The organism is Streptomyces sp. H39-C1 (genome assembly GCF_027158125.1).
Classification (GTDB): domain Bacteria; phylum Actinomycetota; class Actinomycetes; order Streptomycetales; family Streptomycetaceae; genus Actinacidiphila; species Actinacidiphila fildesensis.
This window is the reverse complement of the sequence record NZ_JAPVLS010000017.1, coordinates 7733-63791: the sequence shown is the minus strand read 5'-3', so window position 1 is coordinate 63791 and position 56059 is coordinate 7733. Positions and strand designations below refer to the sequence as shown.

Genomic DNA, 56059 nt, shown 5'->3' with positions numbered 1-56059 from the left:
GTGGGGGGGGCCCGACCGGCATTTCGGCATGCATCGTTGGAAAGAAGGTCCACGCAGTCCACGCAGTCCACGCAGGACATCAACGATGGGTGCCGGATGGCGAGTTCCAGGCCGGACACATTTTGGAAATGCGGGAACCGAACGCTTGTCGGCGCCGCGCAGCGCGTATATAACGTTGTAAAGCCGAGTGGCGGGAGAGCCTCCTCAGCCGCCGGATCACCGGTATCGGCGCACGTCACCTCGCTGCCCGGGCACCGCGCTCCCCTCGCGCGGCGGTCCGCCGGCGTGCGCGCCCCGCAGAACTCCAGGACCGGACCACGTACTGCTCGGCGGCATCGCCGTCGTACCCAAGGAGTGTCGTGAGCATGACCACCCAGAGATCCCGCACCCTCGCCGCCGCCTGTGTACTCGTCGTGATGGCCGGGCTGGCGACCGCCGGCTGCTCGAAGCAGGAGACGACCGACAAGGCCACCGGCGACACCGGCGCGGAAGCGCAGACCGTCGCGCCCACCACCGGTGCCGCGGGCACGGGCTGCACGCTGCAGAGCTACGGCGCCACCAAGCTGGACCTCAAGAACGCGGTGGTCGGCTTCTCCCAGTCCGAGAAGGAGGCCAACCCCTTCCGGATCGCGGAGACCCAGTCGATCAAGGAGGAGGCCACCAAGCTCGGTGTGAAGAAGCTGCTCACCACCAACGCCCAGTCCCAGCTGCCCAAGCAGATCAGCGACATCCAGGACATGCTCTCCCAGGGAGCGCAGCTGCTCATCGTCGCGCCGCTCAACTCCGACGGGCTGGAGCCGGCGCTGCAGGCCGCCGCGGCCAAGCACGTCCCGGTCATCACCATCGACCGCAAGCTCAACGCCACCGCCTGCAAGGACTATGTGGCCTTTCTCGGCTCCAACTTCGTCGAGCAGGGCAAGCGCGCGGCCGACGCGATGATCAAGGCGACCGGCGGCAAGGGCAAGGTGGCGATCCTGCTCGGGGCGTCGGGCAACAACGTCACCACCGACCGCACCAAGGGCTTCGTGGACCAGCTCAAGGCCCAGGCGCCCGGACTGGAGATCGTCGCCCAGCAGACCGGCGAGTTCGCCCGTGACAAGGGCCAGCAGGTCATGGAGCAGCTCATCCAGTCCAAGCCGGACATCACCGCCGTCTACGCCGAGAACGACGAGATGGGCCTCGGCGCGGTCACCGCGCTCAAGGGCGCGAACAAGAAGCCGGGCAAGGACATCAAGATCGTGTCGGTCGACGGCACCCGCAACGCCGTCCAGGCGCTGGTCAACGGCGAGTACAACGCCGTCATCGAGTCCAACCCGCGCTTCGGGCCGCTGGCGTTCGCCACCGCCCAGAAGTTCTTCGGCGGCGAGGGCATCCCGGAGAACGTGATCATCTCCGACCGGGCGTACGACGACAGCAACGCCAAGGCGTCGCTGGGCGGGGCGTACTGACCCGGGCCCACAGCCCCGAGCCCGAGGCCGCAGGCCGCGCGACGGGCCGCCCCCGCACCGGCGCGGGCGGTCCGGACCCCCACCAGCTCTCCCCCGGAAGGCCACGACCATGGCACCATCCGAAGCCGTCGAGGCGGCGTCCGTGCCGGCCGGCACCGCGGAACCACCCGGCGCACCGGCCGTGTTGGAGGCCGTCCGCGTCAGCAAACGCTTCCCCGGCGTGGTGGCGCTCGACGAGGTGTCCTTCGCCCTGCGGGCCGGTGAGATCCACGCACTGGTCGGGGAGAACGGCGCCGGCAAGTCGACGCTGATCAAGCTGCTCACCGGCGTCCACCGCCCGGACGGCGGGGAGCTGCGGCTCGGCGACGCCCCGGTCTCGTTCCACCGCCCCTACGAGGCGCAGCAGGCGGGGATCTCGACCATCTACCAGGAGGTCAACCTCGTCCCCCTGATGAGCGTGGCCCGCAACATCTTCCTCGGCCGTGAGCCCAAGAACCGGTTCGGTCTGATCGACTTCCCCCGGATGCACCGCGAGGCCGCCGAGCTGCTGACCGGCTTCGGGGTCAGGGCCGATCCGCGCCGGCCGCTGCACACGCTCGGCGTCGGCACCCAGCAGATGGTGGCCCTGGCGCGGGCGGTGTCCGTGCGGGCCCGGGTGGTCGTGATGGACGAGCCCACGTCCTCGCTCGAACCCCGCGAGGTCGAGACGCTCTTCCGGGTGATCGGCGAGCTGCACGGCCGCGGCATCGCGATCGTCTACGTCAGCCACCGGCTGGACGAGCTGTACCGGATCTGCGACCGCGTCACGGTCCTGCGGGACGGCCGGCATGTGCACACCGGCGAGCTGCGCGAGCTCGACCGGATGCGGCTGGTGTCGATGATGCTCGGCCGCGAGATCGCGGAGGTCCGCCGGCACGGCACCACCGGTTTCGGCGACGGGCACCAGGCCGAACGTCGGCCCGTACTCACCGCGACCGGGCTGACCAGCGGGCAGGTACTGCGTGACGTCGGCCTGGAACTGCATCCGGGCGAAGTGCTCGGGCTGGGCGGGCTGCTGGGCTCCGGTCGCAGCGAGACCGCCAAGGCCGTGGCCGGGGCGCTGGCGCTGGACGGCGGCGAGATCAGCGTCGGCGGCCGCCCCCTGCGCCGGCTCACCCCCGCCGCGGCGATCAGGGCCGGGATCAGCCTGCTGCCCGAGGACCGCAAGGCCGAGGGCATCGTCCCCGGTCTGTCGGTCCGGGAGAACATCGTGCTCGCCGCGCTGCCCCGGCTCTCGCGCGCCGGGATCGTCTCGCGCGGGCGGCAGGACCGCATCGTCGACGTGTTCATGAAGCGGCTGCGGATCAAGGCGTCCAGCCCGGAGCAGAAGGTCGGCGAACTGTCCGGCGGCAACCAGCAGAAGGTGCTGCTGGCCCGCTGGCTCTGCCTGGAGCCCAAGGTCCTGCTGCTCGACGAGCCCACCCGCGGCATCGACGTGGGCGCCAAGGCCGAGGTGCAGGCGCTGATCGACGACCTCGCGCAGGAGGGTCTGGCGGTGCTGCTGATCTCCTCCGACATCGAGGAGCTCATCGAGGGCTCCGACCGCATCCTCGTCCTGCGCGGCGGCGCGGTGGCGGGCGAACTGACCGGCGACCGGGTCGAGGAGAGCGAACTCCTCGCCGTCCTGGCCGACGAGACAGCTGATGAGACAGCTGATGCGACAGTCGGTGCGACGAAGGGATCCGCGGCCCCCGAAGAACCCGCTGCCCCCAAGGAGGACCGGCGATGACCGATGTCCCCATCACCCTCTCCGCCCGCGGCCTCGACAGGTCCCGGGTCACCGGACTGCTCCAGCGGTACGGCGTCTACGGCGCCGTCGCCGCGCTCCTGGTCTTCAACGCGGTCTTCACCGACCACTTCCTGACCGTCGGCAATCTGCGCACCCAGCTCGTCCAGGTCTCCCCCATCGTCATCGTCGCGCTCGGCATGGCGCTGGTCATCGGCACCGAGGGCGTCGATCTGTCGGTCGGGTCCACGATGGCGCTCGCCAGCGCGCTGCTGCCGCTCTACCTCGGCTACGGCCTGGCCCCGGCGCTGCTGCTCGCGCTGTTCGCCGGGGTCGTGGTCGGCCTGGTGAACGGCTCGCTGGTCGCCCTCGTGGGACTGCAGCCCATCGTCGCCACCCTCGCGCTGTTCGTCGGCGGCCGCGGTCTGGCGCTGGTCATCGCGGACGGACAGCTCAAACAGATTCAGAACCGCGACCTGTTGGGCCTGGGCACCGACAGCCTGCTGGGCATCCCGCTGGTCGTCCTGATCGCCGGAGTGCTCGCGATCGTCATCGCGTTCCTCGTCCAGCGCACCACCTTCGGGCGGCAGCTGGTCGCGGTCGGCGGCAACCGGGCCGCCGCCGCGCTGGCCGGTCTGCCCGTCAAGCGCGTGCTGATCGGCGTGTACGTGGTGTGCGGTGTCCTGGCGGCGCTGGCCGGTGTCCTCGCCACCGCGCGGCTGACCGCCAGCGATCCCTCCGCGCTCGGCAATCTGATGGAGCTGTCCGCCATCACCGCCGTGGTCGTCGGCGGCACCCCGCTGACCGGTGGCTCGGTACGGGTCCTGGGCACGGTGACGGGCGCCCTGCTGATGCAGCTGCTGCACGCCACCCTGGTCACCCACAACCTGCACGACTCCACCGCCCAGATGGCCCAGGCGGCCATCATCCTCGTCGCCGTCTATGTCGCCCGGGAGCGTCGATCCCGATGAAATCCCTCGTCAAAGCCACCTCCGCACCCACCGTCCCCCGACAGGCGGCCCCGGCGTACGCCGCCCGCCCCACCGGCCGGCGGCGCGCGGCCGAACTGCTGCAGCGCCAGGGCGTCCTCGTGGTCCTGCTGCTGGTGGTTCTCGTCTCCTCGTTCGTCTTCCCGTCCTTCGCGAGCCTGGACAACGCGCGCGGCGTGACGGTCCAGGCGTCCTTCCTGTCGATCGTCGCCCTCGGGATGACGCTGGTGATCATCACCGGCGGGATCGACCTGTCCGTCGGTTCCGTCTTCGCGCTCGGCGGCGTGCTCGCGGCCTGGGCCTCGCAGTGGGGCGTGCTGCCCGCGCTCCTGGTGCCGCTCGCCGTCTGCGGGGCGATCGGGGCGGTGAACGGCCTGCTCGTCGCGCGGGCCGGCATGGCGCCGTTCATCGTGACGCTGGCTTCGCTGCTCGGCGCCCGTGGACTGCTGCTCGCCCTCACCCACGAAGGCGCCACCACCTATCTCGTGCCGCGCGGCTCGGCCTTCGCCGAACTGGGCGGCGGCAGCCTCGGGGGCTTCGGGTACCCGGTGTTCATCGCGCTGGCGCTGTTCGCGGGCGGCGGTCTGGTGCTGCAACGCACCTCGTTCGGCCAGACCCTGTTCGCGGTCGGCGGCAGCAGCGACGCCGCCACCTTGATGGGTCTGCCGGTGGCCAGGACGAAGGTCCTGGTCTACGTGCTGAGCGGGCTGCTGGCCGGGCTCGCCGGCGCGCTCAACGCCGCCCGGCTCTCCTCGGGCGTCACCATCATCGGGGTAGGGATGGAACTCGACGCCATCGCCGCCGTGGTGATCGGCGGCACGCTGCTGGTCGGCGGCGCGGGGTCGGTCTCCGGCACGCTGTGGGGTGTCCTGCTGCTGGCGGTGATCCAGAATCTGATCAACCAGATCGGCTCGCTGAACTCCTCCTACCAGTCGGTCGTCAGCGGCGGCTTCCTGATCCTCGTGGTGGTCGCCCAGCGCTATCTGTCCACGGCCCGCCGCAGTACCTGAACCCGCCCGGCTCCGCCGCCGGTCGTGGACCGGGCGGAGCCGGACGCAGCACACTGGGGCCGGAAACCGCCGGGTCTCAACAGCCGGGCCCCAACAGCCCGGATCTCGACAGCTCGGCCGAAGGAAGGACATTCGTGGGCGCCAGCCTCAAGGACGTCGCGCAGCTGGCGGGCGTTTCCATCAAGACCGTCTCGAACGTGGTCAACAACTATCCGCACGTCACTCCCGGAATGCGCGCGAAGGTGCAACGGGCCATCGACGAGCTCGGCTACCGCCCCAACCTGACCGCCCGGCATCTGCGCAAGGGCCGCACCGGAATCATCGCGCTCGCCGTCCCCGAACTGGGCAACCCGTACTTCGCGGAACTCGCGGGCGCCGTCGTCGACGCCGCCGCCCGGCACGACTACACCGTCCTGCTCGACCACACGGCGGGCGAACGGCAGAAGGAGATCCTGGTCTCCCAGGGCTTCCGCGCCCATGTCATCGACGGCCTCATCCTCAGCCCCATCGAGCTGGAGGCCGCCGACCTGCTGGGCCGGACCGATGACGCCCCGCTGGTGCTGCTCGGTGAGCGCGAGTACGACGCGCCCTACGACCAGATCGCCATCGACAACGTCTCCGCCGCGCGCACCGCCGTACGCCATCTCACCGGGCTCGGGCACCGCCGGATCGCGTTCCTCGGCGCCCGCAGGGAGAGCGCCAGGCAACCCGCCCATCTGCGGCTGCGCGGCTGGCGGGAGGAGCTGACCGCCGCCGGACTGCCCTGCGACGACTCGCTGGTGGCCGCCACCGACGGCTACGGCCGGGTCGACGGCGCCGCCGCCATGAACGCCCTGCTGGACCGCGGGGAGCGGCCCGACGCCGTCTTCGCGTACAACGACCTGATCGCGATCGGCGCGATGCGCGCGCTGACCGACCGCGGGCTGCGGGTACCGGACGATGTCGCCGTGGTCGGCTTCGACGACATCGAGGAGGGGCGGTTCTCGACCATCGCCCTCACCACGGTCTCCCCCGACAAGCAGGCCATCGCCCGGCTCGCGGTCGAGCGGGTGGTGGCCCGGCTCGCGGGCGCCCCCCACCTGGTGCCGGAGCGGATCCAGCCCGGCTACACGCTGGTGGCCAGGGAGTCCACCGCCCGCCGGCCGGGCTGATCCGGGCCGCCCTCCATGGGCACCGACCGCCGCGTATCCGTCCAGCACCGCACCCTTCCCGAGGACTCACCATGCCCCGACCCGCAGCGCACCGTGAACCGTTCGGCGTCACCCCGGACGGCCGGGCCGTGGACCGCTGGACGCTGCGGTCGGCGACCGGAGTCACCGCCGAGGTCCTCACCTACGGGGGCATCCTGCACGCCCTCACGGTCCCGGACCGCGCGGGCCACAGCTGTTCCGTCGTCCTGGCGCTGCCGGACCTGGAGAGCTACGCCGCACCGAACCCGTATGTCGGAGCCCTGGTCGGGCGCTACGCCAACCGCATCGCGGGCGGCCGGTTCACCCTCGACGGGCAGGAACACCACATACCGGCCAACGACCACGGGCACGCCCTGCACGGCGGCCCCGAGGGTTTCAACAGCCGGGTGTGGCAGGCGGAACCGGTCGGCGACGGCGCCGACGTACGGCTGACGCTGCGCAGCCCCGACGGCGACATGGGATTCCCCGGTGAGCTGACGGTGACGGCGACGTACGCGCTCGACGACCGGGGCACGCTCTCCGTCACCTTCGAAGCCGTCACCGACCGGCCGACGGTCATCAACCTCACCCACCACGCCTACTTCAACCTGGCGGGAACGGGAGCGGGGGTGGGGGCAGGGGCTGGGTCGGGGCCGGGCGCTGTGCTGGACCACTGGCTGAGCGTCGGCGCGGACAGCTATCTCCCGGTGTCGGCGGACGCGATCCCGCTCGGCCCGGCCCGGGAAGTGGCCGGCACGCCCTTCGACTTCACCGCACCTCGGCGGCTGGGCGACGGCCTGGCGACGGACCATCCGCAGCTGAAGGACGCCAACGGATACGACCATTGCTGGGTCCTGCGCCCGCCGGAGGGTCCTGACGGTCTGCGGGCCGCCGCCCTGCTGCGCGATCCCGCGTCCGGCCGGGAACTCCAGGTCTGGACGACCGAGCCCGGCCTCCAGGTCTATACGTCCAACCACCTCGACGGCTCGCTCACCGACGCCGAAGGCAACCGCCATGAGCGGCACGGAGCCGTCTGCCTGGAGACCCAGCACTTCCCCGACTCACCGAACCGGCCTTCCTACCCCACGACCGTGCTGCGTCCCGGCTCCGCTTTCCGCAGCCGCACCGAATTCCGCTTCCCCCACCTGCTCTGAGCGTGCGTCGGTGGTCCCGTGGGGCGGCGGTGTGCCGCCCCACGGAAGCCGGTCAGGAGCGCTGAACCGGTCAGGACGCGGTACAGGTCAGCGTGGGCGACGTGTTGGTGCCGCTCCAGGTGCCCTGGATTCCGAAGGAGGTCGACGCGCCGGGAGCGATCACGCCGTTGTACGCGAGGTTCGCGGCACTCACCCCCGTACCGGACTGCTGGACGGCCGCGTTCCAGAAGCTGGACACGTGCTGCCCGTCGGGCCAGGTCCAGTTGACCGTCCAGGACCTACTCGGCGCTGTCCCCGAATTGGTGACGGTGACGGTGGCGTTGAAGCCCGGGGTCCACTGGCTGTCGACATGCCAGCCCGCCACGCACCCGGACCCCCCGCCACCTCCGCCGGAGGCCGTGGTGGCGGTGACGGCACCGGACGCGGGCGAGGCGTTCCCGGCCGCGTCATGGGCCTTGACGGTGTAGACGTACGCGGTCGACGGGGTCAGACCCGTGTCGGTGTAGGTGGTCCCGGTACTGCTGCCGGCCAGCGCGCCGCCACGGTAGACGTCGTAGCCGGTGACGCCCACGTTGTCGGTGGCCGCGCCCCAGGAGAGGGAAGCGGTGCTGCTGGTGGTTCCGGTGACCGCGACGTTCGCGGGAGCACTCGGCGGCTGGGTGTCGCCGCCTCCGCCGCCGGAGCCGAAGGAGGGCGCCTTGATGCTGCTCAGATAGGCGTCCTTGGCGGTGTTGACGCTGGTCCAGTCGTCGTTGAGGATCCCGCCGGTGTCACCGGAGTTGGGGTTCCAGGACCAGAACGTCCACTGGAAGGCGTCGCCCCCGTACTGGGCCGTGGGCCGCAGATACTGCACCAGCGTCCTGAGCCAGGTCTGGTCCACGGAGGACTGCAGGGTGGTGCCGAACTCCCCCAGCCAGACCGGGGCGGTGTTCTGCTGGAAGAGATAGCCCCAGTTCTTGTTCCAGATGCCCGCCATGTTGTTGGGGAAGGTGGGGTCGCTGAACCAGGTCTGGGCGAAGACGCTGGTCGCGTAGTCGTGCGCGGAGTACACGAGCCGGTTGGCGACGTTCAGCCGGACCGGGTTCTGGCCGGCGCCCTGCAGGTTGCCGCCCCACCAGTACGAGTCGCCGTTGTAGGTCTGGATGCCCTCGACGAAGACGAGGAGGGACGGGTTGGCCGCGAGCACCGCGTTCCCGCCGCGCTCGGCCGCCAGCCGCCAGTCGACGGAGGTGTCGCCGCAGCCCCAACAGGCCGGATCGTGCGGTTCGTTGTGCAGATCGATGCCTATGACGGCGGGGTTGCCCCGGTAGCGGGTCGCGAGGGCGGTGAGGTCGCCGATCCAGGTCGACTCGGGGACCGCGCCGGTGTACCAGAGCGCCGACTGGGCGCTGGAGTCGGGACGGTGCCGGTCCAGGATGACCTTGAGGCCGATCGTCCCGGCATAGTTGACGATCTTGTCCATCACCTGGAGCGACGTCAGACCCGGGAGATCCGCGTTCATGCCGCCGGAGGTGTTGATGCCGTTCGGGACGGTGCCTTTGAAGATGTCGTCGCTGTACGGCAGCCGGATCGTGTTGTAGCCCAGCGACTTCATCTGGTCGATCATGCTCTTGTAGTCGCGCGACCAGAGGCCGTGCGGCACGTAGTTGGCGGTCTCGAACCCGAACCAGTTCACTCCGGCGATCCGGACCGGCTGGTTGGCCGCGTCCAGGATCTGCCGTCCGCTGGTGTGCCAGTAGCCCGCTCCGACGGCGGCTGCGGGTGCGGCTGAGGGTGCGGCGGGCTCGGTACGGGTGGGTAAGGCGGTGTCGGCGGCCTGCGCGCCCTGGGTTCCGGCGAGCGGGATGAGCAGCGCGGCCATGACCGCGACGGCGGTGCCGGCCGTGCGCAGTCGGCGCAAGAGATGGAACACGTCCCTGGTCCTCTCTGACGATTCAGCTCTTCTGACAGTTCAGCTCTGACGGTTTCAGCTCGGGATGGTGCGGCCCTGGTGGTGCGGCTCTGATCATTCACGTGTGGGAGCGCTTCCACTTATCTCGGAACTTCACCTCCGCAATCCGCGTCAAGGGACTGGTCAGGAGAAGGGATCTGCGGCACGATTCCTTCAGTTTTCATAGCAACGAACGACCACAGTGGCCCCGCGCCATAGAAGCGACGCCTGCAGACGGCGTCAAGATGCCGAACAGCGTTCATTTCTTGAACGAACATTCCTGATGCGAATCGAAGAGAAGTGGGCACGATGAACCGAAAAAATGTGGGAGCGCTCCCATATATCCGTCGTTGGACCACGTTCCTCACCGCCACGGCGGCCGCCATAGCGACCGCGCTCTGTGTCCTGTCCACTCCGGCCTCAGGCGCCACCACCACGACCGCCGACCACTCGGTCCCGGCCGCCACCCGCTTCTACACCGACCTCGACAGCAAGGCGGCGCACCAGGCGGTGGCCGACCTCAGGGCGCACGACTACGCCGGCGCCCTGTCCATGGCGAAGCTGGCCTCCTGGCCGGTCGCGCAGTGGTTCAACGGCACGAGCACGCCCCAACAGACGACCGCCGACATGGCGAAGCTGCAGGCCAAGGCCGCGTTGCAGGGCCAGGTGCCGGTGGCGGTGGCCTACAACGTGCCGGGCCGCGACTGCTCGCAGTACTCGGCGGGCGGCGCGTCGAACTCCACCGAGTACGCCGCGTGGATCGACGCTCTCGCCCGCGGCATCGGCAGCCACCGCACCGTCGTCATCCTGGAACCGGACGGTCTGGCACTGAGCCCGGCTTATTGCGGCGGCACCGCCGCCCAGCAGACGGACCGCATCGCCGAGATCCGTGCCGCCGTCCAACGACTGGAGCGGCAGTCCGGCGCGGTCGTCTATCTCGACGCCGGGCACAGCGCCTGGCAGAACGTGGGGGTGATGGCCGGATTGCTGGTCGAAGGCGGTATCGCCCAGGCACAGGGCTTCTTCCTGAACGTCTCCAACTACCAGACCGACGCGGACCTGATCCGTTACGGCACCCAGGTCGCGCAGTGCACCTGGTACCTGCGCAACGTTCCCGGTGCGACGGGCGGCGACTGCGCGAACCAGTACTGGCCGGCCGCCGACGCGGACGCCTGGTACGCGAGCCATGTGCCCGCCGCGGCCGTGCTCCCGCACTTCGTGATCGACAGCAGCCGCAACGGCCAGGGCCCGTGGACCCCGACCGCCGACTACAGCGACCCGCAGACCTGGTGCAACCCTCCAGGACGCGGACTGGGCACCCGTCCGACCAGCAACACCGGCGTCCCGCTGCTCGACGCGTTCCTGTGGATCAAGGTCCCCGGGGAGTCCGACGGCAGTTGCACCCGCGGCACTTCGGGAACCACCGATCCGGAGTACGGCATCACCGACCCGGCCGCCGGCGTCTGGTGGGCGGACCAGGCCCACGGTCTGGCGGAACGGGCTCGTCCAGCCCTGACCTGGAACCTGGGTCGGCCGTAAACCGGTACGCGGTGCGGCACACCTGACCGGACCGCACCGCGTGCCTCCAGGCCCCCCCGGCGTTCTCAACGCATCTCCCCGCACCCGGCCACCACCAACGCCACCCCGTCCGACCGGACCCTCGCGGTTCCGGTCGGACGGGGTGGCGTTGCGCTTTACATCGTTAAATGACAACGACGGACCATCCCGCCCCTGTACCGACGGTAAAACTCCAGGCCGCGCCGGTGCCGCACCCTTGCCGGGTCCCCCACAACCCCCGTACCGCAGTGGCTGATTGCTGCCGGAGGTCTGGACAGTGACTTGGCGGCGTGCTGTCATTCCGCTGGACATGGCATTTCCAACGTTAGAAGAACTGCTTCCAACACCCCCTGCCACAGAAGGACTTGCACGGCACCGACGGACCCAGCACGGCCCACCCCCACGAAGGAGCCGCTCTGATGAAACGCCCACCCGGCACCGGGAACCCGCCCTGGCGGCGCCGGCTCGTCTCCGCGTTCGCGGTCCTGGCGCTCGCCACCGGCGCGCTGGCCGCGCTCGGTCCGGCGCCGGCCAGTGCCGCCACCTGGTCGCCGAAGCCCTCCCCCATGACCACCCCCTGGACGAACCAGGTTTCGGTCGACAACCCGCTGCCCGAGTACCCCCGCCCCCAGCTCACCCGGCCCGACTGGGCCAATCTCAACGGCATCTGGGATTTCGCCGTCACCGGCCGTGACGCCGGCCAGCCCGCAGTGTTCGGCGAGCAGATCCGCGTCCCGTTCGTCGCCGAGTCCGCACTTTCGGGCATCCAGCGCAAGATCACCCAGAACGACAAGCTCTGGTACAAGCGCACGTTCACCGTCCCCTCCACCTGGAACGGCCGCCGCGTACAGCTCAACTTCGGCGCCTCCGACTGGCAGACGACGGTGTGGGTCAACGGCCGTCAGGCCGGGGCGGTGCACAAGGGCGGCTACGACGCCTTCAGCTACGACATCACCTCGCTGCTGACCGGCGGTTCCAACACCGTCGTGGTCTCCGTCTACGACCCGACCCAGACTGGCGGCCAGGCCGTCGGCAAACAGCGGATCAACGATGTCGCCCCGCACCCGGGCGGCGGGATCTTCTACACCGCGGCCTCCGGAATCTGGCAGACCGTCTGGCTGGAGCCCGTCGCCGCCGCGCACATCACCCGCGTGGACATGACTCCGAACCTGGCGAACAACACGCTGCGCGTCACCGTCAGAGGCGACGGCATCAGCGGCCAGAGTGCCAGGGTCACCGTCTCCGCCGCGGGCGGCACGGTCGGCACCGCGACCGGACCCGTCGGCACCGAGTTCTCCGTCGCCGTTCCCAACGCGCATCGGTGGAGCCCGGACGACCCGTTCCTGTACGACGTGCGCGCCGATCTCACCAGCGGCGGCGCGACCGTCGACTCGGTCGGCAGTTACACCGGGATGCGCTCGATCGCGCTCGCCAAGGTCGACAACATCATGCGGCCCGTCCTGAACGGGAAGTTCGTCTTCCAGAGCGGCACCCTCGACCAGGGTTTCTGGCCCGACGGCATCTACACCGCGCCGACCGACGCCGCGCTCAGGTCCGATCTGCAGGCGCACAAGGACCTGGGCTTCAACATGGTCCGCAAGCACATCAAGGTCGAACCGCAGCGCTGGTTCTACTGGGCCGACCGGCTCGGCCTGCTGGTGTGGCAGGACATGCCCGCCATGGACACCGGCAAGTCACCGGACAGCGCGGCGCGTGCCCAGTGGGAGACCGAGTTCCACGCCGTCATCGACCAGCACCGCAGCTCCCCCGCGCTGATCCAGTGGGTGGACCAGAACGAGGGCTGGGGCCAGTACGACCAGGCCCGTATCGCCAATGACGTCAAGGCCTACGACCCGTCCCGCCTCGTCGACAACATGAGCGGCGTCAACTGCTGCGGCTCCGTCGACGGCGGCAACGGGGACGTCGTCGACAACCACAACTACGTCGGGCCGGGCAACACCGCTCCCAGCCCCACCCGTGCCGCCGTGCTGGGTGAGTACGGCGGGCTCGGCTTCAAGGTGGCGGGCCATGAGTGGTATCCGGGTGGCGGTTTCAGCTACGAGGACCAGCCGACCCTGACGGCCCTCAACGACCGGTTCGCCGGGCTGCTGGACGCCATCCGCCTCAACCAGCTGCCCGCCGGCCTCTCCGCGTCGGTCTACACCGAGATCACCGATGTCGAGAACGAGGTCAACGGCCTGCTCACCTACGACCGCCAGGTGATGAAGGTCGACGCGGCCCGGGTGAAGGCCGCCAACCAGGCACTGATCAGCGCCTCCCTAAACCCGCCGCCACCGGTCGTCCTCCCCGTCGGCCAGTACAAGTCCCTGCGGGTCACCACACCGGGCTTCACCAACCGGTATCTGCGGCACACCAACGCACTGGCCTACACCGAGGTCGTCGACGGCAACAGCAGCGCGGTGCTGAAGAGCGACGCGACGTGGAAGATCGTCACCGGCCTCGCCAACAGCGCCTGCTACTCCTTCGAATCCCACAACTTCCCCGGCGAGTTCCTCCGCCACCAGAACTTCCGGGTCCGGCGGGATCCCGACGACGGATCGGCGCTCTTCAAGGCCGACGCCACCTTCTGCGCCGTCCAGGGCAACGGCGGCGTCCGGTTCTCGGCCGCCAACTACCCGGGGAGCTATATCCGGCACATCAACGCCGAGGTCTGGCTGGCCACTCCGGGCGGCGGTCACACCTGGGACAACCCGGCCACCTTCACCGAGGACACCACCTGGGCCGTCGACCCGCCCTGGGCGCCGTGAGCTGACCACGACGCCGAACCACGGGACGCCCTGACCGGCGGCTGGAAGGGGTTCGCCTCCCTTCTCACCCCTCCAGCCGCCACCCGGCGCCCCGCGTGTGACCCACCGCACACGGAAATCCGGGCGGCCCGGGGATTGCACGGACCGCCGCCGCCCTCTCCACCGGCACAGGGACAAAGGCACAACACACGGAAGGCGGTCCCATGCCGGTCCAGAGGACACCCGGAGCCCGCACACCGCGGACGGCCGGAACAGCGACACCGCAGGAGACGGCCGGGGGGACGTCGTCTCCCCGGCCCTACCCTCCCGTTCCGGGAGTGCGCCATCACCACGTCACGGTCGACGGCGTCCGGTTGCACTACGCCGAGGCCGGCGACCCGGGCGCACCTCCGGTGCTGCTCGTCCATGGCTTCCCCCAGCACTGGTACACCTGGCGGCACCTCCTGCCGGGACTGGCCGGCGAGTACCGGCTGATCTGCCTGGACATGCCCGGCTTCGGCTGGTCGCAGGCGTCATCCGGCGGCTACGGCACGGACCGGCGGGCGGCGGACCTCGTCGCGGTGCTGGACGCGCTCGGGCTGGAGCGGGTGCGGCTGCTCGCCCATGACTGGGGCGCCTGGGCGGGGTTCCTCGCGTGCGCCCGGTCTCCCGAACGCTTCAGCCACTTCCTGGCGCTGAACATGGTCCACCCCTGGCCGACCCGCCGGAACACCCTCCGGCACGCCTGGCGCTTCTGGTACACCGTGCTGCTGGAGTGGCCACCGCTCGGCCGTCAGGTCCTGCGGCGCTGGCCCGCCTTCACCCGCTACTTGTTGCGGCGCGGGGTGGCCGACCGCGCGGCCTGGCGCGCGGGCGAGATCGAGGAGTTCGCCACCGCGGCCCGGCAACCGCACAGCGCGCGAGCCGGTGAGGGGATCCACCGCGCGTTCGTGGCGCACGACATCGCGGCCCTGCGCCGCAAGGAGTTCCATTCCCTGCGGCTGACGGTCCCGACCGTGATCCTGGCGGGAGAGCGCGACGTGGTCATCCCGCCGGGGCTGCTGGCGGGCGGTGAGCTCTTCGCCGACGCACTGGCCGTCGAGGTGCTCCCGGGGTGCGGGCACTGCCCGCAGCACGAGCGGCCCGAGCTGGTCGTGGCGGCGGCCAGGCGTTTGTTCGCGAGCTGAGTTGATGCGACGCTCTCCCGCAGACCGTGCGAAGGGGAGCCGATCCGATGGGCGATGCCCGATGAGCGACGACGCCGGCTGGCCGCAGGCCGGTCTGGATCCGCTGCGGCGTCTGAAGGTGGTCGCGGGGGCTTCGAAACACGCCTTTTACGTCGAGCGCCACTTCGACGCCGCCCCGGACCAGGTGTGGGCGGTGGCAGCCGACCTCGAGGGCGAACTGCCGCACCTCATCCCTGGGCTGCGCTCGTTCACCGCGGAACGGGCAGCGGACCGGCGGACTGCGGATCAGCGGACCGACGACGACCGACGGGCAGCCGACGACCGACCGTCCGACGACCGGCTGTCCTTCCGGGCGGTGAGCGTTCTGGGCCACCGGGAGCGGTTCGAGGTCGTGCTGCGGCCGGGCTGGTGTCTGATGCAGAGCCGGCTGCTGGCCGGTGGCATGGCCGCGGTGCCCGAGGGGACGGGCACCCGGTTCGCCTTCTTCAGCGCTTACCGCTCCCCGGCCGGCGCCGCCCTCCAGTGGCTGCGCCGGCCCGGGGCGCGGGCGCGCGGCGCCGCCCTGATGGCCGCACTGCAGGGGCGGATCGACGCACGGTCACTTCCCGGCGCCGCCCCAGGCGCCCCGGAATGACCTTCTGGCACGGAACAGCCGGGATCTGACGGTCCCCAGCGGTACCGCGAGCACCCGCGCCACTTCCTGCTCGTCCAGCCCCTCGACGTGACGGAGCATCAGGACGGCGCGGTGCTCGGGCGAGAGTCTGCGCAGCACATCCCCGATGTCCTGGGCGAGTTCCGGGTCGCCCGGCGCGGGCAGTTCTGACAGTTCCGCCGGCACCGTCCGCTGCCGCTGTCCGGCGAGGCGGACGGCTTCACGGACGGCGATCACCCGTACCCAGCCGAAGAGCGCCGCGGGCTCCTTCAACTGCCGGATGTGACGGAATACCGCGATCAGCGCCTCCTGCGCCGCGTCGTCCCCGTCCTCCAGGGCCACCGGGCCGCAGATCCGGCCGACGTACGGGGTGAGGACGGTGAGCAGTTCGTCCATCGCCAGCCGGTCGCCGCGCTGCGCGCCCGCCACCAGCAGGGCCAGTACAGCCGGATCCCGCTCCCCCGCACGGCTCTCGCCGGCTTCTTCCGCCACTGCGCCCCCATCGGCCGGGGCCGACTCTAACACCGGCTCCGGGCTGCCCTGCGAGGGCCGTTCCCGCGGTGTTCAGTGCCTCCGACGCACGTCAACCACCGTTCCGGCGGGCCGGGATCACGCCACCCGGGCTCACACGATTCCCGGGCCCGCGTCCGAACCCGACCGCGCTCCACGCCGGTGGACGGCCCAGCTCTGGATCTCCGCGGCCGAGACGGCCTCGATCGCCTCCACCAGCACCCGGCGGGCGTCGGCGTCCCGTTCGTCCTCCGGCAGCAGCCGGTACCGCTCGACGGCGGGGCGCAGCCGCGACCAGGACTCCGCGGCCAGCACGTAGCGCTCGGTGTGGTTGAAGACCTGGCGGAACCCGCCGATGAAGACGGCGATTCCCGCCACGGTCGCCGTGACGGCGGCGGGTGCCTGGATTCCGGCCGCGACCACAGTGGCGGAGCCCGCCGACAGCGCGCCCAGTTCGGTGGTCCAGTGCCATCTGCGGGCGCCGTCACGAGTGCGCGCGTACCAGTCCAAGTCCGTGAGGGCGTAGGCCAGTACGGGGTCGTCGGGAGCCGGTGGCGGGGCGGGAGTCCGTCTGCGTATCAACACTCGAACATGTTGCCCCGCGATCGGGGCAGGCGGAACGCATCAGGGAAGACCGTTGTCCGAAGTGGCACCCGGGAACCCCTCGCACCTGGGCTGCGTCCCTTTCAGTGCGGGGAGGGGAGTGGGTCGGCCCCGCGGAAGTGGTACGTCGAAAGGAAGGAACGCACCATGGGCATTCTCGCCTGGATCGTCCTCGGACTCATCGCCGGGGTCATCGCCAAGGTCCTGCTGCCCGGACGTGATCCCGGCGGCATCATCATCACCACGCTGATCGGTATCGCGGGCGCGTTCGTCGGTGGCTGGCTCTCCGCCCGCCTCCTCGACAAGCCCGTCGGGCACCAGTTCTTCGACCTGGCCACGTGGGGTGCGGCCATCGGTGGCTCGCTGGTCCTGCTGATCCTCTACCGGATCTTCTTCGGCGACTCGCGCGCACGCCGCTGACCTGCGCGGCACCCCAGCACCCGCAGCACTCGCCGCCCCCCGGCCGCCGTCAGCCCGTCTCCTCGCGGTAGGCGGCGGCCTCCTCCAGGTCCAGTCGGCGCAGCAGCGTCCGGAGCATCTCGTCATCGATGCGCCGGGCGTCGCGCAGTTCCACGAACACCTCGCGTTCGGCCCCGATCATCTGCCGGGCGAGCCGCCGGTAGGTGTCGTCCGCGGACTCCCCGGTGGTCTCGTTGACCGCTCCCAGCCGCTCCCACACGGCGTTGCGCCGCCGGTCCATGACGGTGCGCAGCCGGTCGGCGAGCGGCTGCGGCAGGTCGTTCCGCCCCTCGGCGAGCAGTTCGTTGAGCAGGCGTTCCGCGGCGGCCGAGGCCTCGCTCTGGGCCTGCGCCTCGGCGAGCGTCTCGGCGCGTACGTCGGGGGACGGGATCTTCAGCCAGCGGATCAGCGGCGGCAGGGTGAGGCCCTGCACGACGAGGGTGGCGATCACGGTGGTGAACGTCAGGAAGAGCACCAGGTTGCGGGCAGGGAAGGCCTCGCCGTTGTCCATCGTCAGCGGGATCGAGAAGGCGATGGCGAGCGAGACGACGCCGCGCATCCCGGCCCAGCCGACGATGACGGGCCCGGTCCAGTTCGTGTCCGGTTCGCGCTCCCGGATGCGGGACGAGAGCTTGCGAGGCAGGAACGTCGCGGGGAAGACCCAGGCGAAGCGGGCGGCCACCACGACGACGAAGACCGCGAACGCGTACCAGATGGCCTCCCCCACCCCGTATTCGCCGAGCCCCCCGAGCACCACGCGCAACTGCAGCCCGATGAGGGCGAAGACCGTCGACTCCAGGATGAAGCCGACCATCTTCCACACCGCCGCCTCCTGGAGCCTGGTCGCGAAGTCGACCTGCCAGGAGCGGTGTCCCAGGTAGAGCCCGACGACCACGACGGCGAGCACCCCCGAAGCCCCGACGCGTTCGGCCGCCGCGTAGGCCACGAACGGGATGAGCAGCGACAGGGTGTTCTGGAGCAGTGGCTCCTTCAGATGGGTGCGCAGCCAGTGCAGCGGCACCATGAGGATGAGGCCGACGACGACACCGCCGGCCGCGGCGACGCCGAATTCCCTGATGCCCTCGCCCCAGGTGGCTCCCTCCCCCACGACGGCGGCCAGGGCGACCTTGTACGCGGTGATCGCGGTCGCGTCGTTCACCAGTGACTCGCCCTGCAGGATCGTGGTGATCCGGTTGGGCAGCTTGAGGCGCCGCGCGATGGCGGTGGCGGCGACCGCGTCGGGCGGGGCGATCACGGCGCCCAGCACCAGGGCGGCGGTCAGCGGCAGGTCGGGCACCACCAGATAGGCGACGTATCCGACGGCGATCGTCGCGAACAGCACATAGCCGACGGAGAGCAGCGCGACCGGCCGCGCGTTGGCCCGCAGATCGAGGTAGGAGCTGTCGAGGGCGGCCGTGTGCAGGAGCGGCGGCAGCAGCAGCGGCAGCACGATCTCCGGGTCGAGGGTGTAGTCGGGGATGCCCGGCACATAGGACGCGAGCAGCCCGGCGGCGACCAGCAGCAGCGGCGCGGGCACGGGCGTGCGGCGGGCCGCGGCCGCGATCACCGCACTGCACGCGATCAACATCAGCAGTGGCATGGCATCCATCAGCTTCGGCCCGTTCCCATCTCGTTCGCGTTCTTCGAATGCTCTTCACTCGCTCTAACCTGGCAATCATGAGCGAGTGCCCGCATGTTCCCGACCTGCCGCGCCTCGAGCCGGCTCCGCTGAGCGACACCTGCCTGGAGTGCCTGGCCGTGGGCAGCCATCCGGTGCAGCTCAGGCTATGTCTCGTCTGTGGCCATGTCGGCTGCTGCGACTCGTCGCCGTACCGGCATGCCACGGGGCATTTCGAGGAGACCGGGCATCCGGTGATGCGGAGCTTCGAGCCGGGCGAGAGCTGGAGCTGGTGCTTCGTCGATCTGCACCTGGTCTGATTCCCGGCATCCAGCGGCAGCGGCAGGGACCCGGGCCCGCTGTCCGGGCTGGTTCTCCGGGCCCGCACTCCCGGACCGTTCTCCGAGCCCGTTCTCCGGGCCCGTTCTCCGAGCCTGTTCTCCGGGCCCGTTCTCCGAGCCTGTTCTCCGGGCCCGTTCTCCGAGCCTGTTCTCCGGGCCCGTTCTCCGAGCCTGTTCTCCGGGCTCGTCCGGCGCTGTGGGCGGTGCGCCCTGGGACAGCAGCAGGCCCGGCAGGTTCGCACGGGGGTGGCGGCCTGCCGGGCCTGTGGAACAACGGTAGCGAGGCGACACGCGTAATTTCGACGTCTGGCCCGTAACCCGTGCTGCGGATACACGTCACGGCGCAGGCACGCATTAATCCCGCGGATCGCGCGCCGAAATGTACTCGCCAACCGGTTGGCCGAATCCTGCCGGTGACATTCGGGGTCTGTCAACGAGTGGAGCCATCGACGGCGTCCTGCCCCACGCGGCACACAAGCCGCGCACTGCAACGGATTCCGTACCGATGGAGAGGAACTCCATGTCGAAACTCCACTTCGGCCGGGGCGTACTGGGCCTGACGGCCGCGCTCGCGGCGGGCGCGACCCTGTTGGCCGGGCCCGCGACCGCCGCCACGGCCGCGCCCTCCCCCGCACCGCACTCGGCGCCGGGGCTCCATACCGGGCATGCCGCCACCCAGGCCGCCCTCGACGGCACCGTCGCGGCGGGCGCTCCCGGTGTACAGGCTCAGGCGCAGGTGGGCGGGGACACCTGGTTCGGTGCTGCGGGCACCGCGGATCTGTCGTCCGGGCGTCCGTTCCGCCCCGGTGACGAGTTCCGGATCGGCAGCATCACCAAATCGTTCGTCGCGACGGTGCTGCTGCAGCTGGAAGCCGAGAAGAAGCTGAGCCTGGACGACACGATGGACCGGCTGCTGCCGGGCGTGGTCCAGGGGAACGGCAACGACGGCCGGCACATCACGCTCCGTCAGGTGCTCAACCACACCAGCGGTCTCTTCAACTACACGGAAGACTCCGCGGTCCGGACCCGGATGGGCGGTCAGGGATTCCTCGACCACCGCTATGAGACATACCGGCCGCAGCAGATCGTCGCGATCGCCCTCGCCCATCCGCCGAACTTCGCACCGGGCACGTCCTGGAGCTACTCCAACACCAACTACATAGTCGCCGGCATGGTGGTGCAGAAGGTGACCGGCCATTCCTACGCCCAGGAGATCGAACGGCGGATCCTGCGGCCGCTGGGACTGCGCTCGACCAGCGTTCCCGGCACCTCGCCCACGATTCCCGGACGCCACGGCCGCGCCTACTCCGTGCTCTTCGCCCAGACACCCGACCGGCTCTACGACGTCACCGAGTTCAATCCGTCGCTGGCCGGCTCTGCGGGCGAGATGATCTCCACGACCGCGGACCTGAACCGCTTCTTCAGCGCTCTTCTGCGCGGCCGGCTGCTCCCCGCCCACCAGCTCGACGAGATGCTCACCACGGTGTCGACCGGCCCGGACACCCCCGATCTCCGGTACGGCCTGGCCATGATGTCCGTACGGCTGCCCTGCGGGGTGACCGTCTGGGGCCATGACGGCGGGATCTTCGGTTCCTCCTCGTCCGCAGCCACCACCCGCGACGGGCGGCACAGCCTGTCCTCCAACGTCAACGCGGACTGGGTCGAGAGCCCGGTCGCTCCCGTGGTGCCGGAGTTCTGCCCGTCCTCTTCCGCCACCTCCCCGACCACCGCATCACCCGCCACCGCTTTCCGGACCACCCTCGCCCGGACCACGGGCTTCTGACGGCACACCGGTCCTGGTCCCGGTCACGCGACGGCGTGACCGGGACCGGGACCGGGACCGGGACCGGGACCGGGTTCGGGACCGGGCCGTTCAGGCGCGCCGGGGTGGGCGCGGGCTCCGGCTGCGACCTGCGGATTCCGCCCCTAGGCTCGGTCCATGGACACGCCTGCGGCCCACCCAGGACGGCTCGGCTCCGTAGTCATGGACGGTGAGCTCCCGCGCCGCGAAGACCTCGGCATCGTCTTCGACGAGCTCGACCACCAGATGGCCACCCAGGCGTATCTGTGGGCGCTGCCCCTGGTCTCGTACGCGCAGTGGCAGCGGGTGCACACCGACGAGTTCGGGGCGGGACCCAGCGATCTGGTCCACTACGAGAGCTATCGCGACCGGCTGGGCCTGCTGACCGCCAACGCCACCACTCCCTACGTCCTCGGCTTCATCGACCTCGGCATCACCGGACCGCTCGTGGTGGACCTGCCGGCCGGGCCCACGGCGGGCGGCGTGTCCGACTTCTGGCAGCGCGAGATCGGCGCGATGGGTGAGATGGGCCCCGACCAGGGCGAGGGCGGGCGCTATCTCATCGTCCCCCCGGGCCAGGAGGTGCCCGACGACGCCGACGGCTACCACGTCCTCACCGCGACGGGCATGAACGTGATGTTCGGCTTCCGCACCCTGGGGACCGACGCCGCGCAGGCCCAGCAGCTGGTGGACGCCGTAGGGCTCTACCCCTACGCGCACCGCGACGCGCCCCCGCCGACCAGAGTGCTATCGCCTGCCGGCCGGACGTGGTCCGGTGTCCAGCCGAGGGGGCTGGAGTACTGGGAGCGGCTGCACGAGATCTACCAGTCCGAGATCGTCGACGAACGCGACCGCTTCTTCCTCGCCATGCTCCGGCAGCTGGGCATCGAGCAGGACAAGCTCTTCACCCCGGACGAGCGGATGACACGCATTCTCACCGAGGCTTCGGCGGCCGGCGAGCTGATGGCGCAGGCGAACGCGTTCGCCAAGCGGTTCCCCGGCTCCCTCCATTGGCCCGACCGGCAGTGGGACCTCGTCCTCATGCTCGACCGCTCCGACCAACGCGCCGCCGGCTACGACCAGCTGCTGGAGCGGACGGCCTGGTTCTACGAGGCGGTCAGCTTCTCCGCGGCCATGAAGAGCCGGACCCCTGGGCTCGGCCAGGCCTACCTGGGCACCTACACCGACGCGAACGGCCGCTGGCTCGACGGCGCCCGCCGGTACACCCTCCGCGTGCCCGCCGACCCGCCCGCGAAGCTGTTCTGGTCGGCGACGGTCTACTCCGCCGACACCCGCTGTCTGATCGACAACCCACAGGAGCGCGGCGACCGCGGATCGCGCGACCCCGAGCTCGAGTACAACGAGGACGGATCGGTCGACCTGCACTTCGGACCGGAGGCCTCGGCCGGCCGCGAATCCAACTGGGTACAGACCGTCCCCGGCCGCCACTGGTTCTGCTACTTCCGCCTCTACGGCCCCCTGGAGCCGTACTTCGACCACACCTGGAAGCTCAACGACATCCGCGCCGATTGAGATCTCCGACCGGCATCCCTGGCTGAGGCCCATCAGGGCGTCAGAAGGAGGAGCTGGTCGTCAGGTAAGACCGGTAACTGATGACGGCGGGGATGGGCACATTGAGCTTCCCGGCCGTCGTGGTCAGGGTCTCCTCCTGCCCGAGCACCTGGCCGGTGCCGGCGCTGACGATGAAGGTGTATCGGCATCAGCCCGGATCATTACGGCCCGACCGGGCCGTGGTCGACGTCAGCCCTCGTCGACCTCGTCCGCGGTGTCCGGCCCACGGAACTCCGCCAGCGACTCGGTGAGCCACTCGATCCAGAACGTCTCCAGCCCGATCCCCGCGCGCAGCACCAGATGCCGCAATCGGTCCTCGCCGCTGGGGTCCCCGGCGGCGAAGTCACGTTCCTCGATCGCGGTGTACTCGGCCAACTGCCGCCGGTGGTCCGCGAGATGACGTTCCAGCTCGGGTTCGAGGCCGTCCCGGCCGACGACCGCCGCCGCGCGCAGGCGCAGCAGCAGGGCGTCGCGGATCGGCTTGGGATCCTGGCTGGTGGCCACCCAGGTGGTCAGTTCCGCACGGCCCGCGGGCAGCACCTCGTACTCGCGCTTCTGGCCACGCGACGGCGACTGGGCGAGTGCGTGAATGAGGCCGCCCTGCTCCAGCTTTCCCAGCTCGCGGTAGATCTGCTGGTGGGTGGCCGACCAGAAGAAGCCGATCGAGCGGTCGAACCGACGCGTCAGCTCCAGCCCCGAGGACGGCTTCTCCAGCAGAGCGGTGAGGATGGCGTGCGGCAGCGACATGGTCTTACGGCGCCTCTCTGGGACCCGGTCGTCCGGCCGGGGCATCCCGGCCGGACGATGGACGTACTGGGAGGCATCCTAGGATCGGCGCCGCCGGCGCGCCGTCAGAGCGCCGCCGCCAGCTCGGTGCCCTGGCGGATCGCGCGCTTCGCGTCGAGTTCGGCGGCGACGTCGGCGCCGCCGATGAGGTGCGCCGAGTGCCCCGCCTCGCGCAGCGCCTCGTACAGGTCTCGGCGCGGCTCCTGGCCGGTGCAGAGCACGACGGTGTCGACGCCGAGGACCTCGCTCCTGCCGTCGACCGTCACATGGAGGCCGGCGTCGTCGATGCTGTGGTAGGTGGCGCCGGCGACCATCGTGACGCCGCGGTGCCGCAGTTCGGTGCGGTGGATCCAGCCGGTGGTCTTGCCCAGCCCCGCGCCGACCTTGCTCTCCTTGCGCTGCAACAGGTGCAGGCTGCGCGGCGAGGTGGCCCGCTCGGGCTTGCGCACTCCGCCCCGCGTCTCGTAGCCGGGGTCGATCCCCCACTGGCGGAAGAACGCCTCGGGGTCGAGGCTCGCCGCGTCGCCGCCGTCGCTGAGGAACTCCGCCACGTCGAAGCCGATACCGCCGGCGCCGAGGATCGCGACGGACTGCCCGACGTGGGCCCCGTCGCGCAGCACGTCCAGGTAGCTGAGGACGCTGGGGTGGCCGACTCCCTCGATGTCCGGGGTGCGGGGGACGACGCCGGTGGCGAGCACGATCTCGTCGAACCCTTCGGCGGTGAGGGTGTCGACGGTGACGGTGGTCTTCAGCCGGACGTCGACGCCGTGGAGCTCCAGCTGCTCGCGGTAGTAGCGCAGCGTCTCGTTGAACTCCTCCTTGCCCGGGACCTTGCGGGCGATGTTGAGCTGTCCGCCGATCTCGGTCGCGCCGTCGAAGAGGGTGACCGCGTGCCCGCGTTCGGCGGCCGAGACCGCGAAGGCGAGTCCGGCCGGCCCCGCGCCGACCACCCCGACGCTCTTGCGGCGCCTGGTCGGCTGCAGGATCAGCTCGGTCTCGTTGCAGGCGCGGGGGTTGACCAGGCAGGACGTGATCTTCCCGCTGAACGTGTGGTCCAGGCAGGCCTGGTTGCACCCGATGCAGGTGTTGATGGTGGCCGACTGCCCGCGCCGGGCCTTGGCGACGAAGTCGGGGTCGGCCAGCAGCGGGCGGGCCAGCGACACCATGTCCGCGCAGCCTTCGGCGAGCAACTGCTCTGCCAGTTCAGGGGTGTTGATCCGGTTGCTGGTCACCAGGGGGATGCCCACGGAGCCCATGACCTTCTTCGTCACCCAGGTGAAGGCGCCGCGCGGGACGGAGGTCGCGATCGTCGGGATACGTGCTTCGTGCCAACCGATGCCGGTGTTGATGATGGTCGCGCCGGCCGCCTCGATCTCCTGGGCGAGAGTGATCACTTCCGCGAGGGTGGATCCGCCCGGTATGAGGTCGAGCATCGAGAGCCGGTAGATGAGGATGAAGTCCGGGCCGACCCGCTCGCGGACCCGGCGCACGATCTCGACCGGGAAGCGGATCCGGTTCCGGTACTCGCCGCCCCAGCGGTCCTGCCGCTGGTTGGTGGGTGCCGCGATGAACTCGTTGAGCAGATATCCCTCGGACCCCATGATCTCGACGCCGTCGTAGCCGGCGAGCTGCGCGAGCGCGGCCGCCCGTACGAAGTCCTCGACGGTCTGCTCGACCTCGTCCTCGGTCAGCGCGTGGGGGGTGAAGCCGCTGATGGGCGCCTGGAGGGCGCTGGGCGCGACGAGATCGGCATGGTGCGCGTACCGGCCGAAGTGCAGGATCTGCATCGCGATCTTCGCGCCCTCGCGGTGCACGGCCGCGGTCACCGCGGTGTGCTGCTCCGCCTCGGCCTCCGTCGTCAGCTTCGCACCGCCCTCGTACGGGCGCCCCGCGTCGTTGGGGGCGATCCCGCCGGTGACCATGAGGCCGACGCCGCCACGGGCGCGGGTGGCGTAGAACTCGGCCATCCGCTCGAAGCCGCGGGGCGCCTCCTCCAGACCGACGTGCATCGAACCCATCAGCACCCGGTTGGGCAGGGTGGTGAAGCCCAGGTCCAGCGGGCTCAGCAGGTGGGGGTAGTCGCTCATCAGGGGGCCTCCTCGCGCGAACTCTTAGCGCAAGTTCTAGACGAGTCGAGCCGATTATGCAACAAGTTGCATAGGGGGGCGGCCACCGACAGTCCCTAGGCGGGAGCATCCTCCGTCCGCTCCGGCAGCGCGGCGCGGGCCTGCCGGACCAGGGCGCGGGCCGCCGGGCCCGACGGCCCCTCCGCGCGCCAGGCGAGGGCGAGGCGCCCGCGCAGCTTCGGCCGGACCAGGTTCACCGCGTGCAGTTCACCCGGGTAGGAACGGGCGAGCGACTCGGGCAGGATCGCCACGCCCAGCCCCCGGATGGCGAACTGCGCGAGGACGGTGGGATCCGCCGCCTCGAACGCGATCCGCGGCCGGAAGCCCGCCGCCGCACAGGCGAGGTCGACCACGGTGCGCAGCCCGGTGCCGCGCGGCAGGCACATCAGGGGACGGCCGGCGAGGGCGTCGAGCGTGATCGAGGTCCGGGCGGCCAGCGGATCGCCGGGGGCGACGGCGACGACGAACGGCTCGTCGACGACGACCTGCACCCCGATCCCCGGCGGGAGCTCGCCCGCCAGGCTGACGACCGCAACGTCCAGCCGCCCGGTGAGCAGCGCCTGGAGCAGGTTGTCCGAGGTGTCCTCGATGAGGCCGATCTCCACCGCGGGGTGGCTGTGATGGAAGTCGGCCAGCAGCCCGGCCAGGTCGACGGCCTGCCCGAGCGAGGTCACGGTGCCGACCGCGACATGCCCGCGGACCAGGCCGGCCAGTTCTTCGACGGCCTGCCGGGCGCCGGCGACGGCGGCGAGCGCCGCCCGCGCGTACGGCAGCACCGCGGCGCCCACGTCGGTGGGCCGGACCGTGCGGCCGGAACGGTCCAGCAGGTCCTGTCCCAACTCCCGTTCCAACTGCCGGATCTGGGCGCTCACCCCGGGCTGCGCCACATGGAGCTTGGCCGCGGCCTTGGTGAAACTCGCCTCTTCGGTGACCGTCACGAGGTATTCCAGCTGGCGCAGTTCCATAACCCGGAACGCTAGCAGTAGCACCGTCCAGACTCATGGCTTATGGACTCCTCCGACAAGAAGATACGTCTGGACAAAAATATTTGTCGGTGAGAGCCTGGAGCCATGTTGGACGTGACAGTGATCGAGGACCCGGCAGCCGCCGAGGTCTCGCTTGCGCCGATAAGGGCCCGGCTCCTCGCCGAGCTGATGGAGCCCGCCTCGGCGACCATGCTTGCGGCCCGGGTCGGCCTGCCCCGGCAGAAGGTGAACTACCACCTCAAGGCGCTGGAGCGGCACGGCCTGATCGAGCTGGTCGATGAGCGCAGGAAGGGCAATGTGACCGAGCGGATGATGCGCGCGACGGCGGCGTCGTACGTGATCTCGCCGCTCGCGCTGGCCGCGGTGCAGCCCGATCCGGCCCGCTCCCGTGACCAGTTCTCCGCCCGCTGGCTGCTCGCGGTCGCCGCGCGCCTGGTGCGTGACGTCGGCACGCTGCTCACGGGCGCGGCCAAGGCTCGCCGGCCGCTCGCGACCTTCGCGCTGGACGGCGAGGTGCGCTTCGCCTCCGCCGCCGACCGGGCGGCGTTCATCGAGGAACTGGCGGCCGGAGTCGGCGCGCTGGTTCTGAAGTATCACGACGCGTCGGCGGAGGGCGGCCGGGACCACCGTGTGGTCGTCGCCGTCCACCCGACCGTCAAGATGCCGGCGGTCGGCCCGGCCGAGTCGCTGCCCGCCGCGGACGAACGCACCACGGCCGCATCCCCCACCGACAAGCCCGTATAGCCCGCATAACCCGTACAAGGAGTCACCATGTCCAAGGAATTCGAGATCATCCGGGAGTTCGAGGTCCAGGCGACCCCCGAGCAGGTCTGGGAAGCGCTCACCGAAGGTACGGCCGGCTGGCTGTGGCCGATGGAGTACGAGCACCGCGAGGGCGGCGCGGCCCCGTTCGGCGGCACCGTGACCGCCTGGGATCCGCCGCACCGGCTCACCGGCCGGGTGGAGAGCCCGGAGGGCGTGGAGAACCAGACGTTCAATCAGCTGGACCACGTCATCGAACCGCGTGAGGGCGGCCGCGCCTGGGTGCGCTATGTGCACAGCGGCATCTTCGTCGACGACTGGGACAACCAGTACGACGGCGCCAGCAAGCACACGGACTTCTATCTGCACACGCTGCGGCAGTACCTCGAGCACTTCCCCGGACTGACCCCGGTCTACGCCGCGGTCGAGGGCCCGACGGCGTCCGGTGCGCCGGACGCGTTCACCGTGCTCGGCAGGGCGCTGGGGCTGCCCGACGACGCGGCGGCTGGCACCGCGGTACGGGTCGGGCTGCCCGGCCCCGACGCGGTCGACGCCGTGATCGACTACCGCAACCAGTACTTCATCGGCCTGCGCACCGCCGATTCGCTCTACCGCTTCTTCGGCAGGAACGCCTTCGGCGGAACGGTCGGTGTCGTGGTGCACCGGTTCGGCACCGGCCATGACGCCGACGCCGAACCGGGCGTGAAGGGGACCGAAGCCACCTGGCAGAACTGGATCGACGGAGTGTTCGCCTGACGGCCTCCGGTGAACGCGCCGGAATGAGCCGCCAGCCGCCCTCAGGACCCGTAGACCTGGAACCGGGATGAGCCGTCAGCCGGCCCTCAGGACCCGTAGACCTGGAATTCGGCGACCTGCCCGGCCGGCCACCCCGTGTTGGCGGTGAAGCTGAGCCGCAGATAGCGGACGGTCGCGGTGGCCGCGAAGGTGATGGTGGCCTTGTTGCCGGTGGCCGGGTCGAAGGTGTAGCCCGCCGGGCCGGCCACCGTGGCGAAGTTCGAACCGTCGGTGCTGCCCAGGACGGAGAGCGTCTGGGTCCTGGCTCCCCAGGCGGTGGCCGGCGGCACGGACAGAACGACGCGCTTGGCGCCGGTCGCGGCACCGAGATCGACCTGGAGCCACTGCGGGAACGCGTTGTTGGCGCTCTCCCAGTAGCTGTTGGCGTCACCGTCGACGGCGTTGCCCGAACCGTAGCCCTGCGTGTGGCTGCTCTCCGACGTCGGCCGGTGCAGCGCCAGGTTGGTGTCGACGGGAGGGGGCCCGCCGCTGGTGACCGGGGCGGTCGGGCGGACCGGGGTCAGCGCGAGCTGCCCCTTGAGCATTCTGCCGCCGTCGGCCGTGAGCCGCAGATAGTAGTCCGCCGAGCAGGCCGTCCCGTCCTCGTCCAGCCCCAGCAGGCCGGAGCCGACCGGGACGGTCGCCGACGTCTCGGCCGTCTTGGCGATCTGGTTGCCCTCGTTGTACTCGTCGAACATCGAAATGTAGATGCCCTGGGCGCCCGCCCGGACCACGTTGTAGAACTGCCGCCACATGAAGTCGCCGTGCGCCCGCTGCCGTCCGCCGACGTCGCCGGGGAGCACGCACGGTTGGTAGTCGATGCCGTGGGCGTTGCAGTCGGCCTGGTCGGGCACGGTGCACAGGTCGTAGAAGTGGTCGGAGTCGCCCGCGTTGCCGATCCGGCCCACCATCCACGGGGAGAGCATGTGGAAGGCGCGGTAGACGTCGAGGTACCCGGGCTTTGAGTCGTTGACCCCGGTCCGCCAGTACGTCGGGACGCCGCCCATGACGTAACAGCCCTGGCTCTTGAACCAGTTGACGACGTCGAGGCAGGCCGCCGGGGACCAGGGGTGGTTGTCGTCGGCGAAGCCGAAGCCCCAGATGCCCACGACCGGCTTGCCGTTCTGCCGCGCGTACGCGGCGGAGGACGTCAGCGCCGACATCTTGGCGGTCCAGTCGGCCTTGATCTCCGGCTGCATGTTCGCCCAGCCGCTGACGTCGTACATCACGTAGAACTTGCGGTCGTTGGCCTCCGCGGCAGCCCTGACCTTGACGGCCATCGCGTCGCGGGTGGCGCCCTCGCCGCCGTTCGGGTTGAACCGCTGCAGGGCCGCGGTGTCACAGCCGTTCTGCCGCATCGACAGGAAGTGGGCGTTGACCGTCTGCTGGTCGTAGGAGGAGAAGAGCGTCGCGGGCTGCCCGTTGCCGAGGTTGCCGTAGGCGGTCCGGTAGGCGCCCGTGTAGTCCCGCATGTCGGGCCATGCCCTGATCGCGTTGTTGGACGGGGACGGCGGCTGGGACCAGTTCTGGCTCCAGTGCCACCAGCCGTTGATGGGCGCTCCGTCACCGGGGGCGGCGAACCAGCCCTGATAGCCGACGGTGATCTTCCCGACCACGTCTCCTGGAGGGCTCGCGGCAACGGCCGCCGCCCCGAGCGTCCCGGTGGCCGGCAGGGCGCCGAGGGCGACTCCCGCCGTCACCGATCCGATGAACACCCGGCGTGAGATCCCCATGTGGACTCCTCCCGTTGTGCACGGTTGCGCGCCGTTGACCGGTCAGCGGCAGATCGTAGCCACGGCGAAACACTGCCGCAATAGAGCACGCAGGATGAGCAATATATGTGAAGAGATCTGCAAATTAGGCCCACTTGCAGCTCGCAACGGGTGGAGTGCAGCATTCCGTCCAGCGTTTACCCCTCGACCGCCCCACCGGTCCCTGCCGGACCACTCGGTTCCGGACACCCACAAGCCGATCTTGCGGGGGCGTAGACGTGGCTGTAGCACGTCTGTAACACTCTGCTAACCCAACGCAAATTCATTGCAGAGTGATGTTCATTCCTTACCATTCTCCGCAACTTCGACGGCGAGAGCGTGGCCGTGGCCTCACTCGCCCCCCATTCCTGACACTCCGGACGAGAGACAGAGGAACGCAGTGAGATCGAAGCGGATACCCAAGCTGGTCGCGGGCTCGCTCGCGGCCAGTCTGATGCTTCTCGGCGGGCCGGTGCTCCGGGCCGCGGCGGCCGAGGCCGCCCCCAATGTGGCGGCGGGGAAGACGGCCTCGGCCAGCGCCTCCAGCGGCGGCAGCACGGCCGGAAACCTCAACGACGGTGACCAGTCCACGTACTGGGAGGGCAACGGCAGCGCCCTCCCGCAGTGGGCGCAGGTCGACCTCGGGCGCAGCAGAACCATTGACCAGGTGACTCTTAAGGTCCCGGCCGGCTGGTCGAGTCGCACCCAGACGCTCGCCGTGCAGGGCAGCGCGGACGGCACGAGCTACGAGACGATCGTCAGTTCCGCCAAGTACGTCTTCGCTCCCAGCTCCGGCAACGCCGTGAAGATCACGTTCCCGGCGGCCAACACCCGTTTCGTCCGCGTCGCCGTCACGGCGAACACCGCCAAGCCGGCCGCTCAGATCTCCGAACTGCAGGTCTCGGAGGCGGCGGCCTCGACCGTCAACCTCGCCATCTCCAAGACCACCACGGCGAGCAGCTCCAACTCCCCCTACGTGGCGGGCAACGCCAACGACAGCAACCAGGCCAGCTACTGGGAGAGCAACAACAACGCCTTCCCGCAGTGGATCCAGGCCGACCTGGGCGCCACCGTCGGCGTGAACCAGCTGGTGCTGAAGCTGCCGGCCGGGTGGGAGACCAGGACCCAGACGCTGTCGGTCCAGGGCAGCACCAACGGCTCGTCCTTCACCGACATCGCCGCGTCCAAGGGCTATGTCTTCAATCCGTCCGCCGGTAACACCGTGACGGTCGACTTCAACACGATCAACACCCGGTACGTACGGCTGAACATCACCGCCAACACCGCCTGGCCCGCGGCCCAGCTGTCCGAGTTCGAGCTGTACGGACCGACGACGGGTGACACGCAGGCGCCGACCGCGCCGACGGGCCTGGCCTACACACAGCCGGCGTCCGGCCAGATCAAGCTGACCTGGAACGCCTCGACGGACAACGTCGGCGTCACCGGCTACGACGTGTACGCCAACAACGTGCTGCGCACCAGCGTGGCCGGAAACGTACTCACCTACACCGACAGCCAGCCCGACTCCGCGACCGTGGCCTACTACGTCAAGGCCAAGGACGCGGCCGGCAACGAGTCCGGCAACAGCAACACCGTCACCCGCACGGGGACCGGTGGCGGCGGCTCGAACCTGGCGGTCGGCAAGGACATCACCGCCTCGTCCACCATCCAGAACTTCGTCGCCACGAACGCGAACGACAACAACGTGGCGACCTACTGGGAGGCGAACGGCGGCAGCTACCCGAACACGCTGACCGTCGCACTGGGCTCCAACGCCGACGTCAACTCGGTCGTGGTGAAGCTCAACCCTGACGGCGCCTGGTCGACGCGCACCCAGACCATCCAGGTCCTCGGACGTGAGCAGAGCTCCTCGACCTTCACCAGCCTGACCTCACCGACCGTCTACACGTTCAACCCGGCCTCGGGCAACACGGTGACGATCCCGGTCGGCGGACGGGTCGCGGACGTCCAGCTCAAGATCACATCCAACTCCGGCGCGGGCGGCGGCCAGGTCGCCGAGTTCCAGGTGATCGGCACACCGGCTCCCAACCCGGACCTGACCGTGTCGGCACTCACCGCCTCGCCCGCCTCGCCGGTCGAGACGGACCCGATCACACTGTCCGCGACGGTCAAGAACATCGGCCCCGCGGCCGCCGGCGCGACCAACGTCAACCTCTACCTCGGCACCACGCTCGCCGGTACCGCGCCGGTGGCCGCACTCGCGGCCGGGGCGTCCGCCACCGTCTCCGCCAACATCGGCGTACGCAACGCGGGCTCCTACCCGCTGAGCGCCAAGGTCGACGAGGCCAACACGGTCATCGAGCAGAACGAGGCGAACAACAGCTTCAGCAGCCCGAGCCCGCTGGTCGTCACCCCGGTGGCCAGCTCCGACCTGATCGCGTCGCCCGTCAGCTGGACCCCGGGCAACCCGGCGGCCGGCAACACGGTGACCTTCTCCGTGGCCATCAAGAACCAGGGCACCGTGGCCTCCGCGAGCGGCGCCCACGGCATCACCCTGACGGTCACCGACACCACGTCCGGATCCGTCGTCAAGACGCTGACCGGGGCGTACAACGGGGCGATCGCGGCCGGCGCCACGGCGAGCCCGGTCAACCTGGGCACGTGGACGGCCGGCAACGGCAAGTACAGCGTCAAAACCGTCCTGGCCAACGACGCCAACGAGCTGCCGGTCAAGCAGGCCAACAACACCAGCACCCAGTCGCTGTTCGTCGGACGCGGCGCCAACATGCCGTACGACATGTACGAGGCCGAGGACGGCGTCCTCGGTGGCGGCGCGGCAGTCGTCGGACCGAACCGGACCGTCGGCGACGTGGCCGGCGAGGCATCCGGCCGCAAGGCCGTCACCCTGAACTCGACCGGCTCATCCGTCGAGTTCACCACCAAGGCCAGCACCAACACCCTGGTCACCCGCTTCTCCATCCCGGACGCCGCGGGCGGCGACGGCATCAACTCCACCCTGGACATCTACGTCAACGGCAGCTTCCTCAAGGCCATCGACCTGACGTCCAAGTACGCCTGGCTGTACGGCAACGAGACAGGTCCCGGCAACTCGCCCGGCGCCGGCGGCCCGCGGCACATCTACGACGAGGCCAACATCATGCTCGGGACGACCGTCCCGGCCGGAGCGAAGATCAAGCTCCAGAAGGATGCCGCCAACACCAGCACCTACGCGATCGACTTCATCAACCTCGAGCAGGCCACCGCTATCGCCAACCCGGACCCCGCCAAGTACACGGTGCCGGCGGGCGTCACGCATCAGGACGTCCAGAACGCGCTCGACAAGGTCCGGATGGACACCACGGGCACCCTGGTCGGCGTCTACCTGCCCCCGGGCGAGTACCAGACGGCCAGCAAGTTCCAGGTGTACGGCAAGGCTGTGAAGGTGGTCGGCGCCGGTCCCTGGTTCACCCGGTTCAACGCGCCCTCGACCCAGGCCAACACCGACATCGGTTTCCGGGCGGAGGCCTCCGCGAACGGCTCCTCGTTCTCGGGCTTCGCCTACTTCGGGAACTACACGTCGCGGATCGACGGCCCGGGCAAGGTGTTCGACTTCTCCAACGTCGCCAACATCTCCATCGACAACGTCTGGAACGAGCACACGGTGTGCCTGTACTGGGGCGCCAACACCGACAACATCTCCATCACGAACAGCCGTATCCGTGACACGTTCGCCGACGGCATCAACATGACGAACGGCAGCACGGACAACCACCTCAACAACATCGAGGCCAGGTCGACGGGCGACGACAGCTTCGCGCTCTTCTCCGCCATCGACGCCGGCGGGGCGGACGAGAAGAACAACGTCTTCGAGAACCTGACGTCGATCCTGACCTGGCGCGCCGCCGGTGTCGCGGTCTACGGCGGCTTCGCCAACACCTTCAGGAACATCTATATCGCCGACACCCTGGTCTACTCGGGCATCACGATCAGCTCGCTGGACTTCGGCTACCCGATGAACGGCTTCGGCACCGACCCGACCAACCTGCAGAACATCTCGATCGTGCGGGCCGGCGGGCACTTCTGGGGCAGTCAGGTCTTCCCGGCCATCTGGGTCTTCTCGGCCTCGAAGATCTTCCAGGGCATCCGCGTCAGTGATGTGGACATCGTGGATCCGACCTACAGCGGCATCATGTTCCAGACGAACTATGTCGGCGGACAGCCGCAGTTCCCGGTGAAGGACACCATCTTCACCAACATCTCCATCACCGGCGCCCATAAGAGCGGCGACGCCTTCGACGCCAAGTCCGGCTACGGCATCTGGGCCAATGAACTGCCCGAGCCCGGCCAGGGCCCGGCCGTCGGCACCGTCACCTTCAACAACCTTCGGATGAGCGACAACTTCCAGAACATCAAGAACACCACCTCGACCTTCACCATCGTCCAGAACCCGTAAGGAGCAGAGAGCCAGTCAGCTGGACGCGAGTGCCGCCGGGAGACCTGACCGCTCCCGGCGGCACTCGTGTGTGCGGGTGGGGATGTTGCGGCGATCCGGCCCCGGAGCTGCGGACTCCGGGGTGACAATGCTGTGATCCACTCTCGAAGGAGCTGACCATGTCGTACCCGGAGCCCCGCTACCTCGGGGACAAGGGTGAGATCAACGCGGTGTTCCGGCCCTCGGACACCGAGGCGGAACTGACCTCCGCCTCGGGGAACCGCACCCACTACCTCGCGACGCACGCCACCACGGGGGGTGAGTTCGGGCTCTACAAGGTGGACATGGGCCCGAAGTCGCCCGGCCCGAAGACTCACTTCCACAAGTCGATCTCGGAGTCCTTCTTCGTGCTCTCCGGCGAAGTGGGCCTGTACAACGGCGAGAAATGGATCACGGCCGGCGCCGGTGACTTCCTGTACGTCCCGGTCGGCGGGCTGCACGCGTTCAAGAACGACTCCGACGAGCCCTCGTCCATGCTGCTGCTCTTCTCCCCCGGCGCTCCACGCGAGGAGTACTTCGAGCGGGTCGCGGAGATGGCGCAGCGCGGCGGCCAGGAGTTCGCGGACTTCCTGGTCCGGCACGACAGTTTCTTCGTCGACGAGGAGGAGCCCACCCGCTAGGGACTGTCCGGCCCTTCGGTGGGATCAGAGCGATTCGAGGCGCCGTTCCGCCGAGTCGCGGGCCGTGTCCCTGCGGTCGTAGACCTCGCAGACGGGGTGCCGGTCCGGCGTCATGGAGTGGTCCACCTCCCAGAGGCTGATCTCCTCGCCGCCCGGGAGCAGGAACGCGTGCTCGTACAGGGTCCAGCCGGCGCAGCGCTCTTCGATCATCCTGCTGTTGTTGCCCGCGAACGCTATGTCGTGGCCGACGGCGGAGAGCACCCGCAGGCGGACCGTTTCGCCGGGGAGGTCGGGGTTGACCGCCCGGCGCAGCAGCCGCACCGCGTGGTCGGCGGAGTCGGCCGCCTCGTACCTCCGCCGGCGGCGTGTGGCGGAGGGCGTGAAGTGCAGGTCGAACCGGCTCTCCGGCGGGTCCCCGAGAGCACGGCTGTGCTCCAGGTCGCCGAACCGGATGTCCACCGCCAGCTCGGCCGAGAGCAGTGCCGGCTCGTCCGCGAACACCTCGTGGACCAGGTGTTCGCGGGGGCCGGTGTCGTGCTCCAGCTCCCAGAGGACCGGCGTCGTGCCGTCCGGCAGCAGGAAGACATGCCGCAGGGTGCGGCGGCTGAGCAGCCGGCCGGGCTCCCTGCTGCAGCGGTTCGAGACCAGCTCGGTGCGGTGCACGATGGCGGTGCGCAGCCGTGCGAGCAGTGCCGCGGTGACCGGTGCCGGCCGGCCCGCGCGGGCCAGTAACCCGTCGAGGTGGTCGGACGGGGTCCGGTCGTTGAAGTCGTCTCGCGGCATGGTGGGTTCCGGGTAGGTCATGTGGCCCTCTTGATGATCACGTCCCTGCCGTTCAGGCGCTCAGAGTAGTGGTCCATACACACTCTGTGCCAGTGGTTGTGCGATGTTCGTACCCACTCCGGAGAAGGTCGCGGTCAGGGCGCGCGGTGCCCACCGCATGACGCCGGGTCAGCGCCCCTCGTTACTGGGCCGATCGTGGGCCGACGCAGGCGGGCGGGTGTTTCTCCCCGCCGTTGCGGTTAGGCCGACCAGCGAAAGGTTAAAGCGTATTAAATTACTCATAACGTGACCGTTCCGGCGTGACGCGATCCGCACGGAACGGCCGGGAGAAGGAGCGTCATGACGCAAGGGGCGGGCGGACAGATCACGGACCTTCACGAAACGACGGAGCACGGTGACATCGCCGGTGACGACGTGGCCGCGAACGGTGCCCGCCGACGGCGTCTGCTGCCGTGGAAGCACAAGCGGGATCTGACGCCCGCCCAGCTGCGCCGGAGACAGGCCGTCACCCGGGGCAGCCTCGCCGTCGGGCTGGTGTGTGTCGGCACGGTGGGCTGGTCGGTGGGGCAGGCCCTCACCTACCCGGGCAAGGACAGCGTGATGGCGCGGCTCGCCGAATGGAGCCGCGACCACCGGATGGGCGTGGTGGTCGACAAGCTGGAGGACCTCCAGTACCAGCTCGACCCGCCGGAGGTCGGCGGCACGCTGCCGCCCGACGCGCTGGCCCGTATGAAGGCGACCACTCCCGCGACCGCCCATCAACCAGGGCTGCCGCTGCGCGAGCCGATGGAGCCCGTCGTCAGCCCCGGGCTGCCGGGCGAGGGCGTCTGGCGCGCGGTGGCCAGCTCCCACGGGCTGCCGATCGTGCAGGCGACGTATGTCCGCCCCGACGACGCACACACCTCGTACCAGGCGGCGATCGCCTGGATCAGCGCGAAGCACGCGCGCTTCCAGCTCCACCCGGGCTTCCGCGAGCCGGGCGGGACCTTCTCCGTTCCGCCGACCATTCCCCCTGGCCAGCGCACCGGACTCGTCGCGACCTGGAACGGTGGTTTCCGGGTCACCGACGGCGGGTCGAACGGCGGCTTCTACCTCAACGGCCGGACCGCCGGCGAACTGCGGGACGGCGCCGCCTCCGAGGTCTTCTACCGCGACGGCTCCATCAGGATCGGTGTGTGGGGCCGCGACGTCTCCATGACTCCGGATGTCGTCGGCGTCCGGCAGTGCCTGGAGCTGATGGTCGACAGCGGCCAGGTCGTACCGGACATCGGCAACGACTCCAAGTGGGGCGTCACCGACCAGAGCAGGATGTACGTGGAGCGGTCCGGTGTGGGGGTCACCTCCTCGGGCGACATCATCATGGTCGTCGGACAGGCGCTGACCGCCCGCACGCTGGCGGATCTGATGCAGCGGGCCGGCGCGGTCCGTGCCATGCCGCTGGACATGAACCGCGCCTGGCCCTCCTTCATGGCCTACAACGGCAGCCGCAACCCGGCCAACCCCACCCCCACCAATCTCCTCGACTTCGAGAACCCGGCGGACCGCTACTACGTCAAGGCGACGCGCGACTTCGTGGCCGTCTACGGCAGGTAACTCACGCCGTCCCGCGCGCCCCGCGTCACCGGGCTGCCGGTGCCTCCTCGTCCCCGCCGGCCGGCAGCCCGCCGGCGCGGATGACCTCGGCATACCATCGCGCGCTGTCCTTCAGGGTGCGCTGCTGGCTGGCGAAGTCGACGTGAACCATGCCGAAACGCTTGCTGTATCCGTACGCCCATTCGAAGTTGTCCAGCAGCGACCAGAGGAAGAAGCCGCGGATGTCCGCGCCTTCGGCGATGGCCCGGTGGACAGCGGCGAGGTGGGCACGCAGGTAGGAGATGCGCTCCGGGTCGTGGACGTCGCCCGACGGGTCCCGGTAGTCGTCGTACGCGGCGCCGTTCTCCGTGATGAGGATGGGCACGTCGGGCAGTTCGGCGCGCAGCCGCGTGAGGATCTCGTGCAGCCCGCCCGCGTCCACCGGCCAGTCCATCGCGGTGCGCGGGCCGGGAGCGGCCACGAACCGGGCGTGCTTCTCGGCCCCCGGCCAGGCCGACGGGATGGCGCTGGTGCCGACGGCGACGACGGTGGGGGTGTAGTAGTTCAGGCCGAGCGAGTCGAGCGGCCGGGAGATCGCGGCGAGGTCACCGTCGCGGACGAAGTGCCAGTCGGTGAGCGCGGCCGTGTCGTCGAGCAGGTCCTGGGGGTAGCTGCCGTGGAACACCGGGTCGAGGAAGACCCGGTTGGCGAGCGCGTCGATACGGCGCGCCGCGTCCAGGTCGGCCGCCGACCGGGTCAGCGGCCGGACCGCGGCGAGGTTGAGCGTGAGGGAGACCTCCGCCGTCGACGGCAGCAGGTCCCGCAGCACTCCGACGGCCCGGCCGTGCGCGAGGTTCAGGTGGTGCGCGGCGCGCAGCGCGGCGGTGGGCTCGGCGCGGCCGGGCGCGTGCACGCCCTCCGCGTACCCCAGGAAGGCGCTGCACCAGGGCTCGTTGAGGGTCGTCCAGGTCGGTACCCGGTCGCCGAGGGCGCCGGCGACGATCGCCGTGTAGTCGGCGAACCGCTCGGCGGTCTCGCGGACCGGCCAGCCGCCCGCGTCCTCCAGTTCCTGCGGCAGGTCCCAGTGGTAGAGCGTCAGGACGGGTCGGATGCCCTTGCCCAGCAGCTCGTCGACGAGGGAGCGGTAGAAGTCCAGGCCCTTCTGCAGGGCGGGGCCGCGCCCGGTGGGCTGGACGCGCGGCCAGGACACCGACAGCCGGTAGTCGGTCAGGCCGAGGCCGGACATCAGGGCGACGTCCTCCGGCATCCGGTGGAAGTGGTCGGCGGCGATGTCACCGGTGTCGCCGTTGCGGACCTTGCCGGGGGTGTGGCTGAAGGTGTCCCAGATGGACGGGGTACGGCCGTCCTCCCGAGCCGCGCCTTCGATCTGGTAGGCGGCGGTGGCCGCGCCCCATCGGAAACCCGGAGGGAAGGTGAGGGCGGTGGCGGCTTCCGGGCGCGCGTCGATGGCGGTCATCAGGAAAGACTCCCAACACGGTCGTAAGGATTCGGGGTGGTGGCACGGAGCGGAGGGCGGGGCGGCGGGCGGCTCACCCCTTGACGGCGCCGTGCATGATGCCGCCGACGATCTGCCGTCCCAGCAGCCCGAAGACCAGCAGTACGGGGAGGGTGCCGAGCAGCGTGCCGGCCATGATCACCGACTGGTCGTGCACATAGCCGCCGCCCAGCTGGCGCAGCGCGACCTGCACGGTGGGTTCCTGGGAGGTGAGGGCGATGACCGGCCAGAAGAACTCGTTCCAGGAGGCCATGAAGGTCAGCATGCCGAGCACCGCCATCCCGGGCCGGGCGATGGGCACGACGATGCTCCAGAAGATCCGCGCGGTGGACGCGCCGTCCACCCGGCCGGCCTCGATGAGCTCGTCCGGCAGCGCCTGCACCAGGTACTGCCGCATGAAGAACACCCCGAAGGCCGAGACGAGGCCGGGCAGGATCACCGCCTGCAGCTGGTTGATCCAGTGCAACTTGGCGATCAGCATGAACAGCGGGATGACGCCCAGCTGCGGCGGGATCATCATCGTGCCGACGGTGATGGCGAGCAGTGGGTTGCGGCCCCGGAAGCGCAGCTTGGCGAAGGCGAAACCGGCGAGCGTGGAGCACAGCACGGTCCCGATGGTCACCGAGCCGGACACGATGAAGGAGTTGAGCAGCGCCTTGCCGATGTCCGCCTGGTCCAGCACCTGCTGGAAGTTGTGCATGAGGTTCGGCCCCGGCAGCAACGAGGGCGGGCTCTGGGCCAGTTCGGCGTTGGAGCGGGTCGCCGCGACGATGGTCCAGTAGAACGGGAAGGCCGACAGCAGGGCGGCGACGATGAGGATCGCGTAGGCGAGCCGGCCCGCGTGGTGCTGGCGGCCGGCGCCGGTGGACCGGTGGCGCCGTGCGTGTCCGCGCCGTCCGGCGGCCGGGCGGTCCTTGTCGTCCTCGGGGCCCGGTCGGCGCGCGGGTGCGGCGAGTGAGGTCATCGGACGGCCTCCTTACGGGTGCGCCGGCGGGCCACGGCGGCGTTGACGCTGACCAGCAGCACGATGAGGACGAACATGATCCAGGCGATGGCGGCGGCGCGGCCGAGGTGGAAGTAGCCCCAGCCCTGCTCGTACATGTAGAGGCCGAGCGTCTGGTACTGGTGCGAGATGCCGCCGGAGATGCTGCCCTCGAACAGCAGCGGCTCGCCGAACAGCTGCGTCGCGCCGATCGTCGAGACGACGACGGTGAACAGGATGGTCGGACGCAGGCCGGGCAACGTCACATGCAGGAACTGCCGCCAGCGCGACGCCCCGTCGATCTGCGCGGCCTCGTACAGCTCACCGGGGATGGACTGCATGCCCGCGAGATAGATGAGCGCGTTGTAGCCGGTCCAGCGCCAGGTGACGATGGTGGACACGGCGATCTGCGAGGCCACCGTGCCGGACTGCCAGTCGACCGGGGAGAGGCCGACCAGCCCGAGAACCCAGTTGATCAGGCCGAAGTCACGGCCGAAGAGCTGGGCGAAGACCAGGGTCGCCGCCGCGACGGAGGTCGCGTACGGCAGCAGCACCGCGACCCGCAGGAACGTCCTGCCGCGCAGCTTGTAGTTGAGGAGATGGGCCAGCCCGAGGGCCATCAGCAGCTGGGGCACGGTGGAGAGGACGCCGATGCTGAAGGTGTTGCGCAGCGCGGTCCAGAAGTAGCTGTCGCTCAGCAGCGCGGTGTAGTTGTCGAGGCCGCGCCACTCCATCTGGTCCGGGGTCTGCAGCTCGACCCGGTACAGCGAGACATACGCGGTGTAGATCAGCGGGAAGAGCCCGAAGGCGGCGAAGAGGGTGAAGAACGGGGCTATGTAGACATACGGCGACACCCGGCGCAGCAGCCGGGTGCGACGCTCGGCGCGGGGCCGTGGCGGGGGTGCCGTCCGGGCGGGCGGCGTATCGACGGACACGGTCATGTGCCAGGCCTTCGGATCGGGGAACGGTGCTGTCGTACGGGAGCGAGCGGGTGACGGCGACGGGGCGGTGGTGGTGCGCCGGGTCCGGGCGCGGGCGTGGGGAGGTGGATGCGTCCGGACCCGGCACGTCAGGCCGTCCGGGTCAGCCGAGGGCGTTCTTCACGCCCTTCTGCGCGTGGCTCCAGGCCTCGTCGGACGAGGTGCCCTTGCGCTCGACCTCACCCAGGGCGTTGGTGATCTGGGTGTTCACATCGTTGTCGCGCAGCCCCGGCACCTGCACCGGCGCCTGCTCGGCGGCCGCGCCGAAGACCGTGCCGATGGACGCGTTGCTGAAGTAGGGGTCCTTCACGTCCTTCACCAGGTCGATCGCACCGAGGTTGGAGGGGAAGCTGCCCTGCTTGGTGAAGAGCTTCGCCTGCTGCTCCTTGGCGGTGATCCACTTGATGAAGTCGAAGGCCTCCTTGGTGTGCTTGGCACCCTTGGGGATCGACAGGTACGAGCCGCCCCAGTTGCCCGCGCCGCCCGGCAGGGCCGCGACGTCCCACTTGCCCTTGCCCGCGTCGGCGGCCTGGCCCTTGATGTAGCCCAGCATCCAGGCGGGGCAGGCGATGGTGGCGAAGGAGCCGCTGCTGAAGGCCTGGTTCCACTCGGGGGCCCACTGGGCGAGCTTGGCGCTCAGACCGTCCTGCGCGGCCTTGACCGAGGCGTTCCAGGCCGTCTTCACGGCGGGGTTGGAGTCGTAGATCAGCTTGCCGGACGCGTCGTAGTAGCGCTCCTTCTGCTGTCCGACCATCACCGAGTAGAGGCTGGCGATGCTGTCCATCCAGTGGCTCTTGGCCGGTGCCTTGGCGGCGTACTGCTTGCCCAGCGCGAGATAGCCGTCCCAGGTCGCCCACTGCTTGGCGAGCTCGGCCCGGTCGGTGGGCAGCCCGGCCGCCTTGAACAGGTCGGAGCGGTAGCAGATCGCCTCGGGTCCGGTGTCGGTACCGAGGCCCAGCACCCGCCCGTCGGGCGCGGTCGCGGCCGACCACTTGGACTGCGAGAACTGAGCCTGCAGGTCCTTGGCGCCGAGAGCGCTCAGGTCCTCGAACTTGTCGGCCTGCTGCTGGGTCACCGAGGCGATCCTGCCGACCTCGACCCCCTGCACGTCGGCGAGGCCGCCACCGCCGGCGAGACGGGTCTGCAGCGCCTTCCAGTAGTCGGCCTCGTTCTCGGTGTCGCTCTCCTTGATCGTCACATTCGGGTGGAGCTTCTGGTACTCCGCGTAGAGGCCGGCCTCCTTGTAACCGAAGGTGCCGAAGAGATCGACGGTGAGCGTGACCTTGCCCCCGTCGGCACTGTCCGCGGAACTGCTCCCCGAGGAGCTGGATCCACAGGCGGCGAGCAGTGCCCCGGCCAGTGCGACCGCCCCGAATCGAATGGCGACGTGTCTGGCGGCTCGGGCAACGGGCATGGAAGCCTCCCATGGCTTCAGGACGGACGTGATGTCTTGAGAGCGCTCTCAAGCAATGGCCAGGAGAGTGCCCGGACATCGGGTCGGCGTCAAGTGTTGAAGCGGAAATGGCTCGCGGAGGCGAGGAGGGAATTCTTGACGGCCGTCAGCGCGGCCGGTCCGCATCGCCTGCCCGGGGTGCTCCGACGGGGTGGTCGGCAAGCGCCGGCGCGGCGTCGGCCCGTTCACGCTCAACAAGCCCACCTCGCCCGACGTGGTGGCGTGCGCCGGGGCGCCGGCCGCGGGCAGTGACACCGAGAAGCAGCTCGGCGCGGAGTTCTGCGCGGCGCTGAACCGTGGCGTCGCACTGGACGCCACCACCTGGTACACCCCGTCCGCCTACTACACCGGCGCCGTCAAGAACGACTACGCCGCCTTCTTCCACACCGTCGGCATCAACAAGCGGGCCTACGGGTTCCCGTACGACGACATCAACGACCAGTCGTCGGTCCAGACCCTCAACAACGCGAACCCGCCGACCGCCCTGACGCTCGGCATCGGCTGGTGATCCACCCCCGGCGGTGCCGGGCATGCCTCGAAGCCTGCCCGGCACCGCCGGTCGGACGTCGCCGGTCGGACGGCTCCGGTCGAACGGCTCCGGTCAGGCGCCGTCGCTCTGGGTGGGGGTGGCGGCAGGGCGCTGGGGGGCGTCGTGTGTGTCAGGGGCGGCGGGCTGCCGGGGCTCGGACTCCGGCGCGGCGGCGCGGGTGACCTCGGCGCGGGTGACTTCCGCGCGGGTGACCTCGGCGCGCAGCATGGCGTTCAGGGCCACGAAAGGGTCGATGGGCATGGGGGTCCTCCGGGACGAGAAGTGGGGGTGTGCCTGCGGAACGGAACGGGGCCGGGAAGGCCCCTGGACCGGTCAGCAGCGCAGAACCACACAGCTCAGCCCCAGGAGGCCGGCTCCCGGCCGTCCGTCGCCCGGCACGGGGTCGCGGTGCGACGGCGCGGCCAGGGCCGGACGGACACCGCCGCGGGTCGCGTCGCGCACCGCACGCGACGACTCGGCGGCCCGCTGGGCCCGGGCCGCCCGTACGGCGGTGGCGGCCTCGTCCGGGTGCTCGTCGCCCGCGGTGGACAGCGGCTCGGAGACCGCCGTCCTGGACTGCGCTCCCCGGTCGGCCATCAGCTCCGGTGACAGCGCCCCGCCCACCAGCAGGACCAGCGCGAGGAGGGCCAGCAGGGCGTCCAGGGCAGCGTCGCGCCCGCTGCGGCGCTGAGCGCGGCGGCACGGGAAGACGGCACCCATGGATCAGACCTCCTGGACACGGGTCCTATCCGCATTCGGTCCGTCGATCACCGGGAAGCGGTCTGCGTCCCCCGCTTGGCCTGCGGTTTCATTCGAATCGGTGAGCCATGGCACACACCGGGTGACGGGCCCGTGCCGCTGCGGATACCCACGCGGAACGCTCCACGTGGGATGCTGGTAGGAGACGGCCGCCATTTCAGGCCGCGATCGCCACCGTCTGGTCCGTTCCGGGTGGCCCCGTTTTGCGAAACCCGACGAAGGTGCCATGACCACGCTGTTCTCCAATCCTGATCCCTCCATGCCGGTCGCGGCCCACACCTCGCCCATCCCGTCGACCGACCCCTTCCAGCAGGCCGACCTGGGTGACGAGCCCGACGACCTGGACGAGGACGAGGAAGAGGCCGCTCCCCCGGCGCCGCCGGCCCAGGCGCGGCCCCGACGCACACCGAGGGCTGCCGCCAGGCGGTAGTCCGCTCGCATCACCGCTGGTCCGCCGGCCGCTCGGAGCGGGACACCGGTAGGCACGGTGTCCGGCGCGCCCGCAGAACCTACGGACTGTCAGACCCACACGGCAGACTGTGCACATGGACGCCGAAGACGACGAACTCGCCATCCTGCAAGCCCTGCACGCGCACGCCCGTGCCCAGGACGAGGATCCGGGCCTGGTCGAGGACCTGATCGCCCTCGTACGGGGTTTCGGCTCGCTCGATGCCGCCGCCGAGGCGTCGGAACAGGCCGAGCGCCGTACGGACACCCAGGCCCGGGAGCTGTCCGCGACGATCGACCTGTGGTGCAACCTGCCCGACGCCGACCGCAGCAGGCACCGATAGCGGTGTGACCCGACGGGCCTCCGACCGGGCCCGCTCGGGACATGCGTCGGCCCCGCACCCGGGGGGGGTGAGTGCGGGGCCGACGGAGCCGGGGCAGCGCCCTCACAAACGCTGCCCGGCGGGGGCACGCCCGGGAACCAGTCGGGCGGTGCTGGTCTGCGCGCGGCCCGGCCGGTGGCTACGGCGGACGGGGGACGGCTGCCGAGATTCCGGTACGGGCCGCGCAGTTCCATGGTGGGGCCGGGGCGCCTCCTGCCCCACCCGCACTCTCCCCCTGACTGCTGCCCGCCCGACCCCTGATCATTCCCGTGGAGCGGCGGGGTCTCTGGCGTGTCCCGATCCTGATCGAAACTTCAGTCATCACGTCAGTCATGGTCTTCGGGTCGCCCATCCCAAGGCCGTTCGAGGCAGGCTCCCGAGCGCCACCCGGACCGCTCCGGCAAGCGAGAATACCGAGGCCCGCGGCACGGGCGGTCCGTACGGGCCGACCGGAGGTCGCTGAAGTTTCGGTCAGGAAAGAGGGCAGGTCACGGGCCTGGACCGGTTGGGTCGGCCTGTGGCTGACCGTCGAACAGCAATCCTGGAAGCCGCCACGCGCGTCATCGCGCGGCGTGGCATGCGCGGCCTGCGCGTGGAAGAACTCGCGGCCGAAGCGGGGGGGGTCGACCTCGCTGATCTACTACCACTTCACCGACCGCGCCGGAGTCCTCCGCCGGACGCTGGAGTTCATCAGCGAGCGCGCCGAGCGGTACACCACCGACCGGGCGGCCGACGCCCAACCCCTCGATCCGCGCGCGGAGTTGCGGCAGACCCTACTGCTGGAATTCCAGGACACCACCGCCGTACGGGAGAACAGCACCGCCTGGGGTGAGTTGCGGGCCAGCGCCGTCTTCGACCCCGAGCTGCGCGAGGACCTGGCCAGGGCCACGCTGGAGTGGGTGCAGGAGATCGCCGAGCTGCTCGGCCGCGCCCGCCCCCTCCGGCACCGCGACCGGCTACGCCGCGTCCGCCGAGCGGCTGACCGCACTCCTGGAAGGCCTCAGTGTCCGCTGGCTGAGCGGCTCGCTCCCGCTGGCACACGCACGCGAGCTCATGGCGTCCGCCATCGACGCGGAACTGCGCGATTGACGCGCATGAGCGGCGCTGACGGCCGGCCGCCGCGCGTCAGCCGCCGGGTACGAAACGGGCCGCGCCCGCCAGCACCCGGACCCTGGGCCGTGGCCGAAAGGGTCAGGAACGGGCAACCCGGTTCAGGTCGCGCTGCGTTCGCTCGCTTCCCTGATCTCCCGCCCGGTGAGGCGGTCGGCCGCGTTCCCCGCCGGACCGGTCGTCGCTTCCCCCCGGCGGCCGGCACGCAGCAGGTCCCGCCACTGCTCACTGCTCAGACTGCCCGGTTCTGTGGTCGCGATGAAGTTCTCGACGAGCGCCAGGAAGCGGATGGGATCGGTGTGGAAGGGGAAGTGGCCCGCCCCTTCGAATACCTCCAGCCGGCTGCCCGGCATCGCGCTGTGCGCGTCATGGGCGTGCCGTACCGGCAGCACGCTGTCCCGCGATCCCCACAGCAGCATGGTGGGCATGCCCCGCACCAGATAACAGCGGTCGAGCATGGTGACCACCTGGCCCCGCCAGTCGACCACCGCCCGCAGGGTCCTGATGAAGGCACTGCGGGAGGTCGCGTCGGGAAGGGCGTCGACCAGGTTGAGCAGATCGGGCGCGTCCTGGCCCAGATCGGTGTCCAGGAACTTCATCAACTGGACGAAGGCGCGGGTCTGCAGGCCCATGGTGGGCAGTTTGAGCAGCGAGAGCATCAGGTCCGCCCCCGGCAGCGAGACCGCGCGCAGCACGGGGTTGACCTCCCTGCCCACTCCACCGGTGCTGACCAGCACCAGCCGTTCCGTGCGCTCGGGGAACTGGTACGCGAACTGCATCGCCACACCGCCGCCGAGGGAGTGGCCGATCAGGGTGGCCCGTTCGATGCCGAGGACACCCAGCAGATCGCGCATGCCGTTCGCGTACGCGGCCACCGAGTAGTCGGCGCGGGGCTTGTCCGAGGCGCCGTGGCCGAGCAGATCCGGGGCGATGACGGTGTTGTGGCGAGCCAGCCCGGGGATGAGGTCCGCCCAGGTGGCGGAGGAGTCGCCGATGCCGTGGATGAGCAGGATGGCCGGGCCCTCCCCGGCGATCCGGTAAGCCCTGCGGTAGCCGTGCACGACATGGTGGCGCAGTTCGACGTCCGGGAGGGACACCGGGCGGAGCCGGTCCTCACGGTGACTCGCCCTGAAGGTTCCGCTCATGGGCCCGCCTCCCTGTTCACCGTGCCGATGTGCGTGCCGACCGGGCGTACCGCACCTGCACCGAGCGTAGGAACGCCCGCCGCGCGCGGGGTTTCCGGAAGGTTTCCCCGCCGCAACAACGCCCGCTCCCCCGGAGATTCTCGTGGGAGAGCGGATCACCCGGCGGCGGCCCGTTCGACGAGTTGCAGTGCGAGCGGGTCGGCGGCGTAGACGATCCGCACGACCCCGTCGGCGTGCCGGTCCGCGCTCGCCGCGACGCCGAAGACGTCGCGGAGCACCGCCGGGGTGAGCACGTCCAGCACCGGGCCGGCCGCGACCACGGCGCCCTGCTGGAGGACGACGAGGTGGTCGCAGAGCCGGACGGCGAGATCCAGGTCGTGCAGGACGGCCAGCGTGGTGGTGCCGATGGCGCGGATCAGGAAGAGCAGTTCGAAGCGCGCGCGGATGTCGAGATGGTTGGTGAGCTCGTCGAGGACGAGCAGGTGCGGGCGCTGGGCCAGCGCGCGGGCCAGCAGCACCCGTTGCCGTTCGCCGCCGGAGAGCGAGGCGAAGTCACGGTCGGCCAGCGGTCGGGCGCCGCACTCGTCCAGCGCCCGGTCGACCGCCTCGTGGTCCTCGGGGCCGTCCCGGCCGAGCAGTCCGTGGTGCGGTGTGCGGCCCAGCGCCACGATCTCCCGGACGCACAGCCCCGTCGCATGGCCGACGTCCTGGAGGACCGCGGCGGTGCGGCGGGCGGCGGCGCGGGCGGGGATCGTCCAGATGTCGTCCCCGTCGACCCGTACCGCCCCGCCCTCCGGCCGCAGCGAGCGGTAGACGGCGCGCAGCAGCGTGGACTTGCCGCTGCCGTTGGGCCCGACGAGTCCGACGATCTCGCCCGGGCCCACCTCCAGGCACACGTCCCGGAGGATGGGCCGGCGGTCCAGGGTGATGTCGAGCTGGTCGACGCTGAGTCTCATACGGAATCCAAGCTCTTGTTCCGCCGCAGCAGCCATAGGAAGAACGGTGCGCCGAAGAGGGCGGTGAGGATGCCGAGCGGCAGTTCGTTGGGCCGGTCCAGGGTGCGGGACAGGAGATCGACGACGACGAGGTAGATCGCACCGGTCACCGCGGCGAGCGGGAGCAGCCTGCGGTGATCGGCGCCGACGGCGAGCCGCACCAGGTGCGGGATCATCAGGCCGACGAAGCCGATGCCGCCCGCGACCGCGATGATGGTGCCGGTCAGCAGGGAGGACAGCACCAGCAGCGCGGCCCGCAGCCGGTGCACCTCCACCCCGAGCGCCGTCGCGGACTCGTCCCCGGCCAGCAGCGCGTTCAGCTGCCGCCCGTACAGCGCGAGGACCACGGTCGTTCCGAGCACCGCGCCGCTCACCAGCGGCAGTTGGCCCCACTGCGCCCCGGCGACGCTGCCGAGCATCCAGAACATCACCGAGCGCAGCTCGTTGGGGGTGGCCCGCAGCTGCAGATAACTGGTGGCCGCGAGGAACAGATAGCCGATGGCGACACCGGACAGGACCAGCCGGGTGGGCGCCAGCCGGCCGCCGCGCTGTCCGAGGAGGAAGACGAGCGCGACGGCCGCCACGGCCCCGGCGAACGCCGCCGAGGAGACGCCGAGGCCGCCGAGGGCGCCGGTGGTCAGTGTCATGACCAGCACCGCGCCGAGCGACGCCCCGGAGGAGACCCCCAGGACATAGGGGTCGGCCAGTGGGTTGGCGACGACCGCCTGCAGCACGACTCCGGCGACGGCGAGGCCGCCGCCCGCGAGCGCGGCGAGGACCACCCGGGGGATGCGGAAGTTCCAGACGATCTGGTCCTGGACGGGATCGCCGGCGTAGCTGCCGCCGCCCAGGTGGGCGAGGACGATGTGCCAGATGTCCCCGAGCGGCACGTTCACGGCTCCGATGCCCACGGCCACCATCATCACCAGGACCAGCAGCGCGAGGAGGACGGGCAGGAGCACCAGGACGGACAGCGGGGATCGGGGGCTGAGCGCGCGTGGGGTCATCTGCGGCGCGTCAGAGGGCGTCGGGGTGCAGCATCCGGGCGATGCGCTCGACGGCGATGTCGTTGCTCGGTCCGAGATAGATGGAGTCGGACAGGACGGTGAATCTCTTGTCCCGGGCGGCGTTCCACTGCGGGAACTGCGCGAAGAGCTTGCGCGCGTAGGCGTCCGGATCCGGGTCGTGATAGCTGACGACGACGAGCGCGTCCACCTGCGCGGCGGCGACCTTCTCCTTGCTGAGGTCGGCGAAGGAGTTGCTGGTGACGGAGGCGAACGCGTTGGATCCCGCGGCCTTGGCGAGGATGTCGTTCCAGATGCCGACGCCCGCGATCGAGCTGAACTCGTTCGCGCCCATCGACATGTTGGAGAAGATCACCATCACCTTCGACGGCTGCGCGGTGCCGGCCGACGCCTTGAGCTTGGTGGTGACCTTCGCGCTGATGGCGGCGATGCGCGCGCGGGAGTCCGCGATCAGCTTCTCGGCTCGGGCGCTGACGCCGAAGATCGTGCCGAGGTCGCGCAGCATCGAGTAGCTGTCGTCGATGGACGGCGGGCCCTTGACGGAGCTGGCGTCGTCGCAGCCCTTGACCGGCATGTAGGTGTGCGCGCCGATCGACGCGAGGTCCTTGCGGGTGGCGTAGCCGTTCTTGGGGTCGAAGCCGAACCCGGTGGTGGACAGCACGAAGTCCGGGCGGAGGTTGAGCATCGCCTCGCGCGGGATGTCCTGGATGTCGTTGAGCTTCACTCCCCCGGTGGGCAGCTTCGCGATCGCCTGGACACGCCCAGGCACCTCCGACATGCCGTAGGACTGGGCGTTGGCGACGATGCGGTCACCGAGCCCGAGGGCGAGCATCGAGGACACCTCGGCGACGGACGCGCCGTTCATGACGACGACCCGGCTCGGCGCCTTGGTGTACGTGGTGGTCTGCCCGCAGTCGGTGACGGTCACCGGATAGCCGGGCCCCGGTGGTTCCGCTTTCCCCGCGCTCGCCGCCGTCCCTGACGAGGTGCCACAGGCGGCGGTGGCCAGACAGAGTGCTCCGACCGCGAATGCGGCGGTTGGCCGTTTCCATGACATGCGGGCTCCTCAGGGTGGTGCGGACTCCGCTTCAGTAGTCGGAGCGGAGTCCGCCCGGGTTCCCGGATGCCGTGCATCAGATCTTCCGGATCAGCGGCGGGTCTGGCGCGGGATACGGTTCCGCCACTGAACGGGCGGCGGCAGCGCGCCCGTGGCGACGCAGCGCTCCAGGTAGCGGAAGACCAGCGCCCGGTCGACGGGCGGGCAGGAGATCCCGCTGCCGTCGAGCCCGCTCAGCAGGTTGTCGGCGACGACCCGGCCCAGCCCCAACTCGGGTTCCGCGCTCTCGGCCACCGTGTCGTCGTCACCGTTCCAGGAGTCGAAGAACGCCAGGGTCGTGGTCGCCACGTCGGCGGCGCGGGGCAGTTCCGCCCGCCACCTCGCCAGGGGCATGCGCTCCACCGGATAGCCGAACTCCCGTGTCCAGGAGTAGATGTCGGCCAGCCGGACGGTCGGCACCGGGGCGTAGTTGTACACCGGCCGCTCGGCCGGAGCGGCCGCCTTCACCGCGGAGGACAGCCGGACGACGGCCCGGGCCACGTAGTCGACCGGCGTCCACACCTCGGCCTCGAACAGGTCGGGCACGATGCCGGCCGGGATGCCGGCGCGCAGCACGCTCCACAGGAAGTCGCGCTCGTTGACGTAGCCGGAGCCGGCCGCGCCGACGACCCGGCCGAGCCGGTGCACCGTGACGGGCAGCCCGCGTTCCGCGGCCTGTTCCACCAGCCGCTCCGAGGCCCACTTGGACTGCTGATAGCCGTGGACGAGGCCCGGGTGCGGGGGCAGGAACGTCTCCGCGACCTCGGGGCTCGCTCCGGCGGGCGGTGCGACGGACAGGGTGGAGACGAGATGGAACGGTGTCGAACGGGCCGCGGCCATCCGCAACAGCTGCCGGGTGGACTCCACATTGGGTCCACGCAGGCTGGCGTACTCGCGCATGATGCTGACGGTCGCCGCGTTGTGGTAGATCGCGTCGCAGCCGGCCGCCAGCTCCGCGAAACGTGCCTCGGTGAGCCCGAGCAGCGGCCGGGCGAGATCGCCCGGCTCGGCGATGACGCGGCGCTCGGATCCGGGCGGCAGGGTCAGTTCCTGCTCCTCGAGGGCCCGGCGGATCCGGTCCTCGGCCGCCGCCCGGTCCTCGGCCCGCACCAGGCAGACGACGTCCGCCTCGGTGGCCGTCAGCAGTTCGGTGAGCAGCTGGGCCCCCACGAAGCCGGTCGCCCCGGTGAGCAGCACCCGGCGCGGCGGCGCTACGGCCACGGCGGCGGGCCCTGCGGCGGACTCTGGGGTGGGCTCGTCGACGGGACGGACGGTGATGTCGTCGTCGAGGACGGAGTCGGCGAGGACGGCGTCCGGTAGCGATCCGCTCGACACGGTTTCGGTTCCGGTCGGGCCGCGCTGATCGTCCAGATGACGGGCGAGTTCGGCGGCCGTGGGGTACGTGAAGAGCCAGGCGACGCGTACATCGGTCTCCAGCTCCACACCGAGCCGGTTGGCGACCTGGATCGCCTGCAGGGACTGGGCGCCGAGGTCGAAGAAGTCGTCCTGCGGGGAGATGTCCGCGGTGCCCAGGATCCGCGCCCAGGCAGCGATGATGACCTGCTCCGTACGGTTGACGGTCACGTCGCCGACCCCGTCGGGGGCCGGCAGGGCGGGCTCCGCCACAACTGGCGCCGCGAGCGCGTTGCGGTCGATCTTGCCCGCGCCCGTGCGGGGCAGCCGGTCGGTGAAGACGACGGCGGACGGGATCATCGCGGCGGGCAGGGTCGCCCGCAGATGCTCACGCACCTCGGCGGCGGCCGGTGCCGGCGGGTCGGCGACCACATGCGCGACGAGCCGCCGCGTACCGTCCGGCAGCACCTGCCCGACGACTGCCGTCTCCCGTATCCCCTCATGCGTGAGCAGGACGGTCTCGACCTCGGCGGGCTGCACCCGGTGTCCACTGATCTTGAACTCACCGTCGGCCCGCCCCACGAACCGCAGCTGTCCGTCCGCTCCGAGCCGTACGAGGTCGCCCGTCCGGTACGCACGCGGCCGGTCCGGCAGCTCCGGCAGCGGCTGGAACCGGGAGTCGTCGGCGCCCGCACCGCCCCGGTAGCCCCGGGCCAGCGCGTCGCCGACGAGATACAGCTCGCCGGTGTCGGAATCCACGCTGCCGTCGTTCGCGGGCGAGGTGCCGACAACGGCCCTGGTGCCGGCCAGCGGACGTCCGCTCGGGACGTCCCCGCGCGCCAGTTCCGGCGCGTGCAGCTCCGCCACGGTGGCCACGACAGTCGCCTCCGTCGGCCCGTAGGTGTTGAACAGCCGCACCGAGGACCCGACGGCATCCCGCCAGCGGTCCACCCGCTCGGGTAGCACCGCCTCGCCACCGATGATGACGGTCCGCAACCCTGACGGAAGTTCCGCGGCCCCGGTCGAGACCGCGTACGCCAGCTCGTGCCAGTACGCCGTCGGCAGGTCGAGAACGGTGATCCCCAGCCGCTCGCACGACCGCGACAGCACCGGAACGGACTCGGTCATCGCGTCGGTGCGCACCACGAGCGCGGCTCCGGCGCAGAGCGTCAGGAAGATCTCCTCCACGCTCGCGTCGAAGTGCAGCGGCGCGAACTGCAGGACGCGGTCGTCCGCGCCGATCCCGTACCGGTCGGTCGCCCCTGCCACGAAATGGGCCAGCGCGGCGTGGCTGATCTCCACGCCCTTGGGCCGGCCGGTGGAGCCGGAGGTGTGGATGACGTAGGCGAGCCGGTGCGGGTCGGGGTCCGGGTCGGATGCACGAGGCGGTGAATCCGCGATGTCCGCACCGTCCAGCAGCAGTTGCGGCAGGCCGCCGCCCGCGAGCCGGTCGGCGTACCGCGCCGTGGTGAGGACGGCCCGTGCCCCGGACTCGGCGCACAGCGCCTCGATCCGCGCGGCCGGAGCGCCGGGGTCCACCGGGCAGTAGGCGGCGCCCGCGAGGAGGACTCCGAGGATGGCGGTGACCGCCTCGATCCCACGCGGCAGCGCGACGATCACCAGGTCTCCGGGAGCGGTGCCCGCATCGGCGAGCCGGCCGGCCACGCCGTGCGCGGCGGCCAGCAGTCCGGCGTAGCTGAGCGTGGCGCCGTCGAACTCGACGGCGGTCGCGTCCCCGCGGGTGGCGGCGTGCTCGGCGATCAGGTCGAGGACGGGACGCGCGGGGCGGGGCAGCGGCCCTCCGTCCAGGGTCACCGCGGTCCTGGCGGGCCGGGTGGTCCGGCAGGTCCCCAGTTCGCCCAATGGGCGGTCCGGTGCGGCCGTCGCGTCGTTCAGCAGGGCCAGCACCGCGTACTGGTGCCGGGCGAGTTCGGTCTCGCTGTACAGCTCCGGGTGCGCGTCGAAGGCGAACCGCAGACCCGCGCCCTCGGCCCGGTCGTAGACGTTGACGGACAGGTCGTCGACCGGTCCCGCCGACACGTTGTGGACGGTGCTACGGTGCCCCGCGAAACGCAGATCGTACTCGAACGGCATGATGTTGACGCCGGGTCCCGACAAGCGGCGCTTGCCGCCGACCAGCTTGAGTTCCCGGCGCAGGTGCTCGTACCGGTAGCGCTGGTGCGGCAGCCCGGCTCGCAGCTCCGCCGAGACGCGGGTGGCCAGGTCGCGCAGCGTGTCGCCGTCGCCGACCGCGATCCGCAGCGGCAGGACGTTGCGGACCATGCACGGTACGCGCAGCGACACCGAGCCGAGCCGGCCCATCGCGGGCAGGCTCAGCACCACTTCGGGCTCGCCCGACACGTGGCCGAGGTACCCGGCGGTGACCGCGAGCACCACATCGGACCAGGTGACGGAGAGCTCGCGGGCGACCGCGCGCAGCGCTTCGGTCTCCGCAGCGCCGAGGTCGGTCACCCGGCGCCGGAAGGTGCGGGCGGGCAGTGCGGAACGGTCGGCGAGGCTGGGGACCGCCGGGCGGTCCGCGAACCGCCCGGTCCAGTAGGCGCCGTCGGTCTCCCGCCGCTTCGACGCCAGATAGGCCCGGTCCTCCTCGAAGACCGACTCCAGGGTGCCGAAGCCGCTCTCCCCCAGCGGTGTGCCCTGGGCCAGCGCCGTGTAGACGTCCGCGACACGGCGGGCGACGAGCGACAGGCCGAAGCCGTCGAGCGCGATGTGGTGGACGCGGTGGTACCAGAGGAACTCCCCGGGTCCGGTCTGCAGCAGCGCGTGCCCGAAGACGGGGTGGTGGGCGAGATCCACCGGGCGGGCCAGATCGCGCTCCATCCAGGCGGTGGCGGCGGCCCGCGGGTCCGGCTCGGCGGTCAGGTCCGCGGTGTGCAGGCGCCAGTCCACGGCGGGCACCGCGATCTCCCACGGCCGGCCGTCCACCTCGACGAACCGTACGTTCAGCGCCTCGACCTCGCCGACGACATGGTGCAGGGCCTTGTCGAACGCCGCCACGTCCACCGGCCCGTGGATCTGCACGTATTCGGCGGTGTTGTACGCGGGGCTCTCCGCGTCGAGCTGATGGCCGGTCCAGATGCCCTCCTGCGCGGTGAGCAGGGCCCGGCGGCCCCCGGGCGCGGTGCGGTGGTCAGGCGTCGGCACGTTCGCCTCCGGACTGCCGGTCCGACAGCAGCTGCCACCACTGGGCGAACGAGGTGCGTTCCGCCAGTTCGACGAAGCTGACCTCGGACCCGGCCGCGCGCCAGCGCTCGGCAAGGGTGACGATGCGCAGCGAGTCCAGGCCGGCGTAGAGCGGGTTCTCCTCCAGGTCGACCTCGTCGGGCTGCTGGTGGAGGAACTCGGCCAGGTCGGCACGGAAGTCCGCGAGGGTGAGCGGCGTCAGGGGTGTCGGGGACGTTGAGGGCGTCAGGGGCTCAGGCACAGTCATGTGGTCTCTCTCGAAGTCACGCGGGGCGTCGCGGGCGCCGGGTCAGTTGACCTTGCGCCGGGCGTCGCCCCAGAAGCGGTCACGCAGCTCCCGGCGCAGGATCTTGCCGCTCGGATTGCGGGGCACGTGGTCGATGAACTCGTAGGTGGCGGGCAGCTTGAACGCGGCCAGCCGTTCCACCAGGAAGCGGTGCAGATCCCGGGGTTTCGGCGGCTCCTGGCCCGGGACGGGGACGACGAAGGCACGGACGCTCTCGCCCCAGCGCTCGTCCGGCGCCCCGACGATCACCGCTTCCGCGACACTCGGGTGTGCTTCCAGCGCCGACTCGATCTCGGCCGGGTAGACGTTCTCACCCGCCACGATGATGGCGTCCTTGATGCGGTCGCTGATGAAGACATAGCCCTCGTCGTCCAGGTACCCGGCGTCACCGGTGTGCACCCAGCCGTCGACGAGCGTCTCGCGGGTCTTGTCGGGCAGGCCCCAGTACTCCAGCATGCGGGCCGGAGTGGCCAGGCACACCTCGCCGACGGCACCGGGCGGCAGCGGTTCGCCCTTGTCGTCGATCACCTTGCAGCCGATGCCCGGGTAGGGCCGTCCGGCGGCCTTCATCCGTGCCCCGCCCGGCACATGGGCGGCGGGCGGCAGGCACACCGCCGTGTTGCCGGTCTCGGTCAGACCGTAGATCTGGGCGAAGTCGCTGCCGAACATCGCCAGGCTCTCCTCCAGCAGCGCCTCGGAGATCGGCGAACCGCCGTAGACGATCTTCCGCAGAGTGCCGAAGTCCCCGGGTGTCACTCCGGGTTCTGCGAGGATCATGCGCAGCATCGCGGGCACCACGCAGGCGGTGGTGATACCGAGGTCCCGGATGAGGGCGACGGCGTCGGGGGCGGAGAAGGCGCGCATCGCCACCACCGTGACCCCGGCGTTGAAGTTCTGGGTGGCCCACCACAGGCCGCCGACGTGGAAGCCGGGTATACCGACCAGGGCCATGTCACCGGTTCGCCAGTCGATCCAGTCCAGACCCTCGCCGGCCAGCGCGTCCCGGACGGCGAAGAAGCTGCGGTGCGCGAGGACGACTCCCTTGGGCAGTCCGGTGGTTCCGCTGGTGTAGAGCTGGGCGATGGCGTCGTCGGGGCCCGATCCGGGGTTCGGATCGGTGTCGGGCTGCACGTCCTTCCAGGACCGGTATTCCGGCCGGTCACCGTCGGGAGCACCGCCGAGCAGGACCACCGTTCCCGGCGGATCGGTCGGCATCCGGTCGACGACCGGGCCGAACTCACCCTCCAGGAAGAGAAGTTCACTCGCCGAGTCCTGGAGGATATGACTCACCTCGGGAGCGGTGAGCCGCCAGTTGACCGGCACCAGTACCGTCTCGCTCTTGGCACACGCGAAGAGGATCACGTAGTAGTGCTCGGACTCCCGGCCGAGGTAAGCGACCCGCGCGCCCGGCGCCAGGCCCGCGGCCCGGATCGCGTGGGCGACGCGGTTGCTCTCCCGGTGCAGTTCGCCGTAGGTGAGCGTGCGGTCCTCGCAGCGTACGGCCGGGGTCTCCGGCCGCTGGGCGGCGTGGAAGGCGGCGGTCTCCCACAGCGTCCGCAGGAACGGGTAGTACGGGTTCTCGTCGTCCTGCGGACGACCCACGGTGCTCACAGCCACTGTCCTTTCCGGGGCCGCGCGCCGCCGCTGGGC

The 56059-nt window shown here is 70.5% G+C and carries 44 protein-coding genes and 1 pseudogene; 23 read left to right on the top strand and 22 right to left on the bottom strand.

Annotation, left to right across the window (positions count from 1 at the left end; all coding sequences use genetic code 11):
* Positions 1 to 365: 365 nt before the first annotated feature.
* The 6 genes from O3W51_RS14060 to O3W51_RS14035 all read left to right on the top strand — a co-directional run bounded on the left by O3W51_RS14060 (position 366) and on the right by O3W51_RS14035 (position 7535).
* Complete coding sequence (locus O3W51_RS14060) at positions 366 to 1448, top strand: ABC transporter substrate-binding protein (protein WP_198357603.1); 1083 nt, start codon at positions 366 to 368, stop codon at positions 1446 to 1448.
* Between the two features lie 109 nt (positions 1449 to 1557).
* Positions 1558 to 3216, top strand: a complete 1659-nt coding sequence (locus tag O3W51_RS14055; RefSeq protein WP_269285995.1) for a sugar ABC transporter ATP-binding protein — start codon at positions 1558 to 1560, stop codon at positions 3214 to 3216.
* Entirely contained in the window at positions 3213 to 4184 is a 972-nt protein-coding gene (locus O3W51_RS14050) for an ABC transporter permease (protein ID WP_138354216.1), read from the top strand. The genes O3W51_RS14055 and O3W51_RS14050 overlap by 4 nt, the downstream gene beginning before the upstream one ends.
* Positions 4181 to 5212, top strand: coding sequence for an ABC transporter permease (locus O3W51_RS14045; protein ID WP_138354217.1), 1032 nt, complete (start codon positions 4181 to 4183; stop codon positions 5210 to 5212). The genes O3W51_RS14050 and O3W51_RS14045 overlap by 4 nt, the downstream gene beginning before the upstream one ends.
* A 134-nt stretch (positions 5213 to 5346) precedes the next feature.
* A complete protein-coding gene (locus O3W51_RS14040) occupies positions 5347 to 6363 on the top strand; it encodes a LacI family DNA-binding transcriptional regulator (protein ID WP_138354218.1) in 1017 nt (338 codons plus the stop codon).
* Between the two features lie 71 nt (positions 6364 to 6434).
* Positions 6435 to 7535 carry an aldose epimerase family protein gene (locus O3W51_RS14035; RefSeq protein ID WP_138354219.1) on the top strand — a complete coding sequence of 367 codons (1101 nt, stop codon included), beginning with the start codon at positions 6435 to 6437 and terminating at the stop codon, positions 7533 to 7535.
* 70 nt (positions 7536 to 7605) lie between these two features.
* Here the strand turns inward: O3W51_RS14035 and O3W51_RS14030 are convergent, their stop codons facing one another.
* On the bottom strand, positions 7606 to 9396 hold the full coding sequence (locus O3W51_RS14030) for a cellulase family glycosylhydrolase (RefSeq protein ID WP_138354253.1): 1791 nt from the start codon (positions 9394 to 9396) through the stop codon (positions 7606 to 7608).
* A 393-nt stretch (positions 9397 to 9789) separates the two neighbouring features.
* Between O3W51_RS14030 and O3W51_RS14025 the strand changes: the two genes are divergently transcribed.
* The 4 genes from O3W51_RS14025 to O3W51_RS14010 all read left to right on the top strand — a co-directional run bounded on the left by O3W51_RS14025 (position 9790) and on the right by O3W51_RS14010 (position 15590).
* Positions 9790 to 11004 carry a glycoside hydrolase family 6 protein gene (locus tag O3W51_RS14025; protein ID WP_269285991.1) on the top strand — a complete coding sequence of 405 codons (1215 nt, stop codon included), beginning with the start codon at positions 9790 to 9792 and terminating at the stop codon, positions 11002 to 11004.
* Positions 11005 to 11441: 437 nt separating this feature from the next.
* Positions 11442 to 13790 (top strand): AbfB domain-containing protein, encoded by a 2349-nt coding sequence (locus tag O3W51_RS14020; protein WP_269285989.1) that lies wholly within the window; start codon positions 11442 to 11444, stop codon positions 13788 to 13790.
* A gap of 317 nt (positions 13791 to 14107) precedes the next feature.
* Entirely contained in the window at positions 14108 to 14956 is an 849-nt protein-coding gene (locus O3W51_RS14015; protein WP_187145132.1) for an alpha/beta fold hydrolase, read from the top strand.
* A gap of 61 nt (positions 14957 to 15017) precedes the next feature.
* The gene (locus tag O3W51_RS14010; RefSeq protein WP_269285987.1) at positions 15018 to 15590 is read left to right on the top strand and encodes an SRPBCC family protein; all 573 of its coding nucleotides are present in this window, start codon (positions 15018 to 15020) and stop codon (positions 15588 to 15590) included.
* Here the strand turns inward: O3W51_RS14010 and O3W51_RS14005 are convergent.
* Positions 15555 to 16100, bottom strand: coding sequence for an RNA polymerase sigma factor (locus tag O3W51_RS14005; protein WP_381585730.1), 546 nt, complete (start codon positions 16098 to 16100; stop codon positions 15555 to 15557). The two genes, O3W51_RS14010 and O3W51_RS14005, sit on opposite strands and share 36 nt — an antisense overlap.
* Positions 16101 to 16232: 132 nt before the next feature.
* Positions 16233 to 16703: an SLATT domain-containing protein gene (locus O3W51_RS14000; protein WP_244809593.1), complete on the bottom strand. Its 471-nt coding sequence runs from the start codon at positions 16701 to 16703 to the stop codon at positions 16233 to 16235.
* Between the two features lie 165 nt (positions 16704 to 16868).
* Here O3W51_RS14000 and O3W51_RS13995 point away from each other — a divergent pair, with 165 nt between their 5' ends.
* Complete coding sequence (locus O3W51_RS13995; protein WP_138354225.1) at positions 16869 to 17141, top strand: GlsB/YeaQ/YmgE family stress response membrane protein; 273 nt, start codon at positions 16869 to 16871, stop codon at positions 17139 to 17141.
* Positions 17142 to 17190: 49 nt separating this feature from the next.
* Here the strand turns inward: O3W51_RS13995 and O3W51_RS13990 are convergent, their stop codons facing one another.
* A complete protein-coding gene (locus O3W51_RS13990; protein WP_164293468.1) occupies positions 17191 to 18789 on the bottom strand; it encodes a Na+/H+ antiporter in 1599 nt (532 codons plus the stop codon).
* A gap of 68 nt (positions 18790 to 18857) precedes the next feature.
* On the opposite strand from O3W51_RS13990, the gene O3W51_RS13985 reads away from it, so the two are divergent.
* The 3 genes from O3W51_RS13985 to O3W51_RS13975 all read left to right on the top strand — a co-directional run bounded on the left by O3W51_RS13985 (position 18858) and on the right by O3W51_RS13975 (position 22473).
* The gene (locus O3W51_RS13985) at positions 18858 to 19118 is read left to right on the top strand and encodes a UBP-type zinc finger domain-containing protein (RefSeq protein ID WP_138354227.1); all 261 of its coding nucleotides are present in this window, start codon (positions 18858 to 18860) and stop codon (positions 19116 to 19118) included.
* 541 nt (positions 19119 to 19659) lie between these two features.
* The gene (locus O3W51_RS13980) at positions 19660 to 20922 is read left to right on the top strand and encodes a serine hydrolase domain-containing protein (protein ID WP_187145131.1); all 1263 of its coding nucleotides are present in this window, start codon (positions 19660 to 19662) and stop codon (positions 20920 to 20922) included.
* Positions 20923 to 21078: 156 nt separating this feature from the next.
* Complete coding sequence (locus O3W51_RS13975) at positions 21079 to 22473, top strand: DUF1254 domain-containing protein (protein WP_269285981.1); 1395 nt, start codon at positions 21079 to 21081, stop codon at positions 22471 to 22473.
* A gap of 228 nt (positions 22474 to 22701) precedes the next feature.
* Here the strand turns inward: O3W51_RS13975 and O3W51_RS13970 are convergent, their stop codons facing one another.
* The 3 genes from O3W51_RS13970 to O3W51_RS13960 all read right to left on the bottom strand — a co-directional run bounded on the left by O3W51_RS13970 (position 22702) and on the right by O3W51_RS13960 (position 26389).
* Positions 22702 to 23259, bottom strand: coding sequence for a PadR family transcriptional regulator (locus O3W51_RS13970; protein ID WP_138354230.1), 558 nt, complete (start codon positions 23257 to 23259; stop codon positions 22702 to 22704).
* A gap of 104 nt (positions 23260 to 23363) precedes the next feature.
* A complete protein-coding gene (locus O3W51_RS13965) occupies positions 23364 to 25385 on the bottom strand; it encodes an NADPH-dependent 2,4-dienoyl-CoA reductase (protein WP_269285978.1) in 2022 nt (673 codons plus the stop codon).
* A 95-nt stretch (positions 25386 to 25480) separates the two neighbouring features.
* Positions 25481 to 26389: a LysR family transcriptional regulator gene (locus O3W51_RS13960; RefSeq protein WP_138354232.1), complete on the bottom strand. Its 909-nt coding sequence runs from the start codon at positions 26387 to 26389 to the stop codon at positions 25481 to 25483.
* Between the two features lie 105 nt (positions 26390 to 26494).
* On the opposite strand from O3W51_RS13960, the gene O3W51_RS13955 reads away from it, so the two are divergent.
* Together O3W51_RS13955 and O3W51_RS13950 are read left to right on the top strand one after the other, a co-directional pair.
* Positions 26495 to 27154 carry an ArsR/SmtB family transcription factor gene (locus O3W51_RS13955; protein ID WP_138354233.1) on the top strand — a complete coding sequence of 220 codons (660 nt, stop codon included), beginning with the start codon at positions 26495 to 26497 and terminating at the stop codon, positions 27152 to 27154.
* A gap of 27 nt (positions 27155 to 27181) precedes the next feature.
* A complete protein-coding gene (locus O3W51_RS13950) occupies positions 27182 to 27928 on the top strand; it encodes an SRPBCC family protein (protein WP_138354234.1) in 747 nt (248 codons plus the stop codon).
* An 86-nt stretch (positions 27929 to 28014) separates the two neighbouring features.
* Here the strand turns inward: O3W51_RS13950 and O3W51_RS13945 are convergent, their stop codons facing one another.
* A complete protein-coding gene (locus O3W51_RS13945) occupies positions 28015 to 29700 on the bottom strand; it encodes a discoidin domain-containing protein (RefSeq protein WP_138354235.1) in 1686 nt (561 codons plus the stop codon).
* A 472-nt stretch (positions 29701 to 30172) separates the two neighbouring features.
* On the opposite strand from O3W51_RS13945, the gene O3W51_RS13940 reads away from it, so the two are divergent.
* Together O3W51_RS13940 and O3W51_RS13935 are read left to right on the top strand one after the other, a co-directional pair.
* A complete protein-coding gene (locus tag O3W51_RS13940; protein ID WP_198357664.1) occupies positions 30173 to 34132 on the top strand; it encodes a discoidin domain-containing protein in 3960 nt (1319 codons plus the stop codon).
* A 158-nt stretch (positions 34133 to 34290) separates the two neighbouring features.
* The gene (locus O3W51_RS13935; protein WP_138354236.1) at positions 34291 to 34791 is read left to right on the top strand and encodes a cupin domain-containing protein; all 501 of its coding nucleotides are present in this window, start codon (positions 34291 to 34293) and stop codon (positions 34789 to 34791) included.
* 24 nt (positions 34792 to 34815) lie between these two features.
* On the opposite strand, the gene O3W51_RS13930 is transcribed toward O3W51_RS13935, so the two are convergent.
* Positions 34816 to 35595 carry a DUF6227 family protein gene (locus tag O3W51_RS13930; protein ID WP_138354237.1) on the bottom strand — a complete coding sequence of 260 codons (780 nt, stop codon included), beginning with the start codon at positions 35593 to 35595 and terminating at the stop codon, positions 34816 to 34818.
* A gap of 318 nt (positions 35596 to 35913) precedes the next feature.
* On the opposite strand from O3W51_RS13930, the gene O3W51_RS13925 reads away from it, so the two are divergent.
* Entirely contained in the window at positions 35914 to 37167 is a 1254-nt protein-coding gene (locus O3W51_RS13925) for a phosphodiester glycosidase family protein (protein ID WP_164293459.1), read from the top strand.
* A 25-nt stretch (positions 37168 to 37192) separates the two neighbouring features.
* Here the strand turns inward: O3W51_RS13925 and O3W51_RS13920 are convergent, their stop codons facing one another.
* From O3W51_RS13920 to O3W51_RS13905, 4 genes are all read right to left on the bottom strand, one after another.
* On the bottom strand, positions 37193 to 38623 hold the full coding sequence (locus tag O3W51_RS13920; RefSeq protein WP_269285969.1) for a GH1 family beta-glucosidase: 1431 nt from the start codon (positions 38621 to 38623) through the stop codon (positions 37193 to 37195).
* Between the two features lie 73 nt (positions 38624 to 38696).
* Positions 38697 to 39626, bottom strand: a complete 930-nt coding sequence (locus tag O3W51_RS13915) for a carbohydrate ABC transporter permease (RefSeq protein WP_138354240.1) — start codon at positions 39624 to 39626, stop codon at positions 38697 to 38699.
* Positions 39623 to 40585: a carbohydrate ABC transporter permease gene (locus tag O3W51_RS13910; protein WP_269285967.1), complete on the bottom strand. Its 963-nt coding sequence runs from the start codon at positions 40583 to 40585 to the stop codon at positions 39623 to 39625. The genes O3W51_RS13915 and O3W51_RS13910 overlap by 4 nt, the downstream gene beginning before the upstream one ends.
* 142 nt (positions 40586 to 40727) lie before the next feature.
* Entirely contained in the window at positions 40728 to 42038 is a 1311-nt protein-coding gene (locus O3W51_RS13905; protein WP_138354242.1) for an ABC transporter substrate-binding protein, read from the bottom strand.
* A gap of 190 nt (positions 42039 to 42228) precedes the next feature.
* On the opposite strand from O3W51_RS13905, the gene O3W51_RS13900 reads away from it, so the two are divergent.
* The gene (locus tag O3W51_RS13900; RefSeq protein WP_187145130.1) at positions 42229 to 42585 is read left to right on the top strand and encodes a beta-1,3-glucanase family protein; all 357 of its coding nucleotides are present in this window, start codon (positions 42229 to 42231) and stop codon (positions 42583 to 42585) included.
* A gap of 93 nt (positions 42586 to 42678) precedes the next feature.
* Here the strand turns inward: O3W51_RS13900 and O3W51_RS13895 are convergent, their stop codons facing one another.
* Both O3W51_RS13895 and O3W51_RS13890 read right to left on the bottom strand, forming a co-directional pair.
* Positions 42679 to 42867, bottom strand: coding sequence for a hypothetical protein (locus O3W51_RS13895; RefSeq protein ID WP_198357609.1), 189 nt, complete (start codon positions 42865 to 42867; stop codon positions 42679 to 42681).
* A 72-nt stretch (positions 42868 to 42939) separates the two neighbouring features.
* On the bottom strand, positions 42940 to 43326 hold the full coding sequence (locus O3W51_RS13890) for a hypothetical protein (protein WP_138352574.1): 387 nt from the start codon (positions 43324 to 43326) through the stop codon (positions 42940 to 42942).
* 265 nt (positions 43327 to 43591) lie between these two features.
* Between O3W51_RS13890 and O3W51_RS13885 the strand changes: the two genes are divergently transcribed.
* The 3 genes and pseudogenes from O3W51_RS13885 (at position 43592) to O3W51_RS13875 (ending at position 45284) form a co-directional block, all read left to right on the top strand.
* Positions 43592 to 43795 (top strand): hypothetical protein, encoded by a 204-nt coding sequence (locus O3W51_RS13885; protein WP_138352573.1) that lies wholly within the window; start codon positions 43592 to 43594, stop codon positions 43793 to 43795.
* Between the two features lie 115 nt (positions 43796 to 43910).
* Positions 43911 to 44156 carry a hypothetical protein gene (locus O3W51_RS13880; RefSeq protein ID WP_138352572.1) on the top strand — a complete coding sequence of 82 codons (246 nt, stop codon included), beginning with the start codon at positions 43911 to 43913 and terminating at the stop codon, positions 44154 to 44156.
* A gap of 556 nt (positions 44157 to 44712) precedes the next feature.
* Positions 44713 to 45284 (top strand): annotated as a pseudogene (locus O3W51_RS13875) (TetR/AcrR family transcriptional regulator).
* 122 nt (positions 45285 to 45406) lie between these two features.
* Here the strand turns inward: O3W51_RS13875 and O3W51_RS13870 are convergent.
* The 7 genes from O3W51_RS13870 to O3W51_RS13840 all read right to left on the bottom strand — a co-directional run bounded on the left by O3W51_RS13870 (position 45407) and on the right by O3W51_RS13840 (position 56020).
* Positions 45407 to 46450, bottom strand: a complete 1044-nt coding sequence (locus O3W51_RS13870) for an alpha/beta fold hydrolase (RefSeq protein WP_138352571.1) — start codon at positions 46448 to 46450, stop codon at positions 45407 to 45409.
* A 155-nt stretch (positions 46451 to 46605) separates the two neighbouring features.
* Positions 46606 to 47406: an ABC transporter ATP-binding protein gene (locus tag O3W51_RS13865; RefSeq protein ID WP_138352570.1), complete on the bottom strand. Its 801-nt coding sequence runs from the start codon at positions 47404 to 47406 to the stop codon at positions 46606 to 46608.
* Positions 47403 to 48368: a FecCD family ABC transporter permease gene (locus O3W51_RS13860; RefSeq protein WP_198357665.1), complete on the bottom strand. Its 966-nt coding sequence runs from the start codon at positions 48366 to 48368 to the stop codon at positions 47403 to 47405. Before O3W51_RS13860 ends, O3W51_RS13865 begins: the two co-directional genes overlap by 4 nt.
* Before the next feature lie 94 nt (positions 48369 to 48462).
* Positions 48463 to 49527 (bottom strand): ABC transporter substrate-binding protein, encoded by a 1065-nt coding sequence (locus O3W51_RS13855; protein ID WP_138352568.1) that lies wholly within the window; start codon positions 49525 to 49527, stop codon positions 48463 to 48465.
* Between the two features lie 90 nt (positions 49528 to 49617).
* Positions 49618 to 54084, bottom strand: coding sequence for an amino acid adenylation domain-containing protein (locus O3W51_RS13850; protein ID WP_269285958.1), 4467 nt, complete (start codon positions 54082 to 54084; stop codon positions 49618 to 49620).
* Complete coding sequence (locus O3W51_RS13845) at positions 54071 to 54370, bottom strand: phosphopantetheine attachment domain protein (protein WP_138352566.1); 300 nt, start codon at positions 54368 to 54370, stop codon at positions 54071 to 54073. The genes O3W51_RS13850 and O3W51_RS13845 overlap by 14 nt, the downstream gene beginning before the upstream one ends.
* Positions 54371 to 54412: 42 nt before the next feature.
* Entirely contained in the window at positions 54413 to 56020 is a 1608-nt protein-coding gene (locus tag O3W51_RS13840) for a long-chain-fatty-acid--CoA ligase (RefSeq protein ID WP_244809592.1), read from the bottom strand.
* Between the last annotated feature and the right edge of the window lie 39 nt (positions 56021 to 56059).

What these genes read in the sequence shown, in the direction of transcription:
- O3W51_RS13885 (WP_138352573.1), top strand. Translation starts at nt 43,592, where the DNA reads ATGACCACGCTGTTCTCCAATCCTGATCCCTCCATGCCGGTCGCGGCC.
- O3W51_RS13915 (WP_138354240.1), bottom strand. Translation starts at nt 39,626, where the DNA reads ATGACCTCACTCGCCGCACCCGCGCGCCGACCGGGCCCCGAGGACGAC.
- O3W51_RS13865 (WP_138352570.1), bottom strand. Translation starts at nt 47,406, where the DNA reads ATGAGACTCAGCGTCGACCAGCTCGACATCACCCTGGACCGCCGGCCC.
- O3W51_RS13935 (WP_138354236.1), top strand. Translation starts at nt 34,291, where the DNA reads ATGTCGTACCCGGAGCCCCGCTACCTCGGGGACAAGGGTGAGATCAAC.
- O3W51_RS14055 (WP_269285995.1), top strand. Translation starts at nt 1,558, where the DNA reads ATGGCACCATCCGAAGCCGTCGAGGCGGCGTCCGTGCCGGCCGGCACC.
- O3W51_RS13945 (WP_138354235.1), bottom strand. Translation starts at nt 29,700, where the DNA reads ATGGGGATCTCACGCCGGGTGTTCATCGGATCGGTGACGGCGGGAGTC.
- O3W51_RS13895 (WP_198357609.1), bottom strand. Translation starts at nt 42,867, where the DNA reads ATGCCCATCGACCCTTTCGTGGCCCTGAACGCCATGCTGCGCGCCGAG.
- O3W51_RS13890 (WP_138352574.1), bottom strand. Translation starts at nt 43,326, where the DNA reads ATGGGTGCCGTCTTCCCGTGCCGCCGCGCTCAGCGCCGCAGCGGGCGC.
- O3W51_RS13880 (WP_138352572.1), top strand. Translation starts at nt 43,911, where the DNA reads ATGGACGCCGAAGACGACGAACTCGCCATCCTGCAAGCCCTGCACGCG.
- O3W51_RS13845 (WP_138352566.1), bottom strand. Translation starts at nt 54,370, where the DNA reads ATGACTGTGCCTGAGCCCCTGACGCCCTCAACGTCCCCGACACCCCTG.
- O3W51_RS13955 (WP_138354233.1), top strand. Translation starts at nt 26,495, where the DNA reads ATGTTGGACGTGACAGTGATCGAGGACCCGGCAGCCGCCGAGGTCTCG.
- O3W51_RS13940 (WP_198357664.1), top strand. Translation starts at nt 30,173, where the DNA reads ATGCTTCTCGGCGGGCCGGTGCTCCGGGCCGCGGCGGCCGAGGCCGCC.
- O3W51_RS13980 (WP_187145131.1), top strand. Translation starts at nt 19,660, where the DNA reads ATGTCGAAACTCCACTTCGGCCGGGGCGTACTGGGCCTGACGGCCGCG.
- O3W51_RS13905 (WP_138354242.1), bottom strand. Translation starts at nt 42,038, where the DNA reads ATGCCCGTTGCCCGAGCCGCCAGACACGTCGCCATTCGATTCGGGGCG.
- O3W51_RS13870 (WP_138352571.1), bottom strand. Translation starts at nt 46,450, where the DNA reads ATGAGCGGAACCTTCAGGGCGAGTCACCGTGAGGACCGGCTCCGCCCG.
- O3W51_RS13920 (WP_269285969.1), bottom strand. Translation starts at nt 38,623, where the DNA reads ATGACCGCCATCGACGCGCGCCCGGAAGCCGCCACCGCCCTCACCTTC.
- O3W51_RS14035 (WP_138354219.1), top strand. Translation starts at nt 6,435, where the DNA reads ATGCCCCGACCCGCAGCGCACCGTGAACCGTTCGGCGTCACCCCGGAC.
- O3W51_RS14010 (WP_269285987.1), top strand. Translation starts at nt 15,018, where the DNA reads ATGAGCGACGACGCCGGCTGGCCGCAGGCCGGTCTGGATCCGCTGCGG.
- O3W51_RS13990 (WP_164293468.1), bottom strand. Translation starts at nt 18,789, where the DNA reads ATGGATGCCATGCCACTGCTGATGTTGATCGCGTGCAGTGCGGTGATC.
- O3W51_RS13910 (WP_269285967.1), bottom strand. Translation starts at nt 40,585, where the DNA reads ATGACCGTGTCCGTCGATACGCCGCCCGCCCGGACGGCACCCCCGCCA.
- O3W51_RS13965 (WP_269285978.1), bottom strand. Translation starts at nt 25,385, where the DNA reads ATGAGCGACTACCCCCACCTGCTGAGCCCGCTGGACCTGGGCTTCACC.
- O3W51_RS14050 (WP_138354216.1), top strand. Translation starts at nt 3,213, where the DNA reads ATGACCGATGTCCCCATCACCCTCTCCGCCCGCGGCCTCGACAGGTCC.
- O3W51_RS13995 (WP_138354225.1), top strand. Translation starts at nt 16,869, where the DNA reads ATGGGCATTCTCGCCTGGATCGTCCTCGGACTCATCGCCGGGGTCATC.
- O3W51_RS13860 (WP_198357665.1), bottom strand. Translation starts at nt 48,368, where the DNA reads ATGATGGTGGCCGTGGGCATCGGAGCCGTGAACGTGCCGCTCGGGGAC.
- O3W51_RS14045 (WP_138354217.1), top strand. Translation starts at nt 4,181, where the DNA reads ATGAAATCCCTCGTCAAAGCCACCTCCGCACCCACCGTCCCCCGACAG.
- O3W51_RS14030 (WP_138354253.1), bottom strand. Translation starts at nt 9,396, where the DNA reads ATGGCCGCGCTGCTCATCCCGCTCGCCGGAACCCAGGGCGCGCAGGCC.
- O3W51_RS13950 (WP_138354234.1), top strand. Translation starts at nt 27,182, where the DNA reads ATGTCCAAGGAATTCGAGATCATCCGGGAGTTCGAGGTCCAGGCGACC.
- O3W51_RS13930 (WP_138354237.1), bottom strand. Translation starts at nt 35,595, where the DNA reads ATGACCTACCCGGAACCCACCATGCCGCGAGACGACTTCAACGACCGG.
- O3W51_RS13960 (WP_138354232.1), bottom strand. Translation starts at nt 26,389, where the DNA reads ATGGAACTGCGCCAGCTGGAATACCTCGTGACGGTCACCGAAGAGGCG.
- O3W51_RS13975 (WP_269285981.1), top strand. Translation starts at nt 21,079, where the DNA reads ATGGACACGCCTGCGGCCCACCCAGGACGGCTCGGCTCCGTAGTCATG.
- O3W51_RS14020 (WP_269285989.1), top strand. Translation starts at nt 11,442, where the DNA reads ATGAAACGCCCACCCGGCACCGGGAACCCGCCCTGGCGGCGCCGGCTC.
- O3W51_RS13985 (WP_138354227.1), top strand. Translation starts at nt 18,858, where the DNA reads ATGAGCGAGTGCCCGCATGTTCCCGACCTGCCGCGCCTCGAGCCGGCT.
- O3W51_RS13855 (WP_138352568.1), bottom strand. Translation starts at nt 49,527, where the DNA reads ATGTCATGGAAACGGCCAACCGCCGCATTCGCGGTCGGAGCACTCTGT.
- O3W51_RS13970 (WP_138354230.1), bottom strand. Translation starts at nt 23,259, where the DNA reads ATGTCGCTGCCGCACGCCATCCTCACCGCTCTGCTGGAGAAGCCGTCC.
- O3W51_RS14060 (WP_198357603.1), top strand. Translation starts at nt 366, where the DNA reads ATGACCACCCAGAGATCCCGCACCCTCGCCGCCGCCTGTGTACTCGTC.
- O3W51_RS13925 (WP_164293459.1), top strand. Translation starts at nt 35,914, where the DNA reads ATGACGCAAGGGGCGGGCGGACAGATCACGGACCTTCACGAAACGACG.